This is a genomic window from Photobacterium indicum, from assembly GCF_003026215.1.
In the GTDB taxonomy this organism is placed as follows: Bacteria; Pseudomonadota; Gammaproteobacteria; order Enterobacterales; family Vibrionaceae; genus Photobacterium; species Photobacterium indicum.
The window spans coordinates 57672-115342 of the sequence record NZ_PYOC01000012.1 but is presented as its reverse complement, the minus strand read 5'-3'; the positions used below and the strand labels follow the sequence as shown (position 1 = coordinate 115342).

The 57671-nt window shown below is 42.9% G+C and carries 54 protein-coding genes and 1 tRNA gene (2 of these 55 cut by a window edge); 16 read left to right on the top strand and 39 right to left on the bottom strand.

Translation table 11 applies throughout. From position 1 onward, the window contains the following. The 3 genes from hldE to C9J47_RS22510 form a co-directional block, all read right to left on the bottom strand. Positions 1 to 569 carry the 5' end (the start) of a bifunctional D-glycero-beta-D-manno-heptose-7-phosphate kinase/D-glycero-beta-D-manno-heptose 1-phosphate adenylyltransferase HldE gene (gene hldE, locus C9J47_RS22520; RefSeq protein ID WP_107255510.1) on the bottom strand. The gene continues 862 nt to the left of window position 1, outside the view, so the window shows 569 of its 1431 coding nt (coding positions 1-569); its start codon is at positions 567 to 569; the stop codon falls past the left edge of the window. 161 nt (positions 570 to 730) lie between these two features. Further along, positions 731 to 3604, bottom strand: coding sequence for a bifunctional [glutamate--ammonia ligase]-adenylyl-L-tyrosine phosphorylase/[glutamate--ammonia-ligase] adenylyltransferase (gene glnE / locus C9J47_RS22515; protein ID WP_107255509.1), 2874 nt, complete (start codon positions 3602 to 3604; stop codon positions 731 to 733). Between the two features lie 187 nt (positions 3605 to 3791). Then, on the bottom strand, positions 3792 to 5393 hold the full coding sequence (locus tag C9J47_RS22510; RefSeq protein ID WP_107255508.1) for a methyl-accepting chemotaxis protein: 1602 nt from the start codon (positions 5391 to 5393) through the stop codon (positions 3792 to 3794). Positions 5394 to 5574: 181 nt separating this feature from the next. On the opposite strand from C9J47_RS22510, the gene C9J47_RS22505 reads away from it, so the two are divergent. Beyond that, positions 5575 to 6363 carry a potassium channel family protein gene (locus C9J47_RS22505; RefSeq protein ID WP_107255507.1) on the top strand — a complete coding sequence of 263 codons (789 nt, stop codon included), beginning with the start codon at positions 5575 to 5577 and terminating at the stop codon, positions 6361 to 6363. A gap of 48 nt (positions 6364 to 6411) precedes the next feature. On the opposite strand, the gene C9J47_RS22500 is transcribed toward C9J47_RS22505, so the two are convergent. Beyond that, the gene (locus tag C9J47_RS22500) at positions 6412 to 7929 is read right to left on the bottom strand and encodes a CYTH and CHAD domain-containing protein (RefSeq protein ID WP_107255506.1); all 1518 of its coding nucleotides are present in this window, start codon (positions 7927 to 7929) and stop codon (positions 6412 to 6414) included. Between the two features lie 185 nt (positions 7930 to 8114). Between C9J47_RS22500 and C9J47_RS22495 the strand changes: the two genes are divergently transcribed. The 3 genes from C9J47_RS22495 (at position 8115) to C9J47_RS22485 (ending at position 10826) form a co-directional block, all read left to right on the top strand. Next, the gene (locus C9J47_RS22495) at positions 8115 to 8795 is read left to right on the top strand and encodes a TIGR00153 family protein (RefSeq protein WP_107255505.1); all 681 of its coding nucleotides are present in this window, start codon (positions 8115 to 8117) and stop codon (positions 8793 to 8795) included. Between the two features lie 31 nt (positions 8796 to 8826). Beyond that, entirely contained in the window at positions 8827 to 10095 is a 1269-nt protein-coding gene (locus C9J47_RS22490; RefSeq protein ID WP_006228343.1) for an inorganic phosphate transporter, read from the top strand. Positions 10096 to 10208: 113 nt separating this feature from the next. Beyond that, positions 10209 to 10826, top strand: a complete 618-nt coding sequence (locus C9J47_RS22485; protein ID WP_107255504.1) for a TIGR04211 family SH3 domain-containing protein — start codon at positions 10209 to 10211, stop codon at positions 10824 to 10826. Between the two features lie 84 nt (positions 10827 to 10910). On the opposite strand, the gene C9J47_RS22480 is transcribed toward C9J47_RS22485, so the two are convergent. Both C9J47_RS22480 and C9J47_RS22475 read right to left on the bottom strand, forming a co-directional pair. Continuing rightward, entirely contained in the window at positions 10911 to 11858 is a 948-nt protein-coding gene (locus C9J47_RS22480) for a general secretion pathway protein GspB (protein ID WP_107255503.1), read from the bottom strand. Continuing rightward, a complete protein-coding gene (locus C9J47_RS22475; RefSeq protein ID WP_211321783.1) occupies positions 11858 to 13525 on the bottom strand; it encodes an ExeA family protein in 1668 nt (555 codons plus the stop codon). Before C9J47_RS22475 ends, C9J47_RS22480 begins: the two co-directional genes overlap by 1 nt. Before the next feature lie 586 nt (positions 13526 to 14111). Here C9J47_RS22475 and C9J47_RS22470 point away from each other — a divergent pair. Together C9J47_RS22470 and C9J47_RS22465 are read left to right on the top strand one after the other, a co-directional pair. Further along, positions 14112 to 15347, top strand: a complete 1236-nt coding sequence (locus C9J47_RS22470) for a multifunctional CCA addition/repair protein (RefSeq protein ID WP_107255501.1) — start codon at positions 14112 to 14114, stop codon at positions 15345 to 15347. Positions 15348 to 15489: 142 nt separating this feature from the next. Continuing rightward, positions 15490 to 16458, top strand: a complete 969-nt coding sequence (locus C9J47_RS22465) for an IS110 family RNA-guided transposase (protein WP_107255500.1) — start codon at positions 15490 to 15492, stop codon at positions 16456 to 16458. A gap of 275 nt (positions 16459 to 16733) precedes the next feature. Here the strand turns inward: C9J47_RS22465 and C9J47_RS22460 are convergent, their stop codons facing one another. The 3 genes from C9J47_RS22460 to folB are packed head-to-tail and all read right to left on the bottom strand — an operon-like array spanning position 16734 to position 18393. Next, positions 16734 to 17537 carry an undecaprenyl-diphosphate phosphatase gene (locus tag C9J47_RS22460; protein WP_107255499.1) on the bottom strand — a complete coding sequence of 268 codons (804 nt, stop codon included), beginning with the start codon at positions 17535 to 17537 and terminating at the stop codon, positions 16734 to 16736. A gap of 17 nt (positions 17538 to 17554) precedes the next feature. Continuing rightward, on the bottom strand, positions 17555 to 18043 hold the full coding sequence (folK, locus tag C9J47_RS22455) for a 2-amino-4-hydroxy-6-hydroxymethyldihydropteridine diphosphokinase (RefSeq protein WP_107255498.1): 489 nt from the start codon (positions 18041 to 18043) through the stop codon (positions 17555 to 17557). Continuing rightward, a complete protein-coding gene (gene folB / locus C9J47_RS22450; RefSeq protein WP_107255497.1) occupies positions 18040 to 18393 on the bottom strand; it encodes a dihydroneopterin aldolase in 354 nt (117 codons plus the stop codon). The genes folK and folB overlap by 4 nt, the downstream gene beginning before the upstream one ends. A gap of 234 nt (positions 18394 to 18627) precedes the next feature. Between folB and plsY the strand changes: the two genes are divergently transcribed. Then, complete coding sequence (gene plsY / locus C9J47_RS22445; RefSeq protein WP_107255496.1) at positions 18628 to 19239, top strand: glycerol-3-phosphate 1-O-acyltransferase PlsY; 612 nt, start codon at positions 18628 to 18630, stop codon at positions 19237 to 19239. A gap of 68 nt (positions 19240 to 19307) precedes the next feature. Here the strand turns inward: plsY and tsaD are convergent, their stop codons facing one another. Further along, positions 19308 to 20339, bottom strand: coding sequence for a tRNA (adenosine(37)-N6)-threonylcarbamoyltransferase complex transferase subunit TsaD (tsaD, locus tag C9J47_RS22440; RefSeq protein WP_107255495.1), 1032 nt, complete (start codon positions 20337 to 20339; stop codon positions 19308 to 19310). 251 nt (positions 20340 to 20590) lie between these two features. On the opposite strand from tsaD, the gene rpsU reads away from it, so the two are divergent. From rpsU to C9J47_RS22415, 5 genes are all read left to right on the top strand, one after another. After that, the gene (gene rpsU / locus C9J47_RS22435; RefSeq protein WP_005301411.1) at positions 20591 to 20806 is read left to right on the top strand and encodes a 30S ribosomal protein S21; all 216 of its coding nucleotides are present in this window, start codon (positions 20591 to 20593) and stop codon (positions 20804 to 20806) included. 26 nt (positions 20807 to 20832) lie between these two features. Continuing rightward, complete coding sequence (locus tag C9J47_RS22430; protein ID WP_006228353.1) at positions 20833 to 21276, top strand: GatB/YqeY domain-containing protein; 444 nt, start codon at positions 20833 to 20835, stop codon at positions 21274 to 21276. A 130-nt stretch (positions 21277 to 21406) separates the two neighbouring features. Further along, complete coding sequence (gene dnaG, locus C9J47_RS22425) at positions 21407 to 23158, top strand: DNA primase (RefSeq protein ID WP_107255494.1); 1752 nt, start codon at positions 21407 to 21409, stop codon at positions 23156 to 23158. Positions 23159 to 23250: 92 nt separating this feature from the next. Continuing rightward, positions 23251 to 25089, top strand: coding sequence for an RNA polymerase sigma factor RpoD (gene rpoD, locus C9J47_RS22420; protein ID WP_006228355.1), 1839 nt, complete (start codon positions 23251 to 23253; stop codon positions 25087 to 25089). Positions 25090 to 25274: 185 nt separating this feature from the next. After that, positions 25275 to 25350 (top strand) — tRNA-Ile (locus C9J47_RS22415). 39 nt (positions 25351 to 25389) lie between these two features. Here C9J47_RS22415 and C9J47_RS22410 read toward each other — a convergent pair. Then, entirely contained in the window at positions 25390 to 26109 is a 720-nt protein-coding gene (locus tag C9J47_RS22410; RefSeq protein WP_170107561.1) for a helix-turn-helix domain-containing protein, read from the bottom strand. Positions 26110 to 26662: 553 nt separating this feature from the next. On the opposite strand from C9J47_RS22410, the gene C9J47_RS22405 reads away from it, so the two are divergent. Further along, positions 26663 to 26968, top strand: coding sequence for a hypothetical protein (locus C9J47_RS22405; protein WP_107255492.1), 306 nt, complete (start codon positions 26663 to 26665; stop codon positions 26966 to 26968). A 193-nt stretch (positions 26969 to 27161) separates the two neighbouring features. Here the strand turns inward: C9J47_RS22405 and C9J47_RS22400 are convergent, their stop codons facing one another. From C9J47_RS22400 to C9J47_RS22295, 22 genes are all read right to left on the bottom strand, one after another. Continuing rightward, a complete protein-coding gene (locus C9J47_RS22400; protein WP_107255491.1) occupies positions 27162 to 27644 on the bottom strand; it encodes a WYL domain-containing protein in 483 nt (160 codons plus the stop codon). A gap of 77 nt (positions 27645 to 27721) precedes the next feature. Next, complete coding sequence (locus C9J47_RS22395) at positions 27722 to 28057, bottom strand: hypothetical protein (protein ID WP_107255490.1); 336 nt, start codon at positions 28055 to 28057, stop codon at positions 27722 to 27724. 35 nt (positions 28058 to 28092) lie between these two features. Then, positions 28093 to 28584, bottom strand: coding sequence for a hypothetical protein (locus C9J47_RS22390; RefSeq protein WP_107255489.1), 492 nt, complete (start codon positions 28582 to 28584; stop codon positions 28093 to 28095). Between the two features lie 97 nt (positions 28585 to 28681). Beyond that, on the bottom strand, positions 28682 to 29170 hold the full coding sequence (locus C9J47_RS22385; RefSeq protein WP_107255488.1) for a hypothetical protein: 489 nt from the start codon (positions 29168 to 29170) through the stop codon (positions 28682 to 28684). A gap of 159 nt (positions 29171 to 29329) precedes the next feature. Next, positions 29330 to 29464 (bottom strand): hypothetical protein, encoded by a 135-nt coding sequence (locus C9J47_RS27480; protein WP_281259009.1) that lies wholly within the window; start codon positions 29462 to 29464, stop codon positions 29330 to 29332. A gap of 275 nt (positions 29465 to 29739) precedes the next feature. Beyond that, positions 29740 to 30078: a hypothetical protein gene (locus tag C9J47_RS22380; protein WP_146150858.1), complete on the bottom strand. Its 339-nt coding sequence runs from the start codon at positions 30076 to 30078 to the stop codon at positions 29740 to 29742. Positions 30079 to 30401: 323 nt separating this feature from the next. Continuing rightward, complete coding sequence (locus tag C9J47_RS22375) at positions 30402 to 30584, bottom strand: hypothetical protein (RefSeq protein ID WP_107255486.1); 183 nt, start codon at positions 30582 to 30584, stop codon at positions 30402 to 30404. Next, the gene (locus C9J47_RS22370; protein ID WP_107255485.1) at positions 30585 to 31028 is read right to left on the bottom strand and encodes a hypothetical protein; all 444 of its coding nucleotides are present in this window, start codon (positions 31026 to 31028) and stop codon (positions 30585 to 30587) included. It abuts the gene before it with no gap. Continuing rightward, positions 31003 to 31845, bottom strand: coding sequence for an MT-A70 family methyltransferase (locus C9J47_RS22365; RefSeq protein ID WP_107255484.1), 843 nt, complete (start codon positions 31843 to 31845; stop codon positions 31003 to 31005). Before C9J47_RS22365 ends, C9J47_RS22370 begins: the two co-directional genes overlap by 26 nt. A gap of 18 nt (positions 31846 to 31863) precedes the next feature. Continuing rightward, complete coding sequence (locus tag C9J47_RS22360) at positions 31864 to 32343, bottom strand: phage terminase small subunit P27 family (protein WP_107255483.1); 480 nt, start codon at positions 32341 to 32343, stop codon at positions 31864 to 31866. Positions 32344 to 32673: 330 nt separating this feature from the next. Then, entirely contained in the window at positions 32674 to 32904 is a 231-nt protein-coding gene (locus C9J47_RS22355; protein WP_146150857.1) for a hypothetical protein, read from the bottom strand. A gap of 31 nt (positions 32905 to 32935) precedes the next feature. Beyond that, complete coding sequence (locus tag C9J47_RS22350) at positions 32936 to 33355, bottom strand: hypothetical protein (protein WP_107255481.1); 420 nt, start codon at positions 33353 to 33355, stop codon at positions 32936 to 32938. A 284-nt stretch (positions 33356 to 33639) separates the two neighbouring features. Next, on the bottom strand, positions 33640 to 35055 hold the full coding sequence (locus C9J47_RS22345; RefSeq protein ID WP_107255480.1) for a hypothetical protein: 1416 nt from the start codon (positions 35053 to 35055) through the stop codon (positions 33640 to 33642). Between the two features lie 9 nt (positions 35056 to 35064). Then, positions 35065 to 35688, bottom strand: coding sequence for a hypothetical protein (locus tag C9J47_RS22340; protein WP_107255479.1), 624 nt, complete (start codon positions 35686 to 35688; stop codon positions 35065 to 35067). Positions 35689 to 35707: 19 nt separating this feature from the next. Next, complete coding sequence (locus C9J47_RS22335; RefSeq protein ID WP_107255478.1) at positions 35708 to 35923, bottom strand: hypothetical protein; 216 nt, start codon at positions 35921 to 35923, stop codon at positions 35708 to 35710. 54 nt (positions 35924 to 35977) lie between these two features. Then, positions 35978 to 37060, bottom strand: a complete 1083-nt coding sequence (locus C9J47_RS22330; RefSeq protein ID WP_107255477.1) for a phage major capsid protein — start codon at positions 37058 to 37060, stop codon at positions 35978 to 35980. Positions 37061 to 37510: 450 nt separating this feature from the next. Continuing rightward, a complete protein-coding gene (locus C9J47_RS22325; protein ID WP_146150856.1) occupies positions 37511 to 37810 on the bottom strand; it encodes a hypothetical protein in 300 nt (99 codons plus the stop codon). A gap of 64 nt (positions 37811 to 37874) precedes the next feature. Further along, complete coding sequence (locus C9J47_RS22320) at positions 37875 to 38354, bottom strand: hypothetical protein (RefSeq protein WP_107255475.1); 480 nt, start codon at positions 38352 to 38354, stop codon at positions 37875 to 37877. Between the two features lie 499 nt (positions 38355 to 38853). Beyond that, complete coding sequence (locus tag C9J47_RS22310; protein WP_107255473.1) at positions 38854 to 39681, bottom strand: ParB N-terminal domain-containing protein; 828 nt, start codon at positions 39679 to 39681, stop codon at positions 38854 to 38856. Between the two features lie 272 nt (positions 39682 to 39953). Then, entirely contained in the window at positions 39954 to 40271 is a 318-nt protein-coding gene (locus tag C9J47_RS22305; protein ID WP_107255472.1) for a hypothetical protein, read from the bottom strand. Next, complete coding sequence (locus C9J47_RS22300; RefSeq protein ID WP_107255471.1) at positions 40268 to 40540, bottom strand: hypothetical protein; 273 nt, start codon at positions 40538 to 40540, stop codon at positions 40268 to 40270. The genes C9J47_RS22305 and C9J47_RS22300 overlap by 4 nt, the downstream gene beginning before the upstream one ends. Then, a complete protein-coding gene (locus C9J47_RS22295) occupies positions 40540 to 41859 on the bottom strand; it encodes a tyrosine-type recombinase/integrase (RefSeq protein ID WP_107255470.1) in 1320 nt (439 codons plus the stop codon). The genes C9J47_RS22300 and C9J47_RS22295 overlap by 1 nt, the downstream gene beginning before the upstream one ends. A 642-nt stretch (positions 41860 to 42501) precedes the next feature. Between C9J47_RS22295 and C9J47_RS22285 the strand changes: the two genes are divergently transcribed. From C9J47_RS22285 to C9J47_RS22275, 3 genes are all read left to right on the top strand, one after another. After that, positions 42502 to 43437: a chemotaxis protein CheV gene (locus tag C9J47_RS22285; protein ID WP_107255468.1), complete on the top strand. Its 936-nt coding sequence runs from the start codon at positions 42502 to 42504 to the stop codon at positions 43435 to 43437. A gap of 835 nt (positions 43438 to 44272) precedes the next feature. Beyond that, complete coding sequence (gene pykF, locus C9J47_RS22280) at positions 44273 to 45685, top strand: pyruvate kinase PykF (protein ID WP_107255467.1); 1413 nt, start codon at positions 44273 to 44275, stop codon at positions 45683 to 45685. Between the two features lie 369 nt (positions 45686 to 46054). Beyond that, entirely contained in the window at positions 46055 to 46678 is a 624-nt protein-coding gene (locus tag C9J47_RS22275; protein WP_081470316.1) for an FCD domain-containing protein, read from the top strand. 510 nt (positions 46679 to 47188) lie between these two features. Here the strand turns inward: C9J47_RS22275 and ilvN are convergent. From ilvN to C9J47_RS22245, 6 genes are all read right to left on the bottom strand, one after another. After that, positions 47189 to 47686, bottom strand: coding sequence for an acetolactate synthase small subunit (gene ilvN, locus C9J47_RS22270; protein ID WP_107255466.1), 498 nt, complete (start codon positions 47684 to 47686; stop codon positions 47189 to 47191). Continuing rightward, positions 47686 to 49404 (bottom strand): acetolactate synthase 3 large subunit, encoded by a 1719-nt coding sequence (locus tag C9J47_RS22265; RefSeq protein ID WP_107255465.1) that lies wholly within the window; start codon positions 49402 to 49404, stop codon positions 47686 to 47688. The genes ilvN and C9J47_RS22265 overlap by 1 nt, the downstream gene beginning before the upstream one ends. A 552-nt stretch (positions 49405 to 49956) precedes the next feature. Further along, positions 49957 to 51771: an AMP-dependent synthetase/ligase gene (locus C9J47_RS22260; RefSeq protein WP_107255464.1), complete on the bottom strand. Its 1815-nt coding sequence runs from the start codon at positions 51769 to 51771 to the stop codon at positions 49957 to 49959. Between the two features lie 352 nt (positions 51772 to 52123). After that, the gene (gene leuO / locus C9J47_RS22255; RefSeq protein ID WP_107255463.1) at positions 52124 to 53080 is read right to left on the bottom strand and encodes a transcriptional regulator LeuO; all 957 of its coding nucleotides are present in this window, start codon (positions 53078 to 53080) and stop codon (positions 52124 to 52126) included. A 570-nt stretch (positions 53081 to 53650) separates the two neighbouring features. Next, positions 53651 to 56761 carry an efflux RND transporter permease subunit gene (locus tag C9J47_RS22250; protein ID WP_107255462.1) on the bottom strand — a complete coding sequence of 1037 codons (3111 nt, stop codon included), beginning with the start codon at positions 56759 to 56761 and terminating at the stop codon, positions 53651 to 53653. Then, on the bottom strand, positions 56758 to 57671 hold the 3' portion of the coding sequence (locus tag C9J47_RS22245; RefSeq protein WP_006228366.1) for an efflux RND transporter periplasmic adaptor subunit. 430 nt of this gene lie beyond the right edge of the window; only the last 914 of its 1344 coding nucleotides appear in the window; its start codon lies off the right edge, out of view — the gene reads right to left on this strand; the stop codon is at positions 56758 to 56760. Before C9J47_RS22245 ends, C9J47_RS22250 begins: the two co-directional genes overlap by 4 nt.

The following is a 57671-nucleotide window of genomic DNA, read 5'->3' as shown; positions in this document are numbered from 1 at the left end:
GTAGCGCCACGGTAGCGTTCAAAATCGGTACCTTTAGGATCGATAAAGACGGGCTTACCCGCTTCACGTGCTAGCTTAATCATGGCACTGACATGCTCCAGTGCACCTTTCGCATAATCAGACAAGATAACCGTTTTTACATGCGTTAGAGATTGCTCTAAACGCGGCAGAATAAGGCCCTTATCCACACCATGGAAACCTTCTTCAAAATCTAACCGGATCATCTGCTGCCCACGGCTCATTACACGCAATTTGGTAATGGTTGGGTAATCAGGCAACGACACAAAATCACACCGTACATCTAGCGAGGTCAGCTTTTCATTTAAGGCTTTCGCTGGCTCATCTATCCCTGTTAACCCAACTAAATGAACATGCCCACCTAAGGCGGCAATATTCATTGCAACGTTTGCAGCACCACCAGGGCGTTCTTCGATCTGCTCAACTTTGACTACTGGTACTGGCGCTTCAGGCGAAATACGCCCAGTGGGTCCATACCAATAACGATCAAGCATGATGTCTCCAACAACCAGAACACTAGCTTGATCATAATCAGGAAGAGTCAGTTTCATTTTTATCTCCGGGATAGTGAAAATCGCCAAATACTAACATAAAGTGAAAATGCCTTACATTACGGCGGTTTAAATACACTTAGTTGGCTTTGACCAAAAATAAGCGCTATTAATTTATTTTAAGTATTCGTTAAATAGATGATTATGTTAATAAAAATACATTACTCATCACTGTTTGGTACTAAGTATTCTTGCCAGATCTGCTGTACAGTTTCACGCTCAGTGACAAACTGTGATTCATCAACATAAGCGGGTAATCCAAGTAAGTTCAAACGGTGAATATCATCCCGCATCACGCAATAAGCTTGCTTCAATGCCGATGCTTGAGGCAAGCTCAATACTTCACATTCCGCCATAGTATCAAAAATACGAACATTATCAGACCAACGTGTTAAATAAGGTTCAGTATGCGAATGTTGTAATACCAAATATTGCGCTAAAAACTCAATATCAGTAATACCACCTTTATCTTGCTTTAAGCCAAACATTCCGGCTTTTTTACTGCCTAAATGATCGCGCATTTTATGACGCATGCTCACTACATCAGCCTGTAGTGATTGGGGATCTCGAGGATGAGTTAGAATGCGTTTTCGAACATCAGAAAAAGCATCGAATAATGGCACATCACCATAAATCATTCTGGCACGCACTAATGCTTGATGTTCCCATGTCCATGCTTCTTTTTGTTGGTATTCATCAAAAGACTCAACAGTACTTACCAATAGACCAGAGGCACCTGACGGGCGAAGGCGCACATCAATTTCGTATAACACCCCAGAAGATGTTCGCGTCGAGAACAAATGCACAATGCGCTGCGCTAGCCTTAAATAAAACTGACGTCCATCAATCTCTTTTCTACCGTTGGTATAAACATCGGCAGGGCAATCATGTAAGAAAACCACATCTAAATCAGAACCGTAGCCTAACTCCCAACCGCCGACTTTTCCGTAGCCAATAACACCAAAACCTTTGCCATTACGATCAACTAAATGGGTGGGCTCACCATACTTCTCGGCCATTTGTAGCCAAGCTTGGTTCACCACAGCTGTGATAATTGCCTCAGCAAGGTATGTAAGGTGATCACTCACCACCATCAAGGGCAACGCCCCCGCTATATCAGCTGCTGCAATACGTAATAATTGCGCTTGCTTATACTGACGAATAGCCTCCATTTGTTGCTCCATATCTTCTTCAGGGATACGAGCAAGATATTCGCGTAACTCATCACCATATTGATCCAATGGGGTTGGATTATATAAATGTTGATGATCTAATAGCTCATCAAGCAAAATCGGGTATTGCGTTAACTGCTCTGCCACCATCGGGCTCGCAGCACATAATCGAATTAATTGCCCTAATGCTGCAGGGTGCTCACCAAGCAACTCAAGATATGTGGTACGGGTTGCAACACGCACAATCAATTTAGTCACTCGTGCCAATACGGCTGAAGCATCAGGGCGTGGAACAATGCGAGACAACACATCGGGCATCAGCTTTGCAAGGACTTCTCGACCTCTAGGCCCTAACGTACGCTTCGATAATTCCGTTTTCATCCCCAATATAGTGCTAACTTGGCTAGCGGGATCTGCCGCATCGAGTTCTGCCATAATACTCAACAGAACATCTTCATTTTTCGCCATTGCCCACATTTCATGGTATTGCTCACTAACAGAGCACCCAGCTTCATCTTCTTCAGTACCGATAATATCGTCAAACACCTGATGGACGGCACTCATGTGCAGATCCGTCGCTTCAAGCAAGGCTTGCCAGTCTGCGTAGCCCATCGCAAACGCTAAGCGTATTTGATCTAGAGGCTTATCGGGTAGTGTCTGTGTTTGTTTATCGTCAATCGCTTGTAGTAAGTTTTCTAGCTTTCTTAAAAAGCAGTAACCTTGCTCGAGGTGTTCAATATGTTTTTCTGGCAGTAATGCCAGCTGCTTCATTGCAGCCAAGGTTTCAAGCAAGCCTCGTCCACGTAAGCTTGGTTCTCGTCCGCCGCGAATGAGCTGGAATGACTGGGCAATAAACTCAACTTCACGAATACCACCAGCGCCTAACTTAATATTATTACTAAGGCCACGGCGTCGCACTTCGCTGCTGATCATAGATTTCATGCGACGCAATGCTTGAATGGCACTGAAATCGATATAACGACGGAAAACAAAAGGACGTAACATTTGACGTAACTCTTGGTATTGGGTGAAGCTTTCACGCCCCATTACACGCGCTTTGATCATCGCATAACGTTCCCAATCTCGCCCTTGCTCTTGGTAATAATCTTCTAGTGCCGCGTAGCTCATCACTAAAGGACCACTGTCGCCAAATGGGCGTAACCGCATATCAACACGATAACAAAAACCATCATAGGTTGGCTGATCAAGTGCCTTTATTAAACGCTGACCTAAACGGGTAAAGAATTGAGCATTTGCCATGCTACGGCGACCACCTACCGTTTCACCGTTTTCGGGGTAAGTGAAAATAAGATCAATATCAGAAGAAAAATTGAGCTCTCCACCACCTAACTTCCCCATCCCAAGCACCAACATCGGCTGCGCTTCACCTGCAGAGTTTGTAGGCGTACCCCATTCTTTACAGCATTGATTATAAAGCCATTGATACGCTTCCATAATAAGGGCTTCAGCAAGCTCAGAGAGATGTGTAAGGCTTTGCTCTAATGTGGACTTATTCGTGAAATCGCGCCACGCAATCCACACCATTTCTTGGCGTCGAAAGGCGCGTAATTGACGCATTAACCCGACATCATCAGCTGTGGTCGCTAGCTTTTTTTCAAGCTGTTGACGGTATTGCTCTGCGTGCTCTTTATCATCAAGATGTTCGGATAGCCAAGGTAACAATTGCCCATCGCACACTAGAGATGAAGCAATGAAATCACTTAAACCAATCACTGTTTCAAGTTCATTTTGGCGCTCTGTTGGCCATAGAGCTAAGAGTTCAGGATGGGCTTGTTGAAGTTTATCTAACGCTTTGGTTGCGGCTATAGACAATAATTCAGGTCGCTCTAGGTGTTGAGTCATCGCAGTTCCTTTGATCCTTTTTCCTGATGAGCTTATCGCTCACGCCATTGTTATCACCAAATTGTTATCGCCAATAAGAGAAAACTCGGGGATATATTAATTACGATACCACAAAGAAACGCCCACCTAGAGGTGGGCGCTTTATAAAAACATTGAAGATGAGTGCTTTCTCACTACTCGATGATTTTTACACTTTAAATGCTTGGATCTTCCCTTCCAAATCATTAGCGTAAGCTTGCATCGTGTCTGATGTTTCTGACAGCTCACTTACAACCGTCACGGAGGCTTCAACTAATTCACGAACATTGGTTAAATTTTGATTCATCTCATCAGCTACTGCCGTTTGCTGTTCAGCAGCCGAGGCTATATGGAAGTTCATATCATTGATTTTTTGCACTTGCTCAACGATTTTATCTAACTCGCCGCCAGCTCGAGTCACTAAATCAACCCCTTCAGCAGCTTCTACAACACTTTGTTCCATCAAATCAACCGCTTGATTAGCGCTGCTCTGTAATTGAGAGATCATCTCTTGAATCTCGACCGTGGCTGTTTGGGTTCGCTGCGCCAAATTACGCACTTCATCTGCCACAACGGCAAAACCGCGTCCGGCATCGCCCGCACGTGCCGCTTCAATAGCAGCATTCAGTGCCAGTAAATTAGTTTGCTCTGAAATACCTTGAATAGTGACAATCACACTACCAATTTGATCAACACGTGCTTCCACTTGATTTACCGCACTAGCCGATTGCGTAATATCTTGAGATAACTGATTAATAGTAACGATGGTTTTCGAGACAAACTCTTGTCCCTGTGCCGCTTGCTCAGAGGTACCTTCAGTGGTATTTGATGCATCACGAGCATGCTCAGCAACCGTTTGTACCGTCGAGGTCATTTCACTCATTGCAGAAGCGAGTTGATCAATTTCAGTAAATTCTTCTTTGGCCGATTCTTTCGTTTCCACCATACTGATCGACATAATCTCGGCCAAGCAAGACAGTTCTGCTGATGTTTCTCGTTGATTACCCATCACATCACGCAATTGCACCCGCGTTCGTTCAAGCTCACGCGCCAAATCGCCATATTCATCATTGCAATCCATGTTGATCGGTTGAGATAAATCACGATCGGCCAACTTTTTAATGCTATCGGCTAAATACTGTGTCTGGCGTAGCATCACGCTGGAACCACCCAATAAAATGGCCATGAATGCCACAATCATTAAACCCGTTTGCCAAGCCACCTGAGTAAGAAAACCATTGTAGTAACCATCTGCAACCGAAGCAGACTGCGATGCAACAACCAACCAGTTCCACTGAGGTAATTCAATCGCATAGTCAAAACGAGCCTGATCGTTAAGAACAATAGAACCTGCACCAGTGTGCTGTGAAAAATACCGCGCTAAAGAGATTCCTTGATCAGTGATATCCGTTAAATTACTGATAGAACGGGCCGTAGGATGACCAATTACCTTTCCAGTATCACGCTCAACTAAATAGAGGTATGCGCCTTCTTGCCAGCTTGCAGCTTGTGTATTAATTATTTGCTCTGCCATTGCCTTGCCGCTTTCGCCTTGGGCAAGGAAATTATTTAATAACGCAGCGTTCGCTTGGGCTAACTCTTCAGAGCGATCTTGTTGAATCTGCACAACTGACTGATGAAAGGTATTTGCATCCCATAATTGTTTACCAATCAGTAGCAACGTACTGAATACCATTAACAATACGAGCTTAGGCACAAGACGTATATTTGTTAATCCTTTTTCCCATGGTTTGAACACCATCTTGGTCATTTGGTATCTCCCTATTAATCGTGCGCTGGCTTCAACGATCTCAGTTGTTTATAGTGATAGCGATATCATGTCCAACAAACCGATTACTTTACCCATTGAATCGAAAAAGCCTGAATTATTTCAAAGCTCAAAAAAACTATAGCTATATTAACTATCGGCAGCAGATTGTGAAGATTAAATAATGAAAAAGATCGACGGCGTCAAACATGAATTGCATCCAATGAGCCTGATGGCTTTAATATTATCTTTCATGTCGTTAGCGATTGTGACCAGCTTAATATTTATTCCGCAAACAGATGATGTTTACAGGCTATTTCTGGGCATCGATACATTTATCTGTTTAATGTTTTGGTGCCAATTATTGACCGATTTATGCCGTTCTAAACAGAAAATCAATTACCTTAAAACCCATTGGTTAGACTTCATTGCCAGCATTCCAATCATTGAACCTGTTCGCTATATTCGCGTATTACAAATATTTCGCGTATTACGGCTAATCCGTTCTAGCCAGCAGGTGTTGGCTCATATCCGAAGTAATCGCCGAGAAGCGACCGTCGCCACCATTTTTTTATTAATTACGGTACTTGTAACTGTCGGTTCTGCGCTGATATTGATTTTAGAAGGTAGCGATCCTAACGCTAATATTCACTCTGCTACTGATGCAGTATGGTGGGTATTTGTAACCATTTCGACCGTAGGCTATGGCGACCACTATCCCGTTACTATTTCCGGTAAATTATTGGCTGCTGTAATTATAATCTGTGGGGTGGGTCTGTTTGGTATGGTGGCAGGTTTAGTCAGCTCGGTTATTTCTGACCCACAAAAACAGAAAGAAATTGATGAAAAGAAACATCGAAAAGAATGGCAACAAATGCTCGACACACAAAAGCGACTTCTTGAGCGATTAGAAACACTGGAATGCCACCTGAGTGAAAAGGCGGAAAAAGAACATTACGGGCATAAAAAATGAATATAAAAAAGCGCACCTACATCAATAGGTACGCTTATTTTATATGTTTTATGGCCAGTACGGAGTTAGTTCAATCCCCATTTGACGCGTCTGATCCATAGCATGGATCAATGATTCTTCTTTTCGACTCAGCCATTTTTCAATCTGAGCTTGATCTTCTTCATCGTCTTGAAGGGCCACAAGAGAACGAACCACATCTAACTGATGGAGATCTTCAATACCTTGTAAAAGGTCTTGCCATGGCATTCTAAAATACGAACGTTTACCTTCATCATACAGCTCAGCAAAACACATCCCACTCATCAGATTGCGTAATAACCGAGGTTGTTGATCAAAATAATCAATCCGGTTTAATTCACGAGAAGAAGGAAAAACATCTTGTAGCTCTTCCCATGAACGAGATAATGCACTATCAGAAAATAGCTTAATATTATCCGCTAATTTATTACGCATTTTGTCATCAAGGAATGGCTGCCAACCTCGACTTAAAATCCAACGGCTTAAATCAAGTAACAAACCACAGTATCGTGCGGATTGTAATAGCTGCAACATATCACTGGCGGTCGGTAGCGCTTCAAAACGAGCATCCAACTGTTGAAGCAATGGTTTACGGGCATTTAACTTTTTCAGTAAACTCCCTTTTTCTGCCTGAATCGCTACAATATTTGACGCTTCATTTAACCACTGAAGTTCACCTTCAAGCCACTGTAACTCTTGTCGAATTAATGCACTCGCGCGACGAGGAATCACGCCACCAAAAACAACAAAGGCTTGTCGAATCAAACTTAAGGCATTTTTAAGTTCGCTCAGCGCGGCTAGATCATGACACTCAGCAAAAATCTGCTCATGATAATGCCAATGCCCTAAGGCATGTTCTAACGTATTTACGAAAACCGTTTCAACTGAGTCTTGAGGTTCAACATTCACAAAGGTCAACGCTTTAACATCATCGCCCTCATACCCCGCAGCAAGGCGGTAACCTCGTGCCGCTTTACTTAAATTACCCAGACGCATACCGCCTTCGGTACAAAGCTCGCGAGCTAATGTAAACAAAGCATCGGTTTGACCAGAAATCAGTTCTAACTCAACTTCACAGATGGGAGTCGTTTGGCCATTGGCACTAACATGCCCCTGATCAAAAGCCAATTCAATCTGACTACCATCAGGCATTGCAACCAACCATTGTTGACGCTCGAAATCAGTTGAAAATAGTGGCTGAAGTTGTTGTTGAATATCTGCAACATCAACACTTTCTGGCCATGCATCGATCGGATGCAAGGTAAGATCAGGTACCGTGCTATTGGTTTCAGCGTTGTATTCCGGACGCTGATGCAATCCCGCAACAACACGACCCGCCGTTTTTAATGTCTGAACATATACGTCATCATAACGACGAATGCGTAAACCTATATCATGCTGTCGCAAAATTTGTTCAGGCGTGTCGAAGTAGACGTTGCCTAGCATTCGGCTGCTTTGCTGCAGTATTTTCGATTCAGATATTTTGCGCAATAAATGACTCGAAAATTCCGGCGAAACGAAAAGCTTCAGTTCTATCTCAGTTTCCATAGTTATACCTATAAACAGTGGCAAACCAAGGATATTTCCTTATGCGCTTGGGGGCAAGTGAGAAATTTCAACAAAACCTTGAACAAAAGTGTTTCCCCTATACTTAGTTATACGTTACCATGCGCGCCTCAATGACCATCGCTCAAGAATTAGCCATTTTAGGCACTCTCTCAGGTTGATCGGCTATGCCAGTAAATACAATAATGGGGCTCTTTGCTAAATCCCCAATGAAACCACTGCAACGTCACGTTACTCGCGTAAATGAATGTTGCGATTTGCTTATACCATTCTTTCAAGCATGTAATGCTGGAGACTGGGACAAAGCATCTCACTTGCGTGAACAGATTTCGCAACTTGAAAAAGATGCGGATGTATTGAAGCGTGAGATCCGTCTAAAGCTTCCTCGTGGCCTTTTCATGCCAGTCGACCGTACTGACATGTTAGGACTTCTTACTCAACAGGATAAACTAGCCAATCTATCAAAAGACATCGCAGGTCGAGTCTTAGGTCGTAAGCTACAAATCCCTGCCGTTATGTATCCTGATTTCGTCGCATACGTTCAACGCTGCCTTGACTCAGCTGACCAAGCTCGTCGAGTGATCAATGAATTGGATGAACTGCTAGAAACAGGCTTCAAAGGCAGAGAAGTAACGCTTGTTGCCGAAATGATTAATCAGCTTGACGTCATCGAAGATGACACTGACACCATGCAGATTATCTTGCGCCAACAGCTTATGTCTATCGAAGACCAATACAACCCGGTAGATGTAATGTTCCTTTATAAAATTCTCGAGTGGGTTGGCGGTATCGCTGATCAGGCACAACGTGTCGGCTCGCGATTAGAAATCATGCTGTCGCGCTCTTAAGCACGAGAATTTAAAATAACAAGGTTTTACAATGGAAATCCTGGCTAACTACGGCACCATTCTTATTTTGGTGGCGGCTATCTTCGGTCTTTTGATGGCGATTGGTATTGGTGCAAACGATGTTGCCAATGCTATGGGTACTTCAGTAGGTTCAAAGGCACTTACCGTTAAACAAGCAATCATCATTGCGATGATTTTTGAATTCGCAGGTGCTTACCTTGCGGGTGGTGAAGTAACAGATACTATCCGTAAGGGTGTTATCGACATGTCGTTTTATACTGATCAACCAGAAGTTTTGGTTTACGGTATGATGTCAGCTCTTCTTGCTGCTGGAACATGGCTATTGCTAGCTTCTTATATGGGCTGGCCGGTATCAACAACACACTCAATCATCGGTGCTATCATCGGTTTTGCGTGTATTTCGGTTGGTACTGAAGCTGTGGATTGGCACTCGGTTCAGGGCATTGTCGGTAGCTGGCTTATTACTCCTTTAATTTCAGGTCTCTTTGCTTACCTGATCTTTATCAGTGCTCAGCGCCTCATTTTCGATACTGATAACCCCTTGATAAATGCCAAGCGTTTTGTCCCTGTTTATATGTTTATCACTGCGATGGTCATTGCGTTGGTAACAATTACAAAAGGGCTAAAACACGTTGGATTACATCTATCAAGTGGTGAAGCTTGGGCGGCATCGGCTGCTGTATCTACTCTGATTATGATTTTTGGTTATATCTATATCAGTAAAAAGTACACTGACGATGGTAGCTCAGTTGATAGCAATGGCTATGCTGGCGTAGAACGCGTATTCAGCCTATTAATGGTTGTTACAGCGTGTGCGATGGCATTTGCTCATGGTTCCAATGATGTAGCTAATGCGATTGGTCCTCTATCTGCGGTTGTATCAACCGTTCAGAACATGGGACAAATTGCTGAGAAAACAACAATAGCATGGTGGATTCTACCATTAGGTGGTATCGGTATTGTTATTGGTCTAGCAACAATGGGGCACAAAGTAATGGCCACTGTTGGTACTGGTATTACAGAACTAACACCAAGTCGAGGCTTTGCTGCTCAGTTAGCAACAGCATCAACCGTGGTATTAGCATCTGGTACTGGCTTGCCAATCTCTACAACACAAACATTAGTTGGTGGTGTAATTGGTGTTGCTTTCGCCCGTGGTATTGGAGCGTTGAACTTAGGCGTCGTGCGTAACATCGTCGCGTCTTGGGTTATAACGTTACCTGCTGGCGCCCTACTTGCTGTTGTTTTCTTCTACATAATGCAAGCTATTTTTGGTTAATCGTGACTCAGGTTCAAAAGAGGGAGGCTTTGCCTCCCTCTTTTCTTGCACCTAAGGCACAAAGTTTTTAGTATCTGTGCTCTTAAAGAATACGGCTCCTCAAGGATCAAATTGTGAAGCATCTAATTAGCATTTTATTATTAGCTTGCGCTGTTGTTACAGCTCCTGTGCAAGCTGAGCAAGTTCGTTATATTTCGGACAACTTATTCACTTACATGCACAAAGGTCCAAGCACTCAATTCCGTATTATCGGTAGTGTGAATGCGGGTACCAAAGTAGCATTACTGGAAACCAACAAAGAAACGGGCTTTAGCCGCGTTACCGATGACCGTGGACGCTCCGGTTGGGTAAACTCAGACTTCGTTTCTCGTCAAGTTGGCTTACAAGCTCGTGTACCAGCTCTTGAAAGTGAATTAACAAAAGTAAAAGCAGCGCTTGCTGAAGCGACAAAATCAAGCGATGAGCAAAATGCAGGATTGAAAAATTCACTGGCGCTACGCAATACTCAAATCAGTGAAATGGAAGAGAAAAGCATTAAAATGAATGATCAATTAACGGCATCTCAAGCCGAGATTCGTGAGTTACGTGCGAAAATTGACACTCAGAAAGATGACCTACTCATGAAGTGGTTTACGTATGGCAGTATGGTGGCTGGTTTTGGCTTGCTACTTGGTCTAGTACTTCCACATATCATTCCACGTCGCCGTAAGCGTAATAATGGCTGGGCGTAATAATAGATTACCTTATAAAAATGGCAGCCTATGGGCTGCCATTTTTTTATCTATTAACGGTATACCCAAGCTACCTCAAAACACTTACCACTCAGAAAGCGCTGGCATCGAAACTAAATAACCATCAAATGCCAACACAACTTGCCGTGGATCAATTCGGTAGATTTTCACACCATCAGCGATCTCGTCACCTTCAAACACCTCTCGACCATTCACTTTCACCCAACGGCTTTCTGGCGTTGATGAGTAAATATGCTGCTCAAAGTTCAGTGACGGTAAGCGCTCCTGAACGGCAACAGGCAATTGACCAAGAGGCACAATGGCTGGTTCAGGGTTAGTTTGCGGCACTGATCGTCTTTCTGTAGGTTCGCTATCGTAATACGGCGTCTCACCTGTTGCTGCAATAGCCGATTTCAACTGTCGGGCAAGTTGTGGTGATAAGCCAGACAAATCAAGGTCATCCAATTGCAAAAGATCGGTATCAGCAGATGCTGAACGATCACGACTTGCACTTTCATTGGTATAACGTTCAGCCTCCTGTCGAGATACAGGTACGCTTGCTGGTCGAGTATCGGTCTGAATCTCAGCATAGGCAGGTTGAGCTAAATATTGGCTATCACCTAAAGGTAATGGTTCTGTCACTAACTCTGGATAGGCTAAAAACACAAATTGACCGTCTGCGCTGCTTACCCTTGCTGGCTTAGCCTTTACCGATTTAATCGCCGCTACGCTCTGTATCGCACGCTCAGGGGCAATAACTCGCACCTCCTGAGGCTGAGTCAGTGGTGCAAGCGATTGTGCCGTAAGCACGGTTTCAGAAGACATTTGTATCTTATAACCGACGATCAATACGGCCGGTAGAATAGCTATCACCAACGGCAGTAACCAACTGGGTACTTTCGGTGTCAGTTTATCTTGTTTTAATGAATGTACCACCGCATTGCCATGAGGCACTTGATGAGTAACAGGCTGAGATTGTTGTGCTGAGTGTCCTTGCTCTGACTGCTCTATCGCGTTCAACAAATTGGACATTAGCTTCTCTCCGGTTGCAATGTCGGGCCAGGCAGATTCAACGCAGAATCAAGTACCATTAGCGTCAAAGGACCCGCTATACCATCTGCAGCTAAATCTTGCGATCGCTGAAAACGACGCAATTTCTCTAATACCGATTGACCAAAATAATCAGAATGAGTTTGAGTTTCTCCTAAAAAGGAATTGAGTTGCTGACTAAGCCATGCAACACGTGGCCCTTGCTGACCATAACGAATGGTTGTTTTACTACCATGAGGAGGACGCCACAATAAGGTATATTCACCCTGCCAGTGTTGCTCAAACCACTCGGGTTTAACTGCAATCCGTTCGCCACCAAATAATAACTCAATGCGCTTTGCTGTAACGGCATAAACAACAGCATAAAACGTTTGTTGCTGGCTATCTTGTAAAGTCACCATTGCTGGGCGATTAATTAAACCTAATCGATTTAGATCTGTATTACCTTGATGGCAAGTCAATTGAATTCGTTGGCTCGTCGTACAATTCGCTTGGTTAAGCGCGGTGTCAAACCCCCACAATTGATAAAGCGATTGCATGGCTTGTCGTTCATGTCGACTTTGCGTTATCGCCGCTTGAAGACGTTCTACCGGTGTCGCCACTTTAACAATTTCAATATTTTCAACAGATTCAGCACGAACAGGAGCGGGGTCGTTCACTTGAACGGTAGAAACGGGTACTGTTGTGACAGTAGCTGTCGCGGTAGAACCGTCTTCCTGCTGACTGCTCCAATACCAGCCACCACCAGCGAGTAAAACAGCTACCAGCGCTGTCGTTCCCCATCGAATGAACCCTGTTGGCATTGCGGCAGAGGAATGGCGACTCGCTTGGGTAGCAGGTAATTGCCAACTAAGCACATCATCACATGCCTGAGTCATCATCACCTTGGTAACTTGGTGGCGTGAATGTTGACACGCTCGCAGCATCGCCTTATCACAGACAAGGTTAATCAGTCGTGGAACCCCGCCCGTTGCTTTTGCAAGCTGACGAACAACGGAAGCGTCAAATACAGGGTAGAGACAATTTACCGCGCGTAAACGGTAATTCACATATTCACTGACTTCATCAGCGGTTAATGGAAGTAAGTGATAGCGAGAGGTTATACGTTGAGCCAATTGACGAAGGTTGTCTTGTTGCAACAAATATTGCAATTCAGGCTGCCCGATCAATACTACTTTCAGCAACTTACGGCTATCCGTTTCTAAATTAGTCAATAACCGTAGTTGCTCCAGCACATCAGACATTAAATGCTGAGCTTCATCAACTAACAGTAAAGTTTGCTTTCCTTCACTGTGATTCTTCAATAAATGTTGATAGATAGTGTCTGTTAATACTTTAAAGCTCGCATTGTCCACATAACTCAACCCGAGCTCATCACAAACAGCAGCTAACAAGTCATGAGCCGACAAAGCAGGGTTAAGAATAACCGCCACTTGTGTTTCTTGGGTTAAGCGAGAGATTAATGCGCGTAATACCGTTGTTTTCCCTGTTCCCACTTCGCCCGTTAATAGCGCAAAACCGCCACCATCCGACAGCCCTGCCAGCATATGAGTGAGAGCTTCCCTGTGTCGTTCGCTTAAATAAAGAAAGCGAGCACTTGGAACAATCGAAAATGGCGTTTCAGTTATCCCGAAAAAATCCTTGTACATGATTTATACTCTGCACCTAAATAGACTTAGTTCATAATCCGACACGGTTCTCTTTTATAAGTTCGATAACGCCGCTAGAAAGGCGTTAATTCTAATAATACCTTCTGTAGATGCGTTATATTAATGTGTAGAACGTGTATGGATCGTTAATATTCAAATAGTTATTGCTGTGTTCTAATAAAGCAAAAGTACCTTTGATAGATACCATTGTATACCTTCAAGATTCAATGACACTACCAAGGAAGCAAAAGGTCTGAACTTCAAGCAATAATTAGACTTATACCCATGATACTTCAAGGTGCAAAGTCAGCAAGGCAAGTCGTGCCAAGATGCTAGGCATAAAATTGAGATATAGTTATGCTACATAGAGATTTTATAACAACGCAGATTGGTGCGAGTTGCCTTACCCTACGGGGCGCAAGCTAGAAAACCAGCCCAGCGTTGCAACAATCAACAAGGGAATAACCATTACCTCATGTTGCGCCTTGTTCTAGTCTCCGAGCTTGTGCCTGACAAAGCACCTTGAGGTAACATGGCTATATGATACATCTTTGCTAAATAAATAGCGGGAATATAGGAGCGAATTTTGCAGACATATCTTGTCGGTGGTGCAGTACGTGACGCACTGTTAGGGTTAAAAGTCGTCGATAAAGACTGGATGGTCGTAGGGGCAACACCAGAACAAATGCTTGCTCAAGGTTATGAGCAAGTTGGTAGCGACTTTCCGGTATTCTTACACCCAAAAACGAAACAAGAATATGCCCTAGCACGCACCGAGCGTAAATCAGGCAAAGGCTATACTGGCTTCATTTGTTATTCCGCACCTGACGTGACCTTAGAGCAAGATCTAATGCGCCGCGATCTCACCATTAATGCTATTGCACAAGAAAATGATGGTCGTTTAATTGATCCCTATAACGGTCGGCAGGATCTTAATAACAAGATATTACGCCATGTTTCTCCGGCTTTTGTTGAAGATCCATTACGGGTGCTTCGTGTGGCACGTTTCTCTGCTCGCTTTGCGCATTTAGGCTTCACGATCGCGCCTGAAACTATCGCCCTCATGCAAGAAATGGTTGTTGCGGGGGAGCTCGAAGCATTAACCCCTGAACGCGTATGGAAAGAATGGGAGAAGTCATTATCGACGGAAAACCCAGAGGTCTTTCTTACCGTATTACGTCAATGTGGCGCGTTAAAGGTGGTAATGCCAGAAATTGATGCATTATTTGGTGTTCCACAGCCAGCACAGTGGCATCCTGAGATTGATTGCGGTATTCATACTTTAATGGTGGCGAAACAAGCCGCAGAGTTATCACCCAATAAAGTGATTCGTTTTGCCGCTCAAATACATGATCTCGGTAAAGCCCTTTCACCTAAAGACGATCTACCTAGCCACAAAATGCATTGTAAAGACGGGCTAAAACCTATTAAAGCCCTATGCCAGCGTTTACGCATACCCAACGATTACCGTGATACGGCCTTAATGGTATGTGCTCAACACACCAAAATTCATCACGCCAATGAAATGCGAGCAGCAACATTTGTAAATATTTTGGATCAAATTGATAGCTGGCGAAAACCTGAACGCGTTATTCAGCTCGCACTTTGCTGTCGCGCAGATGCCCGAGGCCGTACAGGGCATGAAGATGATGCCTATTTACAAGCTGACATTTTACTCACTGCATTTGATGCCGCTCAGCAAGTTGACGTAAAACCGATTGTTGCGGCGGGCTTTAAAGGAAAAGACATCAAAGAACAATTAGCGATTCATCGCACTGCAGCAGTGGAATTAGTCATAAAGCCTTTACAATCTAAAGCTTAAGCATTGGGAATTGTTTAAATAAAAATAAAGCCCTGTAACTGGGCCTATTTATAATAGATACGGTTACAGGGCTTAATTATATGGTCCGCCTCACTCTCAAGTTTCTACGCTTAGAGTAGGCACTCAGAACGAGGTGAACCATATGTCTTCTATCCACATCTTAGGTATCGATTTAGGCAAACACTGCTTTCACGCTGTTGCTCATAGCCATTCAGGTAAAGAGACTCTGCGTAGAAAATATAATCGTAGCCAGCTCCTTCAGTTTCTCGTCAAGCTTGAATCAACAACCATTGCTTTCGAAGCTTGTGGCGGTGCTCACTGGCTAGCGCGGAAATGTGTTGAGTTTGGTCACCAAGTTAGACTCATCCCACCTCAATATGTAAAGCCTTACGTTAAAGGGAATAAAAATGATTTTATTGATGCATCTGCGATAGCAGAAGATGCTCAAGTCATTGCTGCGACTCACCGCGTTAGAGATGGTTACATAAAAGAGCGAACGGCCTGCATGTCTCGTATTGGAGCAATATTGTTAGAGTTTGGGCTTAGCTTTCCTAAAGGACATGCCAAAATGAAAGTGCTCTTTCAATGGTTAGCAGACCAAAATCAACCTCTTCCTCAAAGCTTAATCAATAAGCTGACTTCAATTCATGATCATTACTCTTATCTCAATGAGAAAGTTAAGACCCAAGATAAGAAGCTTCATTGTATTTCAGAGAATAACAAGAATGCGCGGTTATTAAAGACAGTCCCAGGTATTGGTGATCTTGTCGCCACGTTATGTATTGCAGATGTCAGCTCAGCAAACAACTTTTCAAATGGTCGAGATATGGCGGCTTGGCTTGGGTTAGTCCCAAGGCAGTTCTCTACGGGAGGTAAAACTAAATTGCTAGGCATGAGTAAGCGGGGGAATAAGCACCTTCGGACCTTATTCGTTCATGGAGCAAGGGCTGTTTTATCAAGGCTTGAAACAACAGGTAAAGTCTTTGGAGAGTGCCTGATCAATCTAAGGGCCACCAAACCATTTAATGTTGCGGTGGTCGCACTCGCCAACAAGCTAGCAAGAATAGCTTGGGCGGTGCTTTATCACCGCCAAGCTTTTAAGGCTGTATAGCCATAACCAAATTTGCAACGCCAGTGAATGTGATGACAAAAACGGTCAATCGGCCAGATTATGAACCTGATATAAAAAATAGCAATTAATGCTTTGGGCTTTTTAAGGATAATCTGGCGCGGATATCATCGTGGAGCTGGGAAGCGAGAGCTCCCTAACAAGGACTCCGAATACATTAGCGCAAACCAACTCCGTTATAACTAAATTGTAGTTGCAATATAGGGGCGGACCATACATTTTATATCAGCACTTAAATGCTAGGTGCGATGTACTATTTACTTACTAAGTAAGAAGGCAACAAGACCGAAACCCAGCACTAAGCGATAAATCACGAAAGGCATCATACCTAAGCGTGTTACCAGCTTTAGAAAGGCATGAATACACGCATAAGCACTAATGAATGACACCGCAATCCCGATACTTAATGCGCTGAAATCAATTGGTTCACCGCTTGTCACCAGTTTCAAACCAAGGTAACTGCCTGCTAACACAATAATAGGTATCGACATTAAAAATGAAAAACGCGCAGCCGCTTCACGGGTAAAACCTAAATACAACGCCGCTGTCATTGTCGCCCCCGAGCGAGATGTGCCCGGTATAATAGCCGCAGCCTGTGCTAAACCAATAAATAACGCACGCTTCCAACCCGTTTGATACTCATCAAACTTATGCTCTGAATGCTTATCTACCCACCATAGCAATATGGCAAAAATGATTGTAGTGGTTGCAATTACCCATGCTGAACGCAAATACAGTTCAATAAAGTCTTTCATGAACAAGCCAAAAATACAGGCAGGTATTGTGGCTAATGCAATCATCCATGTCAGTTTAGATTCCGCAGTATGCTTGCCTTTAAAAATCGATGTTATCCAGGCTGAAAGTAATGCCACCACTTCTTTACGGAAATAAAGAATAACAGCGACTAGCGTACCAACGTGTACTGCAACATCAAAAGCAAGCCCTTGATCAGGCCAACCTAGAATTTCCGACGGTAGAATTAAGTGTGCAGAGCTCGAGACAGGAAGGAATTCTGTTAACCCTTGAATAAGCGCTAACATAAAGGCTTCAAAATGACTCATGGAATTCAATATCCTTTTTAAACAATTACAGCTATTTCAACAGGCCACAATGCCTGAGAATGCTCAAATGACTGCCATAGTTGGGCAACAGTACGCTCATCACCAGGGATAACACGATCAGGACAAAGCTCTGTTAATGGCCATAATACAAAAGCAAATTTATAAATATCAGAACGAGGTAAAACGGGTGCAAAATCTCGGCACACATCATCAAATAACAAAATATCTAGATCCAACGTACGGCTCTGATTTTTTTGCGCATTGGGCAATCGTCCATATTGCAATTCCAGTTCTTTCAACGTTTGTTGCAGCATATCAAACGAAAGCGACGTTTCTATTTCAACAACACAATTAAAAAAATTAGGGCCACTAAACCCTACAGGTTCGGCTTCAAATAAACGTGATACTCGACATACTGAACTGATTTTTTTAAGCTCAGAAATTGCAGCGTGAATATGATATTCACGCTGAATATTAGATCCTAGGCTGATATAAACGGTGCTCACTTCGAGCCTCTTTCAATCTGAACCCCAACACCTCGAGCATTAACCACAGCACCAGGCTTGGTTACACGTACTTTCAACCAAGGCACCGAGAATTGCTCCATGATCAATGACGCGACTTCTTCAGCCACACGTTCAACCAATAAAAAGTTATTGTTCTGTACATGTAACGTCACAGCATTACTCACTGTCGCATAATCAAGAGCATGTTCCACATCATCACTGCTTGCTGCAGGACGATTATCGTGAGCCATTTCCAAATCGATCACGAGTTTTTGCTTAATTTCTTGTTCCCAGTCATACGCCCCTATTGTGGCAATAACCTCAAGATGTTCGATAAATACTAAATCCATTTTCAATCGCTAATTTTGTTAGAGGTCGGATACCTAATTTGAGCAAAAGCGCGTATTATCAGGTCGTAATCGTCAAAAATCATGACATTCATTCATCAGGTCATCATATTGCATGGCAACCTGAAGCGGCATTATACCACACGCATGAATTTCTGGAATTAAACCAGGTGATTATCATCAGATAAGTCGGAATGATACAACAGTGACATTATCGCGACCGAGCTGGAATTTTACATGACGCCATTAGTTCTTCTGATCATCATAGGGGCCTACTTATTAGGCTCTATATCAAGTGCGGTTTTAATTAGCCGACTTTATCGCTTGCCCGATCCCCGAGATTCAGGTTCTGGTAATCCTGGTGCCACCAATGTTTTACGCTTAGGCGGTAAAAGTGCTGCGAGCATGGTACTGGTATGCGATGTTCTAAAAGGTATGTTGCCCGTTTGGCTAAGTTACTTCCTCGATATTAATCCCTTTTTATTAGGCATTATTGGCATTGCAGCCTGCCTTGGGCATATATATCCGATCTTTTTCCATTTTAGAGGTGGTAAAGGTGTGGCGACAGCACTTGGTGCACTGGCTCCGATTGGCTGGGATCTAAGTGGAATGCTCATTGGCACATGGTTGCTAACTGTATTTATTACTGGCTATTCATCGCTAGGTTCACTGATTACAGCACTTGCAGCCCCAATGCTGACATGGTTCGTTAAACCTGAATATACAATGGCAGTTTCGATGCTTTCTTGCCTTATCGTATTACGCCATCATGACAATCTTCGTCGATTATTCGATGGTAAAGAAACAAAAATCTGGCAAAAAATAAGCCGTAAAACCAAACTTAAATAGAATGATTTATACGGCTTGTCTATTATTAAATTAGCGTATTAAAACATCAAATAGTGTTCAATTAACAATCACTTTAATATTTGTTTGTTTAACGGTTTCAACTGATCGATCGGCCAGCGTGGGTACGCTTTTACACTCAAGTCCATCAATTCTTGATTTTTCAATCGTTGCATTCCTGCATACGCGATCATTGCACCGTTATCTGTACAAAACTCTGTTCGAGGATAAAAGACCTCACCATTCAGTTTTGTCATCAACGAGCCTAACTCTTGGCGTAAGTAAGAATTAGCACTTACCCCGCCAGCGATAACCAAGCGTTTCAAACCCGTTTGTTTCAGTGCGCGTTTACACTTAATTGCCAATGTATCAACAACCGCTTCTTGGAAAGCAAATGCAATATCAGCACGCGTTTGTTCGTCATCGTCGTTGGCTCGAATTGTATTCGCTGCAAACGTTTTTAGGCCCGAGAAACTGAAATCTAAACCAGGTCGATCTGTCATAGGACGAGGGAACTTGAAACGCCCTTTGGTACCCTTTTCAGCCAACTTTGATAGCAACGGACCACCAGGGTAATCTAAACCCATAAGCTTGGCTGTTTTATCAAAAGCCTCACCTGCTGCATCATCAACAGATTCGCCTAAAATTTGATACTCACCAATACCTTGCACCTCAACCATCATGGTATGACCGCCAGAAACCAGCAGTGCCACAAATGGGAAATCAGGAGCGTTATCTTCTAGCATTGGAGCCAGTAAATGCCCTTCCATATGGTGTACAGCCACAGCGGGTAAACCCCACGAATATGCAAGGCTACGACCAATGGTTGCACCCACTAATAACGCCCCAACCAAACCAGGACCTGCGGTATAAGCAACACCATCAAGGTCTGCAGGTGTTAATCCCGCTTTTTTCAATGCTTCTTTAATTAACGGAATGGTTTTTTTAACATGATCACGAGAAGCTAATTCGGGTACAACACCACCATAATCAGCATGCAATTTCACCTGACTGTAAAGCTCATGTGACAGCAAACCTTGCTCATCATCGAAAATCGCAACGCCAGTTTCATCACAAGACGTTTCGATGCCCAATATACGCATAACAACCTCTATACTATTAGGGTACCAATCTGATAAATTACGCTGTCTTTTGGAGCAAACAACGCTTCAAACTGGGATTAAGGGGAGTAATTGAAGCTTATGTTACCGCCCTTGACAGAAATTAACCAGTTCATGGTGGTGAATGCTTTACAAACACCCCTAGATCAGATTAGAATTTCGCACCATTTTTAAATTCAGCTGACTATATTGATCGTCAGTGTATAACCGAATCACTCTGAGGTGAGTATTACATGCCAGTAATCAAAGTACGTGAAAACGAACCGTTCGACGTAGCACTACGTCGCTTTAAGCGCTCTTGTGAAAAAGCAGGTATCCTTTCTGAAGTTCGTCGTCGCGAGCACTTCGAAAAGCCAACTACTGTACGTAAGCGTGCTAAAGCAGCGGCAGTTAAGCGTCACCTGAAGAAATTGGCTCGCGAAAACGCGCGTCGCGTTCGTCTGTACTAATTCACAGATAACGAAAGGACCGCGTAATGACTCTGATTGAACGTCTTAAAGACGAACAAAAAGCGGCAATGAAGGCGAGAAATAAACCTCGCCTTGGTGCCATCCGTTTAGTTCTTGCTGCTATTAAACAACGTGAAGTTGATGAAAGAATTACGCTTTCTGATGAAGACGTGCTAGCAGTATTAGTTAAAATGGTTAAGCAACGCCGTGATTCTGTAGCTCAATATGAAGCTGCAAATCGACAAGACCTTGCTGATGTTGAACTTGCTGAAATTGCAGTACTTGATGAATTCATGCCTCAACCATTAAGTGATGACGAAGTTGTCGCTTTATTGGATGAAGCAGTTGCTTCAACTGGTGCTGTCAGCATGCAAGACATGGGTAAGCTCATGGGTGTATTGAAACCGCTTATTCAGGGTCGTGCCGACATGGGAAAAGTTAGCCAATTAGTGAAAGCTAAATTAGGTTAAAACTAACCCAGTTCTACCAGCAAGCCGTGCAATCCATTAGGAACGCACGGCTTGTTTGTATTTTTTCTTCACCATTTTCAATCTAATAAACACCCTATTCCTTCAATTACTTTCAGGTATCTCTCACTGTATGTCAGGAAAAATTCCTCGCTCATTTATCGATGATCTCATCACACGACATGACATCGTTGATGTAGTTGATGCGCGGGTGAAGCTAAAAAAACAAGGTAAAAACTTCGGTGCTTGTTGTCCTTTCCATAATGAGAAAACTCCATCTTTTTCTGTCAGCCAAGAAAAACAGTTCTATCATTGTTTTGGTTGTGGTGTGCACGGTAATGTTCTCGACTTCGTCATGGAATTTGATCGACTTGAATTCGTCGAAGCCATTGAAGAGCTTTCCTCACAGCTAGGTCTTGAAGTTCCGCGAGAAGACGGCGGTAAGCCTTCTGGTCCACGAGCAGCAGAAAAAAGAAGCCTGTATGACCAAATGGGGCTAATTTCACAATTTTATCAATCTCAATTACGTACACCTGATGGAAAAACCGCGATCGATTATTTAAAAAATCGAGGATTATCTGGTGAAGTTGTACAAAAATTTGGGATAGGTTATATCCCCGATCAATGGGATATGGTTCGCAGCCGTTTTGGCCGAGATCCTGAATCGCAAAAAGCACTTGTTACCACTGGAATGCTAATCGAAAACGACAGTGGCAGACGCTACGACCGTTTCCGTGGACGAGTGATGTTTCCGATTCATGATCGCCGTGGGCGTGTCATTGGTTTTGGTGGGCGAGTATTAGGTGATGGTACACCTAAATATCTCAACTCACCGGAAACCCCAATTTTCCATAAAGGTCGTGAGTTATACGGCCTCTATGAAGTGTTACAAGCACATCGAGAACCAGAAAAGTTATTGGTTGTCGAAGGGTATATGGATGTTGTCGCACTTGCGCAATTTGGTGTTGATTACGCCGTTGCTTCACTAGGTACAGCAACAACCAGTGATCACCTTCAAACCTTATTTCGTCAAACCAGTACAGTCGTATGTTGTTATGATGGTGACCGAGCAGGCCGTGAAGCTGCTTGGCGAGCAATGGAACAAGCCTTGCCCTTCCTAACCGATGGTCGCCAATTGAAATTCATGTTCTTACCCGATGGAGAAGATCCTGACTCATGCATACGTGCTGAAGGTAAAGATGCCTTTGAAGAACGTACGAATCGGGCGATGCCATTAACAGAGTTTCTCTTTAACACCTTGATGCGACAGGTTGATACAAGCAGCAAAGAAGGTATGGCCAAGTTAAGTATTTTGGCGGTCCCCCTTATTGATAAAGTACCAGGCGGAACACTCCGGCTATACTTACGTGAACTACTAGGTAAAAAATTAGGCTTACCTGACGAAGCACAACTTCAGCAGCTAATATCTAAACAAGGTGTTGAAACTAAAAAAATTGCAGCGCCAGAAATTAAACGCACTCCTATGCGTGAAGCCATCGCTTTACTGATTCAAAAGCCGAACTTCGTCAATAGTCTTGAGTTTGAGATGACGGATTTCGAAGGGATTGATGTCCCGGGGTTAAATTTATTGCTATCAATAGTTGATAAATGTCGTACTAACCCCAATATCACTACTGGTCAGTTACTAGAGCACTGGCGTGGTAATAAACAAGAAGCCATGATGGCCCGTTTGGCCGCTTGGGAACTGCCTCTGTCAGATGACGAGGATCAGACTCTAAATGTATTTTTAGACGCAATGGACCGAATTATTGGTCAATGTGTCAAACAACAAATAGAAAAGTTGCAGGCTAAATCGAACACTGTCGGCTTATCAGTCGAAGAGAAGCAGGAGTTACAGTTACTTATACTGAACCGTCCTGGCTAGTATGTAGTCAACAATTAAGAAATTTGTTATAATTAATGGTTTGCATTTCAGCATACTAAATTCTCACTCAGACCCGAAGTTGGATACCGTCTATGGAGCAAAATCCGCAGTCTCAGCTAAAGTTACTTGTCGCTAAAGGCAAAGAGCAAGGCTATCTGACCTACGCCGAAGTAAATGATCACCTACCGGAAGATATCGTAGACTCCGATCAGGTTGAAGACATTATCCAAATGATCAATGACATGGGCATCAAAGTTGTGGAAACCGCACCTGATGCCGATGAAATCATGATGACAGAAGATAATACAGATGAAGACGCTATTGAAGCGGCGGCTCAGGCATTATCTAGCGTAGAAAGCGAGATCGGTCGTACTACTGATCCCGTACGTATGTACATGCGTGAAATGGGTACAGTAGAACTACTGACTCGTGAAGGCGAAATTGATATCGCAAAACGCATTGAAGATGGTATCAACCAAGTTCAGTGTTCAGTAGCAGAATATCCTTCAGCCATCTCTTACTTACTTGAACAGTTTGATAAAGTTGAAGCCGATGAGCTTCGTCTTACTGACATCATCTCTGGCTTTATTGATCCGAATGAAGAGCAAACTGCTGCACCAACAGCAACTCACATCGGTTCAGAGCTAAGTGAAACAGATCTTGCAGACGAAGACAAAAATCTAGAAACAGACGAAGATGACGAGGAAGAGGAAGACACTGGTATTGATCCAGAACTTGCTCGTGAAAAGTTCCTTGAGCTACGCCACTCGTACGAAAAAATGGCATTAGCCATCAATACGCATGGTCGTCACAATGCAACGACTGAAGTCGCTGTAGGTGAGCTTTCTGAAATTTTTAAGCAATTCCGTTTAATTCCAAAACAGTTTGATAAACTTGTTCGCTCACTACGCGATTCAATGGATAAAGTACGCACGAACGAGCGTCTTATCATGCGTATGTGTGTTGATAACAGCAAAATGCCAAAGAAGACATTCATTAAATTCTTCGCTGGTAATGAGTCATCTCCAGACTGGATTGATGAAGCACTAAACTCTGGCAAGCCATACGCAGAGCGTCTAAAAATCTATGAAGAAGATCTTCGTCGTTCATCGCTTAAATTGCGTATTCTTGAAAAAGAAACAGGCTTATCAATTGAGCGTATAAAAGACATCAGCCGTCGTATGTCTATCGGTGAAGCAAAAGCGCGCCGAGCGAAGAAAGAGATGGTTGAAGCAAACTTACGTTTGGTTATTTCGATTGCGAAAAAGTACACCAACCGTGGTTTACAGTTCTTGGATCTAATCCAAGAAGGTAACATCGGTCTGATGAAAGCCGTTGATAAATTTGAATACCGTCGTGGTTATAAGTTCTCGACTTATGCAACATGGTGGATTCGTCAGGCAATCACTCGCTCGATTGCTGACCAAGCACGTACTATCCGTATCCCAGTGCACATGATTGAAACGATCAACAAATTGAATCGTATTTCTCGTCAAATGCTACAGGAAATGGGTCGTGAGCCTATTCCGGAAGAGTTGGCTGAGCGCATGCAAATGCCTGAAGACAAAATCCGTAAAGTGCTTAAGATTGCGAAAGAGCCAATCTCAATGGAAACACCGATTGGTGATGATGAAGATTCACACCTAGGCGACTTCATTGAAGATAACACGCTACAGCTTCCAATGGATGCAGCAACAGCAACTAACTTGCGTGCGGCAACTAACGATGTTCTAGCAGGTCTTACGCCACGTGAAGCGAAAGTACTTCGTATGCGTTTCGGTATCGATATGAACACTGACCACACTCTTGAAGAAGTGGGCAAGCAGTTCGACGTAACGCGTGAGCGTATTCGTCAAATCGAAGCCAAAGCATTACGTAAACTTCGTCACCCAAGTCGTTCAGACGTGCTACGTAGCTTCCTTGACGAGTAATCCACTAGTCATTGGTCGTTAATAAAAAGCGAGCGAATAAGCTCGCTTTTTTTATGGCTGTGAATTAGAAACACTTTATTTATAAGTCTTTATAAATAAAGTGTTAACTGCCTAAAAAGCAAACAGAACATCTGTTTTATTCACTAGACAAGCTCGAAAGCATCCCCTATAATCTCTCGCACACTGGCCCCTTAGCTCAGTGGTTAGAGCAGGCGACTCATAATCGCTTGGTCGTCTGTTCAAGTCAGACAGGGGCCACCACTTTCAAATCAAAGGTTTATTGTCGGTTTCTTGCTGATTTTACCGCTTGCTCCTTTGGTTGTTTGCCGAGTTTGTGCCGAATAGTTTAGCTTTCAAACCTGAGACGAGACTTAGACCCTCACGTCGACTTACTTTGTTAGCTGCCATTTCGTCGTATTTCATATCGTATTCGAGATCTTGCTGTTCTCTGTACCGATGCTGAGACTCGACAACCTGATCGGCTGCTCTTTTGCTCTTGCTTTTATAATCAGACTGAAAAGATGACTGTTCTTTCTTTCTCTCTGTTAAAAGAGCTTTTAACCCGGAAACCTGTTTCCCCCTCCCCCCGGAAAACGAGCTTAATTTTTGCACGACCTTATTAGCGACCACTTTCGCAAGGTATGCCAATTTTGCAACGTTTACCGTGTAGAGGTTAGCGACTTGACTCCGCTCGTTATCATAACCCGTTCGATTTTTATATTGTGCTGTGGTTTTGATGTAGCCGAGCTTTTCAAGTTCGCGGAGATAAGTCCTAACTGATCGAGTCGTTCGACCCATTGCGTCGGCTAGTGACTTTAAAGACGGAAACAAAGTCCAGCCTCGAGACTTATTAGCTCTAGAGCAAATCTCGAGGAGCAAGGCTTTAACCGGAATCGAGAGATCGGTTTTCTGAGCCGCTGCGACCAATTGGTCGGAGTGCTTAAAAGGTGAGGCGACTTTCTTGTCTGTCGCTTTCGCTTGTTTTGGTTGTTTAAACCCCATAATCGGCGCGTCTAACACGTCGGCTATACTTCGGGGTGAATCGCAATAAATCATTAGACCCTCATAAAAATTCTGAGTGGTTAACGAGGTGCGTTCTTAATGACCGAAAAATCAGTGGCTTGCTAAAATTTAAGCGGTTGGCGTCCTTGCTGTTGACACCGATCACAAAAATTTAGACAATTGCGCTCGCTCCGTGGTTACGGGCTCGAGACTGAGGAATTTAAAAGGTCCTTCTAACTACCTTTTGTCTTCTAACTTTTCGGGTCATTAGGGAGTGCAATCCCTGTAACCGGAGCGCAATTCTCTATCTCTCTCCTTTTTGGGTCAATCCAAAAACAACAATTTAGCCCCGAAAGCCTTCCGACCGTTTCCTTTTTAAACGAAATAACATTTTTGCAACATATCACCCGGTTATAAACGACCAAATACCAACCAATCAATAAGCGTTATTTTGCCCCCATACCCCTATATAAATCCTCACTAAAATATAATTACAGTGAATAATATTGTTTTGCCGCTTCGAGTCCGTTAAATTCCCGCGCCTTTGTCGTCTGGTAGATAACGAAATAAAATGATTAAAATCGAGAAAAACGAAACCATAGTAAAAACAATTACCGCCATACACGCCGATCTAAACACGGTTATGAAGACTCGAGGGGAAAAGGTAGACGAGTATATCTCGACGTTCTTCTCGTCGCTTGAGAACGCCGCTAGGACCGGAGGAGAGATCTATCGAGAGGAATTAGAGCGGTTATGTACCCATATTGCGATCGGAGCAGGGCTCGGAGTTGAGCAAGCCGGAGGACCATCACCCTTTCATGTTCCATACATCGAACTAAAGGCGGAACTCGAGCGCGTCGAGGCGTGGATCTACTAACGCGACGGAATCGTCGGGTTATGGTTTAATCGTCTGTGACTTCATAGGTCAAAATTACGCGGGAAGGATCCCGAACTGGCGTCGACTTAACCGTCGCCGGGAACAAAAAAGCGAGGCTATTAACCTCGCTTTTTGCTTTTCTGCTATCAATTTTAAATCCTGGCACTCGATACCGGCGATCAAAATGATTGCATTAACTGATAATTTCGCCGTCGTCCGTCACGGCTTCGATTTTATGTAATAGGTAATTTCGGATTCCGCCGTCACCAGATGGGCGACAAACCAACTTATTACCATTAAACCGAATAGGAAAGATCTCTCTCGGGTCTCCCGCAGTGGATCCACCGTGGTAAATAACTGTTATCTCTCGACCATTCCGAATCGAATCATCGATATAATCAACGACCAACGGAGAAACGTCCGTCGTGGAGAATTTGCTTTTTGAAGTCTGCTTTTCCTTTCTCTGCTCCGGGCAAATAATATCGACAACCTCTTCCTTTCCACGAAACTGTTCGAGAGCTTGTCTATATCCAAATAGAACCCCGATAAGCAATCCGGACCCAATTCCACACAAAGACCCTTTTAATGGATCATCGTATGAAATAGGCACACTAACGACGGCACATAGTCCAAAAAATAGATAACTTAATTTAACTTGTGTTTCGCTGATATTCATTTTATGCCTGTTATTAAAAGGGACCTCGACGGGTCCCTTTTTTATCTAATTAATTTTAAATATATAAATATCAATTATCACATTACTGAAAGCATAGTTTTAACGCTATCAATATTAACCTTACGACCCGCGTTAATATCATCGAATAGTTCGCGCGCTTTCACGTTCTGCATATGCTTTTCTGAATCTGAGCGGAATCTCAAAACAAAAGTTGATGTAATAATATTGTACCGTTCCGCGTCTGATTTCTTGTCTTCACTTGATTGAGTCTTGCCGCTAATTAATAGAATTAAACCGCCCGCCAAAGGGGAAAGGATAATAGAGATAATTAAATAAAGGAAAAACGAGCGATTCCAATTTTTAGCCCAAGCAGCAACAACCAAAGTAAGTAATATCCAAAATAAAACAATCATATTTTTTCACCTGTTAGTTAATAGTTTAATATTTATTAAATAGCTATTTTATATTTATCTAGACGCTCTTTTAACTCTTTGTAAGAATTATCAAATCCTACTGTCGAGTATGAGACGGCCCCATTAATTGTTACTTTCTCCTTTGTTTTCAGCTCATTAAATAAAAACTCCCTTCCTTTATCTGAGTCGGGATAAAAATTTATTCTGCCGTTTCCGCTGCATCCGAATGATGCCTTTACCCAAGTTCCGTTAATATCAATTGGGTAAGTATCGTTAAAAATTCCGGGCTCGTATTTTTTGCATGTTTTTTTTGCCTCGTCGGTATCTACAAATTGAAAAGCGACACTGATTTCTTTTTTATCGTTTTCATTCATCACGATATAAGTAAACCCGCCGTCGTCAATTCTTACTAGTGGCGACAAGTAACCCTCTGACATTTCAAACCACTTCTTATAATCTACGTCTTTAGCCATAGCATTACCGCTAATGAATAAAATTAACGCGACTGCAATTAGTGCACCTTTCATTTTTCACCTGTTAGAATGCGCCTCCTTGCACAATTAAATAATTAAAGCATTAATGTAAGAATTAAATAAACGACCGGAATTAATATTATTTCCATGATTAAATAGCTAACTTCTTTTTATCGTTTCTAGCTTTTAACGTGTTATACGACTTTGTAAATCCATTTGCTGAATATGTAAAATCACCTGAAACCGTAACGGTATTACTAGCCTTAAATACAGATATAATATGATTCTGCCCGGCATTAGTTATCGGAAAAAATTTAACTCTATCTTTATCAACGCATCCATAAGTTGTTTTAACTAATGTTCCATTTATATTTAATGGTTGAGTATTGTTATATTTACCGAGCTCTGCATTTTTGCAATCACTTTCTGTTACTGAGCCGTTTAAAAAGTCTATTGAAGCTACAATATTACCCATCTTATTTTCGTAAAGCGTAGCGAAACTTACACCGCCGTCCGTGGTTCCAACAAACGGAGAATAAAAAGCCCCGTTTATCTCTATCCATTTATCATGCTTTTCAACTGCCATAGCGTTACCGATAATTGATAGACCCAATGCAATGGCCGTTAATGTCTTTTTCATTTCTTCACCTGTTAGTTAATTTCGGAAAGTTCCTCGTCGTGCAACACTGCTTCACTAGGCGTAACTTTTGTTACTTACTTATTAAATCAGTTAATGGAATGTACGCCTCAGAGAGATTAGGTATGATGTCACCAGTATTTCCCTGAGATTCTGCCATTTTTAGCACTGAATTTTGTTTATATACCCCAACACTTCCCCGAGTTGGACGGCGGTTAGTGCTGGCATTGTGAACGCTTGAGCGTCGTTAAGTGCGCGAGAGATAGACTCCGCTATTTGTTGGGTGTTAATATTCATTTGTTAATGACCTTTTGACGATTGTTGTTAACACTAACCCGGTTTAACTTTTTGCGGAGTGACCGGGTTTTTTATTGCCTATTCAATAGCTTTATATCTAATCCCATCGACGACAATTTCGCTCTGTGGCAACCTGTCGCCGTTCTGATAGCGGATCCCGGCTATCATTATGAGTATTCTTTTTCGCTTCCCTGTTTTCCACCAACTATCTAACGTTGAGCGAGAAATCTCTCCCCGCTCGACTAAATCCGAGATACTAAACCCCGTATTTTGTTTTATATACGCTGTGAGGCTGAGATCATTCCCCGGCTGTTCTGTTCCATCCATAAACCAATATTCTCTAATTTACCCAACTCGACGAGCTGGTCGTAATCACTATCTCCAACCGCGAAAACTTTATCGTTTGTGTAAACGTCGTGAACGACTGGCGACCCTGTAACGGTAACGTAACCAACCAAACGACCACTGCGGAGAGGACAAAGGCGAGCGGCTTCGGCTTTCGCTTCGGCGGCTTCTTTGTGCGCCAATCGTAAACCATCGGATAGAAAAACTTTGTAATTCCCCGCCGGGTCTAGCTTTTTATAATGGCGCGCTACTTTGTGCGCTGTCTGCATGATGTTCATTTGTATTCACCTGTTAACGTTTGAGGTTTCCCCCTGACCTTTTGACGGGGTGAATACTAGGTGAGAGTGTGATCTAAGTCAATATTGATTTTACAGCATTCGTAAAAATAAACTAAATTTAGCGGAATAATTACGAAATACAATAATTATGGTGAATGTTTTTTACTTCTATATAAGTAATTCATATTAACGTGTAAACTGATCCCACCTACCAACTAATAAGGAGATTCGCTGTCTCTATGTCGAATTTAGTTGTTAGGGTGTTCGTACTTTTGGGAAGTACAAAAAAAGGAGCCTCGCGGCTCCTTTTCTCGTTAATAGCATAATCCATCAAAAGCGATCTTCTCCATTCGAGCGATCTCCTTTTCTCGCTTCGCCTTTTCTTTCTTCGTTGTATAGCTTCTACTTTCTTCCGGGCTCATTTTCTTAACCCGCTCGAACTCTGCTCGAGATTCAGCCGATAAACTACGGGTAAACCCGCTCGCGTATTCAATCATTTAAACCACCTTACAAGGATCACGTTTGGTAATATCGTCCTCGAGTGCAAAGTCACCCGACCAAAGGGTTTCGACGACGCCGTTATTTTTTTTACAAAATTGAATGTCATAACGCCCGGTTATAGGGAAATCCTTATCCGCAACGTTTGGAGCGTCTGCTATGTCATTAGTTTTTGACGCTGTCATTTCAAAGTGCATAAACCGACCGAGTGAGTCGATCTTTAAATAATCTGTTAGTGGAAACCAAAGGCCAACGTCGACAAAGACGTCGGCGTCGATTTGGTATTCTCTTAAATCTTTATGATGGAACCGCCCGGATTCAATCCCGGCTATAATCTCCTCCTCGGTCGTGCCCGGCGGAACCTCCTCCTCGATAAATATGTATTTACGGGAAACCCACGTATCCCCACGATAAGCGTTATATTGTTGAGTAATCGACGGCATTCTCGCCCCCTGTTAATTTTTTATAAGCCTCATTAATGCTGGATTTCATAAACGAGAGCGAAAAGCCCGTTTCTTTGAATCCGCATTTACAATTAAATGAAAAATTCCCAGCGTCTCCCGACGTCTCTCCACTTATTTCGCCATGATCAAAGCAACCGGGGCAAATAGCCCGGAAGTCATTCGCGGGTTTAGCTGGCCCACCCTTGTCAATATGCGCAACCACGCTTTCAAACATCGATCCATATTGCGGAGCTTGTACCGAAATATTAGAGTCGACATCCTTTTCCTCACCCCATTGCATCCAATCAACCGCCGGGATCTTAGCGAAAAGCTCAACGCGAGGAGCATCACCGAATAACTCGACCAATAAGTCGCGGAACTGTGGCGGCTGTTTTGCTCCACCCATAACCGGGAAGTACTGAACACACGAAATTTCGCCATTGATGATAGGCGGGAGACGACCTCCTTTCGGCTTCGCTAAAAACATAATCTCCGCATTGCTTCGGGTATAGTGGCCCATTCCTATAAACGGCTTACTCGGATCGTTTGTAGCTGGATATGTTTTCACCCACGTAAAAATCGTGTCGACATACTCAAACCCCCACGCGTCGATCAATTTAAATGCTTCCTCCATCTGTGGAAACGTAGTCCATAGGCATAACGCGCAACCGCTAGGGTCTATCTCTGCCGAAACTGTAAGCAGTGACAATTCAGTAAGTGACATCGGCTCGTAATATTTAACGATTCCGCCTTTATTAGCGCATTTATCACTGTATTTCCACGGAGGAGAGGCGAGAATTAATTTATACTTTTTCATTTTCGTATCTCTCTGTTTTTATTTATCTATTCCGCGCATAAAATCGCTAAGACCATCGGAACCAACGTCCGGGATCACTTCGACACCACCTCGAGAGCTCGGGGTCATACCAAATTCACGAGATAACGTTAAGAATCGTTTATGTGCGTCGGATCTTTGCCCGACTGCCGGGTTTGCCTTGAGAATGCGATCGCCTGTTGTCGACGTCGTCTCGTAGGTGTACCCATCCCGATCCACCAATTTATCGAGGACGCCAATCTCGACCCAAACCGAGGCAAGCATAGACAAGCCTTTAACGTCGGAACCTGCCACTATTCCAAGTGGGCGGAGTGTCTCGGTTAATTCCTTAAACGCTTTTTTCTCTTTAGCGTTTAAATGCTTCGGAACGTCCGGGACGATAATCTCCGGGCGGGGCTCGCCTTTCTTTATTCGCTCCGGATGATTCTTATGTGAACCATGCAAGTATTTAACGTTTGTCGGCTTCCGTGGATTACCCATTTAACCCCCTTTCTACTGTTCAAAAAATAACCTCGTTAAAAAGGTTAGGGATCTGGCGGCGCGTAAATATCACTTTGCAGCGGTACTTTAGGGTTTTGGTCTAGGGATTAAAGGGAGGGGGTACACCTCTCGAAATGCCTATTAATCCTCTCTATGCGAGCCTCTCGATAGACTTCTCTATTTGTTCAGCTAACGACGCGCCTTTTATGGCAACGCCGCTTAGAATCAATTATAGAGAGCTTACTCTCAACCTCATAAAACCAGTGTTGATATAAACGCGAACTCTCACTCACCACCCACGCGCCCGGAGCCGGGTCCAACCTTTCCCGCTTACCCATCACCTCGCAAGGCGTTACGTCCATCAATCAACATTTGTTTAATCTCGTGTCTGTCCTGCCCTAATGTCCCGGTGTTAACTGCGAGAATGTATTGACCCACTATCCGGTTATAGAGAGCGCGCTCCGATACGTTAGGGAATCGCTCAACGTTACGAATAACAAACGACAATCGACGGACCGCGAATCGGTCTAGGTGTATGTAGTCTGTCAATATGGCGACCATGTTCTCGAATACCTCGGGCTCTGTTACTGGTTCAAACATTGCCATAATCACCCCCCAATAAAATCCCCATCGTTACGTTAAACGGGTAATGCTTCGTTAATTGACTAAATCCCGGGTTATACCCGAACCGATCGGACCATATCGCCGCGAATGCTTCGACATGCTGAGTCTTAATCCAATTCTTTTCGACATAGTGAGCGACGTGATCCGCGAGTCCTGTTTGAGTGCTGATAATCTCCGACCATAAATAACCGTCGATTCGTTGGCGTCCGTCGATTTTCACTTCGATAACCCCGACCGATTCCTCGTCGTCAATAATCACCCACGGGTAACAACCATCGAGAGAAGGTAAGCCCGGGACAATGTCCTCCGGTGGTTCCGCTGCTAATTCCTCGAGCTCTTTCCCGGTGTAAACCTTAAATGCTTCGTTTAACTCTTGTTTATCGTTCATTTTTTAATCAATTCCTGTCTGTTATACGTAGTTATCTTTTAGATAAACAATGTTTCCCGTTATTTTTCATACACTTATGCAATTATACGAGTTATACGGGTATAGAGTTAGTTTTACGCAATCAAGTATTTAACGATTCTTTGTTATTCAATGAGTTAACTATATATAGAGAGAGTAACCTTTAATTTTCCTATGAATATGTATAACTCGTATAACTGTATAACTTAATGATTAATATAATGTTTATTGAGTAACTCACCGTATAACACCGTATAACTGCTAACCTAAACCCCGGAAACGCGCCCAAATCCCCGACCTGTCGTCGACGGATTCCACTTAATCAGCCCACGGTCAAACATAGCTCGGATAAGAAACTCACCTAAACCAACCGACGACCATTCTCCGCGATTGAATGGCGTTTTTAACATTTCGTTTTGAGCCTCGAACGTTGGCTTTTTCTTCTCCCATCGTTTCGCTATGAGGCGGACGTCCTTCGGTCTTAACACTGACTGCAAAACTTTTGATACCGGGCTAAACCCGCTCGACTTTTTTAACTCTGCGTTAATACGTCGAGCGATTAGATCATTTTCTTCTAGTGGGTCGACCTTCCCGTCGCCCTCGTAAATCTCTGAGACCATTAACTCGGCGGCGATTACCTCGGACCCATTTTTTAAATAGCTGTGAGCCCACTCGACCGCACTCGCCTCAATAACCCCCGTATCGAGAGATAACAAACTCGCTATTTTCTCGACGTTCTCAAACATTCGCCCGTTAACCGCTTTCATAATTGGAACGTCGTCGATAATTTTGTCGTAGTGAGAAATTACCTCTCGGATTGCCTTCTCGCCGTCGTGAGAATAGCGGAGCGGTGGGAGGTCGTTTAACTTGATGCTCGTCGCTTTCTGTAAAATATCGGTGTTAGGTTCGCGAACAACAATCGACGAACAAAGCTCCGGGGTTTTCTTCGGGCTAAACGCGAAAACAATTCGGCCTACTTGCCCCGACTTCATGCTCGAATCGTTAACAATGGTCGAGGCGTTATCGTGCTGAGTACAACCAAGAAACGAAAGCGTTACACCTTCACACCCGTTTTTAATCCAGTCGATACCCTCTAGCGCGTTAGAGTGTTCGATTTCAGCGTCTAGCCTCTCTCTCTCGTCTGACGCGTCGAGACCCTTTTTCGCTTTCGCTGATAGCTTCGCAAGTTTTGTTATCGCCTCGTCGCGGTCGTCGTCCGAAAGGTCTATCGAGTCCGAGGTCGATAAGATTAAAAGCTGGCGACCTATCTCCGACTGATAAGCCTCCGCCTTTGCTGCTCCTATGGTAGAAAATAACGTCTGACATTCGTCGTAAACGTAAATTAAACGCCCTTTGTTTTTGACTGCCGTCCGTAGCATTTCCATACCTGAACGGATCCGCCCGTGAACCGACGAGCCGCCGAAAGCGTGTTTTAATACGGCTTTTGAGTATCCGAGCGGGTGTCCTTTCCCCGCTGCGGTATCTGCGACCATAACGACGATCATCGACGGATTGAGACCTCGAGGCGTCCGCAACCAACCCGCGACCAAAGTCCCGACCGTCGATAGAGCCGCGCCCATTGATAGCATAGGCTGACGTCGCGGAGCCCCGGCGAGCATATCGAGGACCATTCGACGGACTATTCCGTCCGGCATGGTTTTTAATAGTTCGGTCTCTGTCATGGTCGATCCCTATCGGTTAAGAAATCTAACTAAGCCGCTTGCGCTTGTATTTTTCGCCTTTACTCGATCTTGAGCCGCGTCACGCTGCTTTATTCCTTCGACAATTCGTCTCAACATGCCGGAAACACTTTGCGCGCGATTTAAAAGATAACCGCTCGCCGTATGGCTTTCTTTTCGGTCTAAAAGCTCGTCGCGCTTTTTACTGTTCGCTGCTGATTCTGCCGCCGCTTCGATAATCGGAGTAATTTCCTTGATTAGCTTTTCGCTCTCGCTAGGTGGCTTAGACCATAACGATCCCGGCTTGCTGTCACTCGCGATCTTTTCTAGCTCGCTAACTCGAGTCGCCATTAATTCGATTTTCGACGGAGATAAAACCGGATAACTTTTTTCAATGTTATAAAGCTCGGCGTTTCTCTCTACCTCGAAATCTCGCTCAGACATCCAATCGCCGACGATTAATTTTCCTTTTCTCCAGTTTACCGGAGCTGGAAAACGTCGAACTGATCGAGATTGAGCCTCCCCGCAACGTTCGCATGAACGACGGTCCGCGAGCTCTCTATCTCGTAATTTCCCCGAGTCCGTTTCTTTCCATTGGTGATCTAACGCGCTACACATTGCCGCTTTGATTTTCATTTCGTTACCTGTAATTCTGTTATTTAATTCGTTGGATCATGCTTTTCTGTCGTTTGAACTCGTCGAGCCAACCCGCGAGGACTTTTTTCTCCTCGCCATTTAATTCACTGATAGCCGTCTCGAGCATTTCGACAACCGCGTCGAGTTTCTTCGGTAAATTTTCAGTATTGCCCACCATGATCTCGGCGACTTTCGGCTTAAACTTTTTCTCTAGTCGATATTCGATTTCGTCCACTTGATACCGTCAAAACGTCGCCGGGGAAGCGAACTCACCCGGCTAAACGGTTATTTACTTGGTTGTTTTAGACTTGCGAGGAGCGCGCTTTTTCGCTGCTGGTTTTTCTTCTACGGTTAATTCCTGGATCTGTTCATCCGTGATAATTTCCGCATCGTCCGCAATGACTTGAGCTACTGGCTCGACTGAGTAAGCTGCTTTTGTAATTGGCAGACCGACGCCCGCATCTTTAACCGGGAAATAAGCATCGCCCATCGTAATCGCTGCGATCTTCGTCTGGTCGTTTTCGGCTAAGATTTCAGTTAGTCGAACAATGCTAACGTAAGGAATTTTTCGGAAAGATAGGAAAGATAAATCGGCGAATAAAACCGGGACGATAGTTTCGCCTGTACCCGGAACCGCGTCGGTGTCCGGCATAGATTCGTCAATGTGGACGAGTGTTCCGTCGATAAATGTTTCCGATCCTCGACGCTCAACCCATTTTTTAAGGTCTGATTCCGTCGTAACGCCGTCGATAATTGATTTCAACGTGTCGGAGTTCATCACGAAACGAGACTCGTCTCGGCTGCGATATGCTTTCTTTGTCGCGTATTTAAGGCCGATAACCTTTTCCAAGGTAACGCCCGTTTTCGCGACTGCGGTCGACTGAGTTACGCTCGCGCGCAATATCGCCGATAGATCCTCGTTAATGGCGTCGCTAACACGACCACGCATAACCGAATCTAGGTACTCGTTAAATAATGGCGAATCTGAAATTAGCTCATTAGATACGATATAAAATCCGGACGTGTATTTCGCTGCCTCTGTCTTAACATCATCGAAAGTGATTTGATCAGCATCTGGAATCGCACCATCTCGAGCCACTTTCACGCCTTTCTTCTCGCGTCCATTGGTATCAATCGGCGTATGGTAATCACCTGAGCCCATATCGTCGTTAATGATGTTAATCAAACCCGAACCCAATAAACCGCCATGAGAGAATAATTTCGATACGATTCGATCGTTTAGCTTACTAGGTAGCGGGTAGCCTGCAGACGCAAGCGGGAGACGACCATCATAAGTTCGGAGAGACGGACGATTTCCGCCTGATAACCAAGATCGGAACTCTGAATCGTATTTAACCGGGTATTTATACATAAAGCCTCTTTTGTGATTTAGGTCTAACTCTCCGCTCGACCTGTGATAGCTAACTCCCAAAAAAGCTACCTAATCCCGATTTTTTCGGCATACTTTCCTTACTCGCCTGTGATTATCATCTCGAAACTTTAAAATCTGTGACATTAGACGCCCGGAAATACTTACAGTAAAAACGTTACGCGGTGTAACTTCCCGGCATAGGCACGAAAAAGCCCGGGACTTATGCCCGGGCTCGTTATATTCGGTGATTCACTTCTCGACGCTGATAACTTCCGCCGACTTACTCTCACAATCAACAATATTTACACTAATCATCGGTTCACCAATACCAAAAGATAATCTGATTGCCCCGCTAATTGAATATAATTTGTGTTTTCACAGCTCAAGTCACTTGCTGTCTGGGGTAAATCCTACCCATAAAAACAAAGCCGACAACCCATCCCGGGACCGTTAGAGATTTTGACCATAAGCCATATAATAAATATGGTCTTTGCATGTTCTTTCTGAGTTAAGAAATATTCTTAACGATACAATATTAAAAATATTACCACGGCTATTTTTAATTATTGAAACTGCAACTTTATAGCAAATAATCACATGCGAATCTTTACCAAGTAGATAAGCGCCATTCATATAAATAACATTTAAATTATACAATAAATTTCTTAATTCATTATCGGTAATATTTTCTGTATTCTCTAAATAATCGAGCGTTTCCCTTATCTCTTTTCTCAATCGTCTTGCATTCATTAAATGGATTAATGCCTCTATTCTCTGTTTATTTGAAACTTTAAAAGTATAAATATCATAATCCTTAAAAATAATTAAAATATGAATTACCACACCGCATTAAAGAATCTTTTGTATATTCATTGGCTGGATTGCCTATTCTTGATGTTTTAATATTAGTTATTGGATTGCAGCTATTCCCGATTAATTTAATTTTTACTTTTGGATGAATGTAAAAAGCAACAATAGCCGCCATGTTACAAACATACGGCTCGAGCCCGTTAGCCTTTCCCCACCACTCTATGGTGTGTTTTAGCCCATAGCTAGAAGTCGCTGTTTTAGAAAAGGTACGGTAAACGCCACAAAAATAAACGGCTTGTTCTGTCCATTCAAACGCTGTTTGAACCTGCCTTAAAATCTCTTTGTCGTTCTTGTCATCAAGAGGAGACGATTTTGTCGCTCTTGCTGACTTAGTTAGCCCGTTATTGTTAGCGTCTGGAAAATCTCGAGCGATACACTCGAGAGCATTGTTCATTATTTCCATTGTTATAATAGATTGTTTCATCACTCAACCCTTAACCTCCCTTTCGTGTCCACCTCGCCGACTTCCGGAAAGTTCATCCGTCTAGCTGTCTTATCGAGTTCTAGCTCTACCAACAAGCCCCGGACCCACTCGTCTCGAACTCGTGCTAAATGCTCGGCGTTTTCGAGGGTAATCTCGCGAGGCTGCCCCATTGGTGGGTTATATGAAACTTTATTAATTGTAATAGGGCAGATTGTAATCTTTGCTTTTGTGACATTTCTCAAGATAACGCCTAAATATAAATCGGATATTTCTTTCGCCTTTCTATATTTAGATCCGTATAGCTCGGGGATTACTAAAGCGCATTCTCTCTTAATCACTCCCCCTCTCTCCTTGCTTTTTTCTCTGGTAACTATTGAACACTCTAAACAAATCCGACTTATTCTATACCTTTCTGATAAATGCCCATGCTTACAAGGGACCCCGGTATAATATCTTTTTAACCCTTTTACGACTGCCTCCTCCCACGTTACGATCTCCATTATTTAAGACCCTCCGGGACAACCATCAAAGTAGGAACTCTAATCGTCGTATTTTTTTTAATTACCGCGTGGTAGGTGGCAAACAAAACCTTAAAATTAAACGTCTTTCCTTTGTTCGTGTTGTCATATTTTGCGCGCTGTCTTAAAAGATAATCTGCGGCATTTGCGAAAGCTGGCGATCGCTCTGCTGCTGGCTTCGCTAGTCCATTGAAAAAATAATGTCCATCTTCACACGTCGACGTAATCAACCAATGAAAAGCCGCGAGGACTGCCGGGATACCATAGTCTTTATTTTTCTTAGACCACGCGACGGAATCCATTAACCCCGACATAGATTCGGTGTATTCAAAATCGACGTTTACCTCGCCCGGCTTGCTTGTAAATGAAAAGTCGTTTTTGTTTTTGCTGTCGAGAAAGTTTCGGATTAACTTCGCCGTCGATACTGCCCTCGTTGCGTCTGCCGTGGAAATCTCACCGCCCGAGCTCATATTTAAAAGCTGTCCGGCTTTTCGACTGTTACCAATATCGACGGTAGAAAACGCCTTTTTCGGTAGGCCCGTTACAATGACGTATTGAACCGGGACGCCGGACTCAACTATCGCCATTAATCTATGCTGACCGTCAACGATAACGCCGTCGACGTCGATCTTTATCGTGTCGCCATTAATCACCCACTCACCCGCTTTAATCTGTCGGACATAGCTTTTTACATAGCGTAGGGAGGGAGTTCGGTTCCGCTTGTTCGCTTTTAAAAGGTTATGCGCCATTTCTGGCGTAACGATACAAACCTCGGCTTTTACGTTCTTATCTTCATACTTAAATAACATTTTGTTTCTCGATCTTTATAAAGTAGACAACCGCTGCATTCAACGAACAACCGCTGCATTCAACGAACAACCGCTGCACGAATCCTACCCATAAAATCAAAGCCAACAACCCAACCCGGGGCCGTTTGATCAGTCCTTGATCGGTCAATAAAAACAAAAAAATAGGCAATATGACGGCATACGTCTAAAAACCCCGGAAATATGACGACATACGTATAAGAATCCGGATTTAATAAAAACCCGGCTGAGTGAATATTGATCGGTTAATCAGATCAAACTTTCGCCAAACCATAGCGGACGATTAACTCGTTTAACGCCTGTAGACCATTAACGATAAATTCGACCTTATCGTTTTCGCCCATAAACTCGATAACGTAAACCTCAAAAGGCAAGTCTCGCGGGTCTACCGGGTAAATAGAAACAAGGTCCGCGCGTCCTTTCTCTGTCTGGTAAAGAGGAGCGGCGGAACCGTCCCATTCATCATAGATCTTATTCATTAGCTCGAGACCCTCGCCCTCCGTTGGTCGGTAAACCTCGCCGTTACCGTCAATAAAACCGCGCTGGTCATTACTGTTTACTTTGATAATCATTTAATGCTCTCTACTTTTGCGTAAACAAACTTTTTATTTTTTAAACTCTTTGATAGTTTTTTAGCCATTGAGATCCGTCCGCAAATCGAGCATCCACTACCACTTAAATGAGAGCTTGGAGCTTGAAAAAACGGACCATGCTCCAAACAAATAATTTCGATTTTTTCTATTGAATTTTTATATTCAACCCTAGAATAATCGTACTTATCACCATGTTTAATTCTAAAATCAGCGATAACAGCATCTAACGTTTTTTTCAGTGCAGGCATTAGTTAATCTCTCTTTCGATTCGTTCTTTAAATTCGATTTTGTATTCGTCTGGTAGGTTCAAAAACTGCTTAAACAGTCGATTACTCATAACCTCGCCGTCGATTTCAATCCCCGCCAACTCTAGGACCCGGGACTCTATCCTCTCCGCTGGCTCTCGTAGCTCCTCGGCGGTTAATATGGTGTAACCCTCCGTTACGTCGTCGCTCGTCTGTCTGTGGTTTAGAAGGCGTTTTAACTGGTATTTCCCAAGGGAGAGAGACTCGGCAACCGTCGCAAATGTCCGTCGCAAGTCGTGATAACCGAACTCGATCCCGGCGAGGTCGTTAATTTTCTTTGTGACCTTTTTCGGCTCGCTGATAGGCTTCTTTGTTTTTGGGTTTTGAAAAACGTATTTTGCCCCGTTACGGCGTCGCAACCATAGCCCGGATAAAATCTCCTTTAGCTTGGGCGGTATTGGTAACTCGAGAGGATCCCCGTTCTTTGTCTCTCCGATAACAAAGTAATCACTATCAAGGTTTATCGAACTCCACTCGAGCCCGAGGACCTCCGATTTACGGAGCCCGGTTAATACAACGACGAGAAGGGAATCGGCTATCGCTGCCGGGATTGATTCTCCGCTGGATATTGCGTCGCGCCTGAATTGCTCAACCGTAACCCAAAATTTAGCGAGGTCGTGTCGTCGAATATGCGTCGATTTTCTTCCGACGTTGTTCCATTGTCTCCGGTGCTTCAAAATTACGACCGGGTTATCCGGGAAAAGCTGTCCGCCGTTTTCGTCCCTGTATTCATACCGGGCAAACTCAAACAACGCCCGGAGAACTCTCGCCGTATAATCTGCGTCTGCTTTGGTTCGCTTGCTTATGCTGGCGTGAGCTTCTGCGATTCGCTGCTCTGTTAGATCTGCGAGCGGACGGTCCAGCCACTCGGGGAGATTCCGTTTAACCTTGCTCTCGTACCCTTTCGACGTGGTCGGCTTTAAGTCTCTGGCCTTTAGATAATCAGACAAAACTTTGTCTAATGTAACCGTCGCGAGCCTGTGCCGAATCTTCTCGACGTTTGGGTCGATACCCCGGGCAACCTCAACCAAGTGCGCGCGAGCGATTTCTCGGGCTTCTGATATGGTTAACGGACCCCATTCGCCGATCGTTATCGTCTTGTTTTGCTTATTGATGAATTTACGCAAACGGAACACTTTCGATCCGCTCTGCATCATTTCAACAAAAAGCCCCCGGACCTCGGTATCGAGTACCCGGTAACGTGTCGATTTCACCTCTAGCGTTTTAATATTTCGCTGAGTCAGTTTTATTTTTTCAGCCATGATCAGGTTTTCACTTTGCCAACTACGTAACGAATCCGTGGCAATTCACCCGTAAATTACGGAAATTCACACACAATTCAAAATGTTTAGGATTCTAGACATAAAATCCTAATTACTGACAAAAACCCGTCTTTTCAAGGTGTTAAGTCGCGATCATGTTCCTAACTTAGAGAATTAAGTCAATAGAGAGAAAATCTCATAATCGCTTGGTCGTCTGTTCAAGTCAGACAGGGGCCACCAAATTCTGAAAAGGCTTATAGAGAAATCTATAAGCCTTTTCTGCTTCTGGCCTTTCCATCTACCCCGCAGAAATCTATCAGCAAGTTTCCACCAATCAACACTTCTACCTGCAATCCAATAGTACATATCACAAGCCATACTCTTTCATGTATCCACACAACTAACCAACGCCATACCACTCTCTAGCCCATTCGTAACTGGCAAAAAAACAATGAGCAGTTACTAACAAAAACAAAGAAATAGAGCTGTTTATATATGAATTATGCATGGTAGTTTACGTTATGTTCAAATAATCAATGTTATTGTTTGATTAGATGCTTATGATGCGAGAAACTTGTGCTTGCTTCGCTGTATAACTTCACACGCATAAAAAACAGGCTTTCTTTAGGTGGAAATATAAGTATGTCAAACTCCAATATTTTAGTTGAATCTGGAACTAATGAACTAGAAATTGCCGAATTTCAAATCATTAAAGAATTGCCCGATGGCGGAACGAAAGTAAACAGCTATGGCATTAATGTAGCTAAAGTGCGGGAAGTCATTCGTTATCCCGAAATAACGGATTACCCGAAAGGCAACAAGCATATAGTCGGGGTTTTTAAATCAAGAGATAAGGTTACCCCTCTAATCCATTTAGCTAAATGGTTAGGGTTATCCGAAAAACAACCATCGTCCAACCAATTTGTTATCGTCACCGACTTTAATGGCGTGACAAACGGCTTTTTAATTGACTCCATTAGCCGTATTCACCGAGTTTCATGGTCTGATTTAGAAGCGGCTAACGAGATATCTTTAGCAGGAGAAGATAATTGCATTGTGGCGTCAGTTAATTTAGATGACCGATTAGTGTTTATTCTAGATTTTGAACTGATTATTGCAGAGATGAATTCAGATATTAATATGAGTCAATATAACCTCAGTACAGACAACAATGTTGACTTATCACCAGAGAAAAAAAGAAGAAGAGCACAACATACAATCCTAATCGCGGATGACTCTAAGTTTATATTGGAGCAATTAAGTAATGTTGTGTCTGAGTCTGGTTATCTGATTGAAACAGCTACCGATGGTGAGCAGGCGCTTAAATCTTATGAATCGAATAAACAAAATATTAGCGTTATTGTCTCAGATGTAGAGATGCCAAAAGTAGATGGCTTATATTTATGCAAAACTATAACAAGCCAGCCAAATCATCCACCAGTGTTAATTTTCTCGTCGACGATGACAAAAGAAAATAAACTGAAGGCATTCGAAGTTGGTGCTACAGAAACGTTAACCAAGCCTGAAATTCATAGATTGATTCCATTGCTTGATGAGCTACTGTTCCCTAACGGATAAGCCTTACATCGACACTACGCGATTTTTCGATTAAAGCCAATAAAGGTACGTTTATTGGCTTCTGTCTACACCCATAGTATCGCCAATTAAATCAAAGACATATTAACCACATCCATTGCCTGATGCCCTACAAGACCAAGTCAACTCCAACCTTATAACTTCGTATCATGATAAAACAATAAACCAACAAGCGTGGAATAACGACCCACAATGTGAACTATTGATTCGTTACCGCCGACACCGTCAACGCGTCGTAACAGATAAAACGGCATTTCCTTACATCAGACTACTCATTAAAATGTAACAATGTTTCGCCCCTCTGATACCTTAGCAACAATTTCAATGACAAAAAATCACTGCGCTAACGAAATCAGGCTGGTTGTTTGTAAAAAACATCGAAAAACCACTCAACAATTGACGAATGACAAAACTTTATTCCTGATAACATACATAATTGTCCTACATTGCTTTGAATATCCGCACAAAAAACATGACAGCTATCACAAGGTGATAACGGATAGGAAATCTGCTATACTTGCTGCTTGTTTATCACTTGATTTTATGAATACAAGGTCAATTAGTGAGAGCAATATAGATAAAAAATGACAATTTATGATCAACAGAGATGCCTTATGAAAGTGAATAACTTACTTTCATAAGGCAATATTTTTGTAAAAATTTTGTATTATCATCGCAGTCGAAAGCCTGTAAGTTACAGTTTTGTGATTAGCCTCTCACTATGAGGTCATTATTCAACATTATTGATACCTCGCTTTCGGGTATAACACTGTGATTAAATTTCCCTTGGGTAAAGATTGTCTGGAGACTGTCCTCAATGAAAAAGACCAAGATCGTATGTACGATTGGACCAAAAACTGAATCTGTAGAAATGCTTACTAAACTAGCTAACGCTGGTATGAACGTAATGCGTTTAAACTTCTCTCACGGTAACTTCGAAGAACACGGTCAACGTATCGTAAACCTACGTGAAGTAATGGCTACATCTGCTCAGTCTCTAGCTATCTTGCTAGATACTAAAGGTCCTGAAATTCGTACTATCAAACTAGAAAATGGCGAAGATTTCGCTCTAGTTGCTGGTCAAGAATTCACATTCACAACTGATATTACAGTTGTTGGTAACCAAGACCGTGTTGCAGTAACTTACCCAGGTTTCGCTAAAGACCTTACTAAAGGTAACATCATCCTTGTTGATGATGGCCTTATCGAAATGGAAGTACTAGAAACAACTGAAACTGAAGTTAAGTGTAAAGTACTTAACAACGGTGATCTTGGTGAAAACAAAGGTGTTAACCTACCTGGTGTTTCTGTAAAGCTTCCTGCTCTTTCTGAAAAAGATAAAGCAGACCTAGTATTCGGTTGTGAGCAAGGCGTTGATTTCGTTGCTGCATCTTTCATTCGTAAAGAAGATGATGTTAAAGAAATCCGTGCTCTACTTGCTGCTAATGGTGGCGAGAAGATTCAAATCATCTCTAAAATCGAAAACCAGGAAGGCGTTGATAACTTTGACTCTATCCTAGAAGCTTCTGACGGTATCATGGTTGCTCGTGGCGACCTTGGTGTTGAAATCCCAGTAGAAGAAGTTATCTTTGCTCAGAAGATGATGATCGAGAAATGTAATCGCGCACGTAAAGTTGTTATCACTGCAACTCAAATGCTTGATTCTATGATTAAGAACCCACGTCCGACTCGCGCAGAAGCGGGTGACGTTGCAAACGCAATCATGGATGGTACTGATGCAGTAATGCTATCTGGTGAATCAGCTAAGGGTAAATACCCAATTGAAGCTGTAACTATCATGGCTCAAATCTGTAACCGTACAGATTCAGCGTTAAAAGCAGAATTAGGTTCTCGCCTAGACAGCTCTCGTCTACGTATTACTGAAGCGGTATGTAAAGGCGCAGTAGACACTTCAGAGAAGCTAAATGCTCCTCTAATTGTTGTTGCGACTGAAGCTGGTAAATCTGCTCGCTCTATCCGTAAGTACTTCCCAACAGCGAAAATTATTGCTGTAACTACAAACCAGAAAACAGCTGCTCAGCTTTGTCTAACGAAAGGTGTTACACCTATCGTTGTTGATGCTATCGACAGCACTGATGCATTCTACAGCCGCGGTAAAGAAATCGCGCTAGAAACTGGTCTTGGCGCTAAAGGCGATATCGTTGTTATGGTATCTGGCGCACTAGTTCCTTCTGGTACAACTAACACAGCTTCTGTACACGTACTTTAAGTCGTATACTGAGTTTTAAAATGGGAGCTTCGGCTCCCATTTTTGTATCTGGCGTCTGATAAAGCATCGAATACTCACACTTTTCTATATCCTCCCTATCCGCATTTACTCACAAATTCATCTTTTCTATATCGCACCCTAACCTCATAAATCGTATACTTCATAATAAGCAGATACTTCTAAGGTATAAATCGTCACTCGTCGGTATTTCAATTTCCACCAGAGCGACTAGCCTAATAAGTAACACTTTCTTGCTGACTAATATTCATCGAAATATCCTATGCAAATGAAAACTCATACTTAGCATTAGGGAATAACAATAAAAATGAGAGGAATTTAGTGTCTAGTCCTACTTTGACTAATAAGATTATGGAAGTTATACGACAAGATATTCTGCTTGGAGAGCTTTCTCCGGGCCAAAAGCTTGTCGTTGCCGACTTAAAAGCACGCTATAACGTCGGAGCCTCACCCATTCGCGAAGCGCTGGTTCAATTATCATGGAAAAAATACGTCAAATTCGCCCCTCAAAAAGGCTGCTGGGTTGCACCTATTTCAGTAGATGAACTTGAAGATCTGTTTGAGACTAACCTAATTTTATCTCGCGTATTATTAGAACGAGCAATCATCAATGGCGACGAGGCATGGGAACTCAATATTCTCACTACCTATCACAAGTTAAGCAAAATAAACCCTGCGGCATCGGACGTTGATTTTACAGAATGGGAAGATCGACACAGTGAATTCCACCTCGCTTTACTTGCGGGTAGCCAATCACCAGTAATGCTGGAACTATATCGTGAAGTTTATGAGCAAATTGAACGTTACCGTCACGTCTGGGTAAGCCGCAATCGCCACTATGAAGAACGTTATCATGATAATGGTGAACATGACGCGATGATGAAAGCTGTACTAGGGCGAGACACACAACGGGCACTCGATTTACTAAATAATCACTTTAAGCGAGCTGTCGAAATCATTAAAGCATACATCTAATTCTTATATCGATTGCCATTTAACGGACACCGATAGATAAAGCTCGATCTCCATCGATCGAGCTTTCTGCAATCGAACGTCATCCCCATCACATATACCCAAACTACCAGCCAAAAATTTCCTTATGATGCGTATTCAGTAGAAGTACTGCGAGTAGAAAATAAATCGCACTCACCTTAAAACCAAGTATCAATAAACACAGGCTCATAAATCGCACTAGAAATTTGTTTACCATTATCAATCCTCCTCTATAAGCAAGAATCCTTTCGCATTATCCTCTCTGCATTCCATACTCTAGGCTATAGAAATTCAGTACCAGCACTAAGATCAATACAGCTCCACTATTAGACTTTAGTCTAATAGTCGTATTTTGAGCACTGTTTGCATAACTACCTCAATTCTCTCAACGACAGAGGATCACTCTCTCTCATGACAATTAATGACAAGCAAAAAATAAGCCCGATACAGGGATTTCCTGAGTCGGGCTTGTTTAGTACGTCTAATTTAATGTTATGCTTTTAGTGCGCGCTCTCCACGAGCAAGACCAACAACACCACTCCGTGCTACTTCAACAATATCTGTAGCCTCGCTAACCGCAGCAATGAATGCATCTAACTTTTCACTCGTGCCTGCAAGCTGAATCGTGTAAATTTGGCTTGTAACATCAACAATTTGACCGCGAAAAATATCTGCAGTACGTTTCACTTCAGCACGGGCAAAGCCACTCGCTTTCACCTTAACTAACATTAGCTCTCGCTCTAAATGTTCAGCTTCGGTTACATTACTCACTTTCAAAATATCAATTAGCTTATGTAATTGCTTCTCAATTTGTTCATAAACAGCATCATCTTCAACATAAGTCGTAATGTTTAAACGTGATAATGTTGAATCGTCTGTCGGTGCTACAGTCAGTGTTTCAATGTTATAGCCACGCTGAGAGAACAGACCAACAACTCGAGAAAGTGCGCCGGGTTCATTTTCTAGTAATACCGATATAATTCTGCGCATTATGTTCTCTCCGTTTTGCTTAACCACATTTCGCTCATTGAACCACCACGGATCAACATTGGATATACATGCTCGGTTTCATCAATACTTATATCAACGAACACCAACTTATCTTTCATGGCTAGCGCTTTTTCTAACTCGCTATCCAGTTTCGCTGGATCTGAAATACGCACCCCAACATGTCCGTAAGCTTCTGCGATTGCAGCAAAATCAGGCACTGAATCCATATACGAATGTGAGTGACGACCTTGATAAATCATGTCTTGCCACTGCTTTACCATACCAAGAAAGCGGTTATTTAGGTTGATGATCTTAACTGGAATATCGTACTGAAGTGCCGTTGATAACTCTTGAATATTCATTTGGATACTACCATCACCAGTCACACAAACGACTTCTTCATCAGGTAAGGCAAATTTCACTCCCATAGCTGCAGGAAGACCAAAGCCCATGGTGCCGAGGCCGCCCGAATTAATCCAGCGACGTGGCTTGTCAAAAGGATAATACAATGCAGCAAACATTTGGTGCTGACCAACATCAGAGGCAACATATGCATCGCCATTTGTTAGCTTATAGAGAGACTCTATAACCTGCTGAGGCTTAATACGTTCGTTATTGGTTTCATAACTTAAACACTTACGTGAACGCCATGACTCAAGATCTGCCCACCAACTCGCTATCGCCTCTTGGTCATTACTGCTCTCTTGCTCATCGAGCATTTTAAGCATGCAATCTAGAACCGTTTCAGCAGAGCCTACAATCGGAATATCCACCGCGATTGTTTTTGAGATAGAAGATGGATCAATATCGATATGCATGATCGTGGCATTTGGACAATATTTATCAACATTGTTCGTGGTTCGATCATCAAAACGAACACCAATACCAAAGATCAAATCCGCATTATGCATCGCCATGTTGGCTTCATATGTACCGTGCATGCCTAACATGCCAAGACAGTTTTTATGCGTCCCCGGAAACGCGCCTAACCCCATCAGCGTATTAACGACAGGAAGATTCAACGATTCGGCTAATTTTAAGATTTGCTGATCACATTCAGAGATAACAGCACCGCCACCAACATACAGAACAGGCTTCTTCGCAGATAGTAGTGCTTTTAAACCACGTTTAATCTGACCTTTGTGCCCTTGCGTTGTTGGGTTATACGAACGCATCGCAATCGACTCTGGGTATTGATAAGGGTAGGTTTCAGCTGGGTTCAGCATATCTTTAGGAATATCGATAACAACAGGACCAGGACGGCCGCTAGAGGCGATATAAAAAGCTTTTTTGATGATCTCAGGGATATCTTCAGCTTTTTTAACTAAGAAGCTGTGCTTCACAACAGGTCGAGAAATACCCACCATGTCACACTCTTGGAAGGCATCATTACCAATCAAGTTACTCATAACCTGACCAGAAAAAACAACCATAGGGATAGAATCCATGTAGGCAGTAGCTATACCCGTGATTGCATTCGTCGCACCAGGGCCTGATGTAACGAGTACTACCCCCACATCACCTGTAGCACGTGCATAACCATCAGCCATGTGTACAGCGGCTTGTTCATGGCGAACGAGTACGTGTTCGATATCACTCTTCTCATGCAGAGCATCGTAAATATCAAGTACTGAGCCACCGGGGTATCCGAAGATATGCTTTACGCCTTGATCGATCATTGAACGAACGATCATGTCTGCGCCAGACAACATTTCCATATTCTGTCTCCAGGTTGATTACACCCTCCCGTATAGCTAATTACTTTCAACACACTCTTTTACTATTTACGTCAACGACACCCTATTAGAAACGTTGTAACGGTAATCGCACTGTAAAGCCTGTTTATGGTGTAAATAATGAGCTATACGGGTTGATATAACATAGTTAGGGCTTATTTTTAGCCTAAATTGAAATCATCATTTTTTCATTCTATGCGAACGACCACTATCAATAACAAGTTGCCGTTACCCGCAACAACTGTAACGCTTTTTTAGCAATTAAGTCTATCGGTGAAAGTGACTTCACATCATTGCTCTATAAGTTAGTTAATTTCACTGTGTTCATTTCAACTCACGCTCTAAAGACAGATCTTATAAACTGTAATAGATTGTAAATTTAGTGAATAACGCTTTTATGAAGGCTGTATAGGGGAATAAAAAATTGGAATAAATAGGTAATATGGTGATGTGTCTGCTTATTCAGCAACAATACCTCAGTTCAGATACAACAAAGGAGCCTTGCGGCTCCTTTATGTGAATAAATAATGGCGTTTACTTTTGGGCTTTTCGATGGCTCTCTTCGTACATACGCTCAATTTCTTGATGGTAGCGATCATGAATCACTTTACGACGCAATTTTTGCGTTGGTGTTAGTTCACCTTTATCCATAGAGAAAGCCTTAGGTAGTAAGGTGATTTTTTTCACTTGCTCAAACCGTGCTAAATCTTTTTGTAGCTCAACAACACGTTTTTCAATTAGCTCAACAATTTGGCTATTTTTAACCAATTCAAGACGATCGTGATATTTGATATTCAGTTCTCGAGCGTGCTCTTCCAAAGTATCAAAACAAGGGACAATCAAGGCCGATACAAATTTTCGGGTATCTGCAATAACAGCGATTTGCTCAATGAAATGATCTTTACCGATGGCACCTTCAATCACTTGTGGTGCAATGTATTTACCACCAGATGTTTTCATCAACTCTTTAATGCGGTCGGTAATAAATAAGTTACCTTGCTCATCAAAGTGACCCGCATCACCGGTTTTAAGAAAACCATCTTCAGTGAAGTTCTTCGCCGTTTCTTCTGGCATATTATAATAGCCACGCATCACCATAGGGCCACGCACGAGTATTTCGTTATTTTCGCCGATCTTAATTTCAGCACCAGGCATAGCCATGCCAATTGAATCAGGATTAAAACACTGATCATCCCAGCACGATACTGTTGCCGTTGTTTCGGTCATACCATAACCAAGTTTCACGTTAATCCCAATGGCATGGAAAAAACGACCAATGCTTTCATCCAGTTTAGCACCACCACATGGCATGAATTTGATGTTCCCACCCAAAATATCGCGTAATTTTGATAACACGAGCTTATTGGCAAGATTATGACTCATGGTGAGTAATTTCGACGGTTGACGGTGTTCTTGATGACATACAGCCATACGTGCCCCCATATTCACCGCCCAAGTAAAGACTAATTTACGGTGAAAGGGTGCACGAGATACTTTGTCATGCACTGTCGAGTAAATTTTTTCATATACGCGTGGAACAGCAGCCATCACATTGGGTTTAACTTCTGCTAATGCTTCTTTCAGCTGATTAGTATCCGTTAAATAATGGTTTATCGCACCACGATGCAGAACATAAAACGTCCATGCTCGTTCAAATACATGCGATAAAGGCAGAAAACATAAAGACGTATCGCCTTCATCTAACGACAGATTCTGATCATGCCCGATTAACTGAGCGGCAATGTTAGCGTAATCAAGCATGACACCTTTTGGCGTACCTGTTGTGCCAGAGGTATAAATCAGCGTCAGCAAGTCATCCATCGCGGTGTCATTAAGACGCTGCTGAAGTTCAGCCTCCAGCTCTGGAGTAGCAGTACAAAGGAAATCATTAAAACTGCATACTAGAGAATTATCAGGTAGCACCAAATCATCAGATAAAGTGACAATACGCTCTAATTTGGGACACCCTTCAGCAATACCAATCGCGGCATCAAGTTGCGCTTGTTCACCAACAAATAAGATACGGACATCGGCATCATTAAGCACATACGCTGCTTGCTGAGGTGTATTCGTCGGATAGATAGGAACAATAACACAGCGGTTATAAAGCGCGGCAAAGTCAGTCACCGTCCAACGGGGCATGTTGTTAGAGAAAATGGCGACTTTATCTTGGACATTCATACCATGAGCCAGCATTGCAATTGCTAGTTGCTGGATCTGCTCACCAAACTCATTCCAAGTTATATCTTGCCATTGTTCCTGTGCCTGATGACGCAAAGCAACCTTATCGCCTAAACGAGCAACTTGGGTACGAATTCGGTTTACTATATGAAAGTCGTGTTCAGCCATAACTACCTATCCATTCTAGCTTACACTTGTAAGCTCACTTGAGTTTTGAAGTCTACAGTTGGTGTAAAAAAAGGCAACCATAAAGGGATATATTTTATTTTTTATGTAGTTTTGATCTCAGTAGTAACCCTTGTCAGTACAGGCTTTATACTAGTTTTTAATAGAAATTAAACAAGTGTAAGAAAGTGCAACAAACTAAGAATATAAGCCGATGTTAAAACACAGCATAAGATTCATTATTCATTTAAGTTTAGCGGGAATATAAGATGAAAAAGAAATGACTACGGACTGTTAAGGATAAAATAAAAAAACCGACTTTCGCCGGCTTTATGTGATTCGGAAGAGAACAATATTAAGCAGTCGTATCGCCACAAATACTTAATAACTGATCACGCATCCAGATATGGCCTTTATCTTTTTGTGAAGACTCATGCCAGCTTAAGTAACCACTTACTGTTGCAGACTCAAAGGGTAGCGGCAACACTTTAAGTTGTAGGTTTTCTGCAACTGATTCAGCTAACCAACGAGGGGCTACAGCCACTAATTCAGACTGACCAACCACATACATAATGTTGCTTAGGCTAGCGCCTTGGTAAGCTTGCTGACAAGAAACCAGCTTATTATAGATATGATCTGCAAACATCTTTACACCTGGCATCGACTTTAATACCGCATGCATTTCTGATGTAAATTCTGCTTCAGAAATACTGTCACCAATACGTGGGTGGTTGCCAGCAGCAATCACAACAAGTTCATCGCTAAATAATTCTGTACTACAAAAACCAGGTTCATCGAAGCGCACGTAATCAATAACAAAATCGATTTCTTGGTAACGCATTTTCTGTGTTAATTCTGCGTCGAGTTCCGCTTCAAGCTGCATACGAATGCTCGGTGCTTGATCTGTTACATCACGGAAAATTCGTGGCGCAAAACGCATATCTGATGGGCTACATAGCGCCAGCTTAAAAGTACGCGTTGATGTTTCTGGCGAAAAAATTGACGATGGTAATTCATTCTTCACCAATTGCAGTGCTTGGCGAATTGGACCAAATAATTGCTTTGCACGTTGTGTTGGCTGAATACCACGTCCATGACGAATAAAGAGTTCATCGTTAAACATGACTTTAAGACGCGCAACCGCATTACTGACTGCAGGTTGAGACATTCCTAGATTATGAGCTGCTCTGGTAATATTCTGCTCTTGCATAACAGCATCAAAAACAGTCAACAAATTAAGGTCAACACTTCTTAAATTTGATTCCATCGTGTAATTATCAGTAGGGTGAATAGAAGAGCTTCTACGCGTCATGTCTTGCCTCTAAAATAAATATACAGGGGCGCATTAGGAATGCCATTGCCCGAATTTTAAGAGCCAATAACTTACTCTCAAATATGTTCCCCTCAGTAGGGATGCCCACAGTATTATTCAAATAGATTGATGAAACCAATACCCAATCTCATGCAAATGTAACCATCGATGAATAAGAATCTAAATTCAGAATACAAACCAATATAATTCATGATGATAAGTGTGTTCTAAAAAGATCAAAAATAACTATAATTAATATAAATATATGCTTATAAGTGATTTTCTCTCTCTTTTTAACGAATTTAACAACAAATAAAAGCACCTTTTTCATCACTGCCACACTCATTAATAAGTGTCAGTTATTAATAATGAGCAATGAGAATTCCAAGTTAGCAGGTAGTTTTCTGTCATGTTTTCACTGACTACATCAGGAAAAATCACTTGCCTCCAGAGGTGTTTCCATAATTCATCACAGTGATATTACTCCCCCATTTACATCAATCCTCCCCTTGCGCATTGATGTAAATGGGGATGAAAACCTTCTCGGCTTAAGCTTGTTTTTATTGAAGCTTAAGCCGCTAATGTTTGATGCTTTTTCACTAAGCCAAAATCAGCTAAAATGGCGTAAGCCGCAGGTATCATGAACAGTACCAACAAGGTCGAGGTGAAAATACCAAACACAATGGAAATAACCAAAGGCTGTATCACCTGTGCCTGTAAGCTCGTTTCTAATAGCAGAGGTAATAAACCGGCAGCCGTCGTCAGCGATGTTAAAAAAACCGCTCTGAAACGTTCTCGGCTGGCTTTCACAACTGCATCATGCATAGAATCACCATCATCAACATGATGTCGAATGTATTGCACCAGCAAAATTGAATCGTTTACCACAACCCCTGCTAATGATACGAACCCCATAATACTTGGCATACTTAACGCGTGACCTAACAACCAATGCCCCCACAACACCCCTATCAAAGCTAATGGAATGGCTAGCAACACGATGAAAGGTTCAAGGTAACTTCGGAACTGAAAGCTCAGTATGACAAAGACACCAAAGATCCCCATCGCAAAACCAACCCCCATCGATTGTCCGGTTTCTGCGGTATCTTTTGCCTCGCCTTCAAAATTGAAACGTAAATTTGGGTACTTCAGTTTTAACTGAGGCATTAAATCGTTACGAAACGCTTTTAAAATTTCAGTAGAGCTCACTTTGCTACTTTCTAAATCAGCAAAGACACTCAAGGTTCGTAAACCATTTACCCGCTGAATTCGCACATAATTTCGTTGATATTCTAATGTCGATATAGAAGCTAATGGAATTTGGCTTCCATCACTTAACATGATTGGAAAACTTGACAGGGTTTGTAAGTTCGCGGCTTCCTGTTTGTCAAACCGTACTTCAACCTCAATATTTTCAGGGCCGATTTGGATTTCATCTGCTGTTTGACCAAAATACGCAGCACGCAATTGGCTCGCAATCATTTGCCCGTCAACCCCAAAGCTTTCGGCCCCCGGACGCAGTTTTACCAGCACCTCTTGCTTGCCCATTCGCATGTCATCAAGAATGCCAAACACGCCATCAAATTGACTGAGATATTGCTGAATCTTAATAGAGGCTGCTTTCAATTCAGTGAGATCATCGTTTTGCATCTGAATTTCAACCGCTCGCCCACCAGGGCCCATCACGGGTTGCTTAAACACCAAAGAAACAGGATCGGCAATGGTGCCTATTTCATCTCTCCACGCAGCAACAAACTCATCGATCACCGTATTTCGAGATTCTGCACCACGCAAATCTAGCCGTACGGTAGCAACATGTGGGCCGCTCTCATCAGCATCTGGGTTAAAATTATATTGCTCAGTAATATGCTCGACAAGCGTATTGCCGCCCTCTTGTTTGTCGCTCCATTCCACATTGAGTTTTTCCGCGGCGATAACAATTGTCTGTACGACCTTCTCAGTTTGAGCCAATGACGAACCGGGTGGCAATATCACCCTAGCTTCTGCTATATCACCATCAAGCTCAGGGAAACCGACAAACTTTAGCGCCCCACCAGCCAATAATGACAGCGAAATAAACAGCATCGCAATCACACTGCCTAAGAATAAATAACGCCAACGCACCACAGCTTCAACCGCAGAAACTAACTGATTATTACGAAAGGAATCAAACTTATTTAAAAACCACACTTTAAAAGCAATATCTGGTTTTTCATTCTCTTTTTGCTTTTGTAACGAATGGCTTAGGTGGCGCGGTAAAATTAAAAAAGCTTCCACAAGACTCAATGTAAGCACCAAAATAAGCACCTGAGGCACCACTTTCAACACTGCCCCCATTTCCCCTTCAAGAAACAATAAGCTACCGAAAATACACACAGTGGTTAAATACGACGATAAAACACCAGGGAAAACTTTTTTCACCCCATTTGTCACCGCATTGGTGATAGATTGCCCCCGCTCAAGGTGCGCCGCGATAGATTCAGCAATCACGATGGCATCATCCATCATGATCCCGATTGCCATCAGTAGAGCGACTAAAGACATGATGTTGATGGATAAACCAAGCCCAGCCATCAGAAATAAGCTACCAAGAAAAGCAACAGGTAAGCCAGCCGCCACCCAGAACGAATATCGGAAAGTGAAGAACAACCACATAGTGGCGAAAACCAGCACAACCCCTTGCCAACCATTACGTACCATCATGGTAAGCCGATCCCACAGCACTGATGACAAATCGTTGGTCATACTCAGGGTAACCCCGGTGGGTGCTATTTTTCTTTCGTCTTCAACAAATTGCTGTACACGGTCTTTAATGCGCAATGCATCATCGGCTTTGTTTTTGCTGACTTTCAAAATGGCGGATGGCTTACCATCAAATAAGATCTTTTGTTCATCAAGTTCGAAACGATCAGTCAGGGTGGCAATATCCCCCAGACGTAATACCCCACCATCGCTATCAGCACCAATCACTGTATTGGCCAAAGCGGTCGGCGTGATCTTTTGCTCATCAAAACGAATCAATAAATTCTTATCACCTAACTCAATGTTTCCACTGGGTAACTTAATGTTTTGCCGTGCTAAACGATCGGCAATATCACCCACACTTAATCCGAGTTGACGAATTGCCGCTTCTTTTAGTTCAATCCGGATCTGATGATCTGAAAAGCCCCCCACCGCAACCAAGGACACACCATAATCCAATTTCAGTTTGCGCTTCAGATCTTCGGCATAGGCTTTAAGTTGTGGCCAGCTGGTATCAGCACTGATCGCCACATCCACAACGGGTTCATTCCAATCCAATTCACGTACGATCGGAGATTCGATTTCATTCGGAAAATCATTAATGGCGTTAATCTGTGTTTGTACATCCACTAACATTCGCGATACCACATCACTATTTGTTAATTTCAATACTAAGGAGGCTGATCCTTCAACAGCTTCACAACGCGTTTCCACGATATTGGATAAGCCATCAACCGCATCTTCCATTCGCATACAAATACTTTCTTCGACTTCTTGGGGCGAAGCGCCAGGATAAATAACAGATGCAATAATATAAGCGGGGGAAAACTCAGGAAATGTCTCACGTTTAATTTGCGGCAGTGCCACTAAACCCAGCAGCAACAGCGCTAGCATTAATAAATTAGCCGCAGTGGGATGGCGCGAAAAATAACGAATCATTGGGCTTTATCTCCTAATGCTTCGTTATTTTGGTCGATCTTTTTACCGTTACGTGTCACGACTTTCACAGCCATACCCGATACCGCTGGTAATAAATCATTGAGTATCAACAACTGCTGATCAACCAGATCGCCTCCAACTGCCACCATGCCATCACGACGGAATAAAACGGTCACTGTTTGAATTTTTAGCGCGTTATTATCAACGGTATAAATTTTATCGCCATGAAGCGCACGCTCAGGAATAACCCAATGAAGGTTAGCTTGCCCTTCAATTTTCGCCTCAACAAACATGCCATTGACTAAGGGAGGCGCCGACTCGGGCACTAATGCGCTATAGTCTTGTTTTACTTCAATAATCACTCCTACAGTGGCTTGAGTAACACTCACGGTATCACTAATGCGAGTGACCTTTGCTGGCCACAACTGCTGAAAACTACCGCTGGATAATTGAATACTAGCGGTGAGCGCCAGCTGATCTGCCCGCGGGCGTCCATCGGCATGGGCTGTATATTGGGTTAAGCTTGATGCCAAGACTTGCATATCGTGCAGAGCAACTTGCGCATCCACTTCGACCTTCTCAATGCCATATGCGACTAACATCGATTGCTGAAGATTAACCACTTGATTTTGTTCAATATCAACATTTGATATACGTACATCAATGGGTAAAGTGATCACCGTTTTTTCTAATGATCGTTTTGCCTCAGCAACGCGTGACTCATTCACATATAGCTGAGCTAACGTAACATTACGTTCATTAGGTAAAATAAATAATTGATTTTCAATGTCTTGAACTGTTTTTTGATTCGATAACCAAGATTGCTTTTCTAAATCCAGTTCAGATTGTGAGGTGAGCCCTTTTCGGCGTAACTCCTCTTTACGGGTCACTTCTTTCTTACTGATCACTA

Bases quoted from the DNA above. Each gene is read 5' to 3' on its own strand.
- pykF (WP_107255467.1), top strand. From the start codon at position 44,273: ATGAAAAAGACCAAGATCGTATGTACGATTGGACCAAAAACTGAATCT.
- C9J47_RS22305 (WP_107255472.1), bottom strand. From the start codon at position 40,271: ATGATTATCAAAGTAAACAGTAATGACCAGCGCGGTTTTATTGACGGT.
- C9J47_RS22310 (WP_107255473.1), bottom strand. From the start codon at position 39,681: ATGTTATTTAAGTATGAAGATAAGAACGTAAAAGCCGAGGTTTGTATC.
- C9J47_RS22395 (WP_107255490.1), bottom strand. From the start codon at position 28,057: ATGATTGTTTTATTTTGGATATTACTTACTTTGGTTGTTGCTGCTTGG.
- C9J47_RS22510 (WP_107255508.1), bottom strand. From the start codon at position 5,393: ATGACCAAGATGGTGTTCAAACCATGGGAAAAAGGATTAACAAATATA.
- rpoD (WP_006228355.1), top strand. From the start codon at position 23,251: ATGGAGCAAAATCCGCAGTCTCAGCTAAAGTTACTTGTCGCTAAAGGC.
- C9J47_RS22250 (WP_107255462.1), bottom strand. From the start codon at position 56,761: ATGATTCGTTATTTTTCGCGCCATCCCACTGCGGCTAATTTATTAATG.
- C9J47_RS22340 (WP_107255479.1), bottom strand. From the start codon at position 35,688: ATGAAAATCAAAGCGGCAATGTGTAGCGCGTTAGATCACCAATGGAAA.
- C9J47_RS22300 (WP_107255471.1), bottom strand. From the start codon at position 40,540: ATGCCTGCACTGAAAAAAACGTTAGATGCTGTTATCGCTGATTTTAGA.
- plsY (WP_107255496.1), top strand. From the start codon at position 18,628: ATGACGCCATTAGTTCTTCTGATCATCATAGGGGCCTACTTATTAGGC.
- dnaG (WP_107255494.1), top strand. From the start codon at position 21,407: ATGTCAGGAAAAATTCCTCGCTCATTTATCGATGATCTCATCACACGA.
- C9J47_RS22345 (WP_107255480.1), bottom strand. From the start codon at position 35,055: ATGACAGAGACCGAACTATTAAAAACCATGCCGGACGGAATAGTCCGT.
- tsaD (WP_107255495.1), bottom strand. From the start codon at position 20,339: ATGCGTATATTGGGCATCGAAACGTCTTGTGATGAAACTGGCGTTGCG.
- C9J47_RS22285 (WP_107255468.1), top strand. From the start codon at position 42,502: ATGTCAAACTCCAATATTTTAGTTGAATCTGGAACTAATGAACTAGAA.
- C9J47_RS22390 (WP_107255489.1), bottom strand. From the start codon at position 28,584: ATGAAAGGTGCACTAATTGCAGTCGCGTTAATTTTATTCATTAGCGGT.
- C9J47_RS22375 (WP_107255486.1), bottom strand. From the start codon at position 30,584: ATGATTGAATACGCGAGCGGGTTTACCCGTAGTTTATCGGCTGAATCT.
- C9J47_RS22500 (WP_107255506.1), bottom strand. From the start codon at position 7,929: ATGGAAACTGAGATAGAACTGAAGCTTTTCGTTTCGCCGGAATTTTCG.
- C9J47_RS22385 (WP_107255488.1), bottom strand. From the start codon at position 29,170: ATGAAAAAGACATTAACGGCCATTGCATTGGGTCTATCAATTATCGGT.
- C9J47_RS22475 (WP_211321783.1), bottom strand. From the start codon at position 13,525: ATGTACAAGGATTTTTTCGGGATAACTGAAACGCCATTTTCGATTGTT.
- C9J47_RS22505 (WP_107255507.1), top strand. From the start codon at position 5,575: ATGAAAAAGATCGACGGCGTCAAACATGAATTGCATCCAATGAGCCTG.
- rpsU (WP_005301411.1), top strand. From the start codon at position 20,591: ATGCCAGTAATCAAAGTACGTGAAAACGAACCGTTCGACGTAGCACTA.
- C9J47_RS22370 (WP_107255485.1), bottom strand. From the start codon at position 31,028: ATGCCGTCGATTACTCAACAATATAACGCTTATCGTGGGGATACGTGG.
- C9J47_RS22325 (WP_146150856.1), bottom strand. From the start codon at position 37,810: ATGAATGCAAGACGATTGAGAAAAGAGATAAGGGAAACGCTCGATTAT.
- leuO (WP_107255463.1), bottom strand. From the start codon at position 53,080: ATGACGCGTAGAAGCTCTTCTATTCACCCTACTGATAATTACACGATG.
- C9J47_RS22480 (WP_107255503.1), bottom strand. From the start codon at position 11,858: ATGTCCAATTTGTTGAACGCGATAGAGCAGTCAGAGCAAGGACACTCA.
- C9J47_RS22355 (WP_146150857.1), bottom strand. From the start codon at position 32,904: ATGGTCGCCATATTGACAGACTACATACACCTAGACCGATTCGCGGTC.
- C9J47_RS22275 (WP_081470316.1), top strand. From the start codon at position 46,055: ATGGAAGTTATACGACAAGATATTCTGCTTGGAGAGCTTTCTCCGGGC.
- glnE (WP_107255509.1), bottom strand. From the start codon at position 3,604: ATGACTCAACACCTAGAGCGACCTGAATTATTGTCTATAGCCGCAACC.
- C9J47_RS22360 (WP_107255483.1), bottom strand. From the start codon at position 32,343: ATGGGTAATCCACGGAAGCCGACAAACGTTAAATACTTGCATGGTTCA.
- C9J47_RS22460 (WP_107255499.1), bottom strand. From the start codon at position 17,537: ATGAGTCATTTTGAAGCCTTTATGTTAGCGCTTATTCAAGGGTTAACA.
- ilvN (WP_107255466.1), bottom strand. From the start codon at position 47,686: ATGCGCAGAATTATATCGGTATTACTAGAAAATGAACCCGGCGCACTT.
- C9J47_RS22330 (WP_107255477.1), bottom strand. From the start codon at position 37,060: ATGTATAAATACCCGGTTAAATACGATTCAGAGTTCCGATCTTGGTTA.
- C9J47_RS22490 (WP_006228343.1), top strand. From the start codon at position 8,827: ATGGAAATCCTGGCTAACTACGGCACCATTCTTATTTTGGTGGCGGCT.
- C9J47_RS22430 (WP_006228353.1), top strand. From the start codon at position 20,833: ATGACTCTGATTGAACGTCTTAAAGACGAACAAAAAGCGGCAATGAAG.
- C9J47_RS22295 (WP_107255470.1), bottom strand. From the start codon at position 41,859: ATGGCTGAAAAAATAAAACTGACTCAGCGAAATATTAAAACGCTAGAG.
- C9J47_RS22465 (WP_107255500.1), top strand. From the start codon at position 15,490: ATGTCTTCTATCCACATCTTAGGTATCGATTTAGGCAAACACTGCTTT.
- C9J47_RS22350 (WP_107255481.1), bottom strand. From the start codon at position 33,355: ATGAACGATAAACAAGAGTTAAACGAAGCATTTAAGGTTTACACCGGG.
- folB (WP_107255497.1), bottom strand. From the start codon at position 18,393: ATGGATTTAGTATTTATCGAACATCTTGAGGTTATTGCCACAATAGGG.
- C9J47_RS22265 (WP_107255465.1), bottom strand. From the start codon at position 49,404: ATGGAAATGTTGTCTGGCGCAGACATGATCGTTCGTTCAATGATCGAT.
- C9J47_RS22365 (WP_107255484.1), bottom strand. From the start codon at position 31,845: ATGAAAAAGTATAAATTAATTCTCGCCTCTCCTCCGTGGAAATACAGT.
- C9J47_RS22260 (WP_107255464.1), bottom strand. From the start codon at position 51,771: ATGGCTGAACACGACTTTCATATAGTAAACCGAATTCGTACCCAAGTT.
- C9J47_RS22380 (WP_146150858.1), bottom strand. From the start codon at position 30,078: ATGCAGACAGCGCACAAAGTAGCGCGCCATTATAAAAAGCTAGACCCG.
- C9J47_RS22495 (WP_107255505.1), top strand. From the start codon at position 8,115: ATGCCAGTAAATACAATAATGGGGCTCTTTGCTAAATCCCCAATGAAA.
- C9J47_RS22405 (WP_107255492.1), top strand. From the start codon at position 26,663: ATGATTAAAATCGAGAAAAACGAAACCATAGTAAAAACAATTACCGCC.
- C9J47_RS27480 (WP_281259009.1), bottom strand. From the start codon at position 29,464: ATGAATATTAACACCCAACAAATAGCGGAGTCTATCTCTCGCGCACTT.
- C9J47_RS22320 (WP_107255475.1), bottom strand. From the start codon at position 38,354: ATGAAACAATCTATTATAACAATGGAAATAATGAACAATGCTCTCGAG.
- C9J47_RS22400 (WP_107255491.1), bottom strand. From the start codon at position 27,644: ATGAATATCAGCGAAACACAAGTTAAATTAAGTTATCTATTTTTTGGA.